Annotated in this window: 41 protein-coding genes and 1 pseudogene; 22 read left to right on the forward strand and 20 right to left on the reverse strand. The window is 42.3% G+C overall.

Annotated elements, in window-relative coordinates:
- From V7L29_RS10305 to V7L29_RS10315, 3 genes are all read left to right on the forward strand, one after another.
- Positions 1–1,001: sensor histidine kinase (locus V7L29_RS10305; protein ID WP_334735376.1), on the forward strand; the 1,001-nt coding region annotated here is incomplete at its 5' end.
- A 283-nt stretch (positions 1,002–1,284) separates the two neighbouring features.
- Positions 1,285–1,965: a response regulator transcription factor gene (locus tag V7L29_RS10310; RefSeq protein ID WP_334689170.1), complete on the forward strand. Its 681-nt coding sequence runs from the start codon at positions 1,285–1,287 to the stop codon at positions 1,963–1,965.
- A 50-nt stretch (positions 1,966–2,015) separates the two neighbouring features.
- The gene (locus V7L29_RS10315) at positions 2,016–2,228 is read left to right on the forward strand and encodes a ribbon-helix-helix protein, CopG family (protein ID WP_334735377.1); all 213 of its coding nucleotides are present in this window, start codon (positions 2,016–2,018) and stop codon (positions 2,226–2,228) included.
- A 647-nt stretch (positions 2,229–2,875) separates the two neighbouring features.
- Here the strand turns inward: V7L29_RS10315 and V7L29_RS10320 are convergent.
- From V7L29_RS10320 to V7L29_RS10345, 6 genes are all read right to left on the reverse strand, one after another.
- Positions 2,876–3,577 carry an SAM-dependent methyltransferase gene (locus V7L29_RS10320; RefSeq protein ID WP_334735378.1) on the reverse strand — a complete coding sequence of 234 codons (702 nt, stop codon included), beginning with the start codon at positions 3,575–3,577 and terminating at the stop codon, positions 2,876–2,878.
- A gap of 46 nt (positions 3,578–3,623) precedes the next feature.
- Positions 3,624–4,169 carry a protein-tyrosine phosphatase family protein gene (locus V7L29_RS10325; RefSeq protein ID WP_334735406.1) on the reverse strand — a complete coding sequence of 182 codons (546 nt, stop codon included), beginning with the start codon at positions 4,167–4,169 and terminating at the stop codon, positions 3,624–3,626.
- A 70-nt stretch (positions 4,170–4,239) separates the two neighbouring features.
- Positions 4,240–4,686, reverse strand: coding sequence for a GNAT family N-acetyltransferase (locus tag V7L29_RS10330; RefSeq protein WP_334735379.1), 447 nt, complete (start codon positions 4,684–4,686; stop codon positions 4,240–4,242).
- A 69-nt stretch (positions 4,687–4,755) separates the two neighbouring features.
- Positions 4,756–6,807: a hypothetical protein gene (locus V7L29_RS10335; protein WP_334735380.1), complete on the reverse strand. Its 2,052-nt coding sequence runs from the start codon at positions 6,805–6,807 to the stop codon at positions 4,756–4,758.
- A gap of 411 nt (positions 6,808–7,218) precedes the next feature.
- Positions 7,219–7,854, reverse strand: a complete 636-nt coding sequence (locus V7L29_RS10340; RefSeq protein ID WP_334735381.1) for a 5'-nucleotidase — start codon at positions 7,852–7,854, stop codon at positions 7,219–7,221.
- Positions 7,811–9,289, reverse strand: a complete 1,479-nt coding sequence (locus tag V7L29_RS10345; protein WP_334735382.1) for a 5'-nucleotidase C-terminal domain-containing protein — start codon at positions 9,287–9,289, stop codon at positions 7,811–7,813. Before V7L29_RS10345 ends, V7L29_RS10340 begins: the two co-directional genes overlap by 44 nt.
- Positions 9,290–9,938: 649 nt before the next feature.
- Between V7L29_RS10345 and V7L29_RS10350 the strand changes: the two genes are divergently transcribed.
- Positions 9,939–13,040, forward strand: a complete 3,102-nt coding sequence (locus V7L29_RS10350) for a TIM-barrel domain-containing protein (RefSeq protein ID WP_334735383.1) — start codon at positions 9,939–9,941, stop codon at positions 13,038–13,040.
- Positions 13,041–13,147: 107 nt separating this feature from the next.
- Here V7L29_RS10350 and V7L29_RS10355 read toward each other — a convergent pair whose 3' ends face one another.
- Positions 13,148–14,227 carry a sulfonate ABC transporter substrate-binding protein gene (locus tag V7L29_RS10355; protein WP_334735407.1) on the reverse strand — a complete coding sequence of 360 codons (1,080 nt, stop codon included), beginning with the start codon at positions 14,225–14,227 and terminating at the stop codon, positions 13,148–13,150.
- 165 nt (positions 14,228–14,392) lie between these two features.
- Between V7L29_RS10355 and V7L29_RS10360 the strand changes: the two genes are divergently transcribed.
- The 3 genes from V7L29_RS10360 to V7L29_RS10370 all read left to right on the forward strand — a co-directional run bounded on the left by V7L29_RS10360 (position 14,393) and on the right by V7L29_RS10370 (position 16,892).
- A complete protein-coding gene (locus V7L29_RS10360; protein ID WP_334735384.1) occupies positions 14,393–15,130 on the forward strand; it encodes a class I SAM-dependent methyltransferase in 738 nt (245 codons plus the stop codon).
- A gap of 1,059 nt (positions 15,131–16,189) precedes the next feature.
- Positions 16,190–16,549, forward strand: a complete 360-nt coding sequence (locus tag V7L29_RS10365; RefSeq protein WP_334689160.1) for a VOC family protein — start codon at positions 16,190–16,192, stop codon at positions 16,547–16,549.
- A 28-nt stretch (positions 16,550–16,577) separates the two neighbouring features.
- A complete protein-coding gene (locus tag V7L29_RS10370) occupies positions 16,578–16,892 on the forward strand; it encodes a GNAT family N-acetyltransferase (protein ID WP_334735385.1) in 315 nt (104 codons plus the stop codon).
- A 41-nt stretch (positions 16,893–16,933) separates the two neighbouring features.
- Here the strand turns inward: V7L29_RS10370 and V7L29_RS10375 are convergent, their stop codons facing one another.
- The 3 genes from V7L29_RS10375 to V7L29_RS10385 form a co-directional block, all read right to left on the reverse strand.
- Entirely contained in the window at positions 16,934–18,301 is a 1,368-nt protein-coding gene (locus tag V7L29_RS10375) for an LLM class flavin-dependent oxidoreductase (RefSeq protein ID WP_334735386.1), read from the reverse strand.
- A gap of 29 nt (positions 18,302–18,330) precedes the next feature.
- Positions 18,331–19,467 carry an FMNH2-dependent alkanesulfonate monooxygenase gene (gene ssuD, locus V7L29_RS10380; RefSeq protein ID WP_334735387.1) on the reverse strand — a complete coding sequence of 379 codons (1,137 nt, stop codon included), beginning with the start codon at positions 19,465–19,467 and terminating at the stop codon, positions 18,331–18,333.
- 118 nt (positions 19,468–19,585) lie between these two features.
- Positions 19,586–20,389, reverse strand: a complete 804-nt coding sequence (locus V7L29_RS10385; RefSeq protein ID WP_334735388.1) for a dienelactone hydrolase family protein — start codon at positions 20,387–20,389, stop codon at positions 19,586–19,588.
- Positions 20,390–20,540: 151 nt separating this feature from the next.
- Between V7L29_RS10385 and V7L29_RS10390 the strand changes: the two genes are divergently transcribed.
- Positions 20,541–20,954 (forward strand): GNAT family acetyltransferase, encoded by a 414-nt coding sequence (locus tag V7L29_RS10390; RefSeq protein ID WP_334735389.1) that lies wholly within the window; start codon positions 20,541–20,543, stop codon positions 20,952–20,954.
- A 103-nt stretch (positions 20,955–21,057) separates the two neighbouring features.
- Positions 21,058–21,492, forward strand: coding sequence for a VOC family protein (locus tag V7L29_RS10395; RefSeq protein WP_334735390.1), 435 nt, complete (start codon positions 21,058–21,060; stop codon positions 21,490–21,492).
- An 847-nt stretch (positions 21,493–22,339) separates the two neighbouring features.
- On the opposite strand, the gene V7L29_RS10400 is transcribed toward V7L29_RS10395, so the two are convergent.
- From V7L29_RS10400 to V7L29_RS10410, 3 genes are all read right to left on the reverse strand, one after another.
- Positions 22,340–24,052, reverse strand: a complete 1,713-nt coding sequence (locus V7L29_RS10400) for a putative bifunctional diguanylate cyclase/phosphodiesterase (RefSeq protein WP_334735391.1) — start codon at positions 24,050–24,052, stop codon at positions 22,340–22,342.
- A gap of 322 nt (positions 24,053–24,374) precedes the next feature.
- On the reverse strand, positions 24,375–25,076 hold the full coding sequence (locus tag V7L29_RS10405; protein WP_334735392.1) for a 5'-methylthioadenosine/S-adenosylhomocysteine nucleosidase family protein: 702 nt from the start codon (positions 25,074–25,076) through the stop codon (positions 24,375–24,377).
- Between the two features lie 70 nt (positions 25,077–25,146).
- Complete coding sequence (locus V7L29_RS10410) at positions 25,147–25,284, reverse strand: hypothetical protein (RefSeq protein ID WP_334689181.1); 138 nt, start codon at positions 25,282–25,284, stop codon at positions 25,147–25,149.
- On the opposite strand from V7L29_RS10410, the gene V7L29_RS10415 reads away from it, so the two are divergent.
- From V7L29_RS10415 to hpnH, 3 genes are read left to right on the forward strand one after another with little or no spacing between them, the layout of a single operon-like run.
- On the forward strand, positions 25,254–27,980 hold the full coding sequence (locus V7L29_RS10415; RefSeq protein WP_334735393.1) for an efflux RND transporter permease subunit: 2,727 nt from the start codon (positions 25,254–25,256) through the stop codon (positions 27,978–27,980). The genes V7L29_RS10410 and V7L29_RS10415 overlap by 31 nt on opposite strands.
- Positions 27,980–29,026, forward strand: coding sequence for a hopanoid-associated sugar epimerase (hpnA, locus tag V7L29_RS10420; RefSeq protein WP_334689150.1), 1,047 nt, complete (start codon positions 27,980–27,982; stop codon positions 29,024–29,026). Before V7L29_RS10415 ends, hpnA begins: the two co-directional genes overlap by 1 nt.
- Positions 29,027–29,061: 35 nt before the next feature.
- Complete coding sequence (gene hpnH / locus V7L29_RS10425) at positions 29,062–30,081, forward strand: adenosyl-hopene transferase HpnH (RefSeq protein ID WP_334735394.1); 1,020 nt, start codon at positions 29,062–29,064, stop codon at positions 30,079–30,081.
- Positions 30,082–30,306: 225 nt separating this feature from the next.
- On the opposite strand, the gene V7L29_RS10430 is transcribed toward hpnH, so the two are convergent.
- A complete protein-coding gene (locus V7L29_RS10430; RefSeq protein ID WP_334689148.1) occupies positions 30,307–30,444 on the reverse strand; it encodes a hypothetical protein in 138 nt (45 codons plus the stop codon).
- A 537-nt stretch (positions 30,445–30,981) separates the two neighbouring features.
- Here V7L29_RS10430 and V7L29_RS10435 point away from each other — a divergent pair.
- The 8 genes and pseudogenes from V7L29_RS10435 to V7L29_RS10470 all read left to right on the forward strand — a co-directional run bounded on the left by V7L29_RS10435 (position 30,982) and on the right by V7L29_RS10470 (position 36,634).
- Entirely contained in the window at positions 30,982–31,503 is a 522-nt protein-coding gene (locus V7L29_RS10435; RefSeq protein ID WP_334689147.1) for a phycocyanin subunit beta, read from the forward strand.
- Positions 31,504–31,594: 91 nt separating this feature from the next.
- The gene (cpcA, locus tag V7L29_RS10440; protein ID WP_334689146.1) at positions 31,595–32,086 is read left to right on the forward strand and encodes a phycocyanin subunit alpha; all 492 of its coding nucleotides are present in this window, start codon (positions 31,595–31,597) and stop codon (positions 32,084–32,086) included.
- A gap of 162 nt (positions 32,087–32,248) precedes the next feature.
- Entirely contained in the window at positions 32,249–33,061 is an 813-nt protein-coding gene (locus tag V7L29_RS10445) for a phycobilisome linker polypeptide (protein WP_334689145.1), read from the forward strand.
- Between the two features lie 159 nt (positions 33,062–33,220).
- Positions 33,221–34,090: a phycobilisome linker polypeptide gene (locus V7L29_RS10450; RefSeq protein ID WP_334735395.1), complete on the forward strand. Its 870-nt coding sequence runs from the start codon at positions 33,221–33,223 to the stop codon at positions 34,088–34,090.
- A 229-nt stretch (positions 34,091–34,319) separates the two neighbouring features.
- Positions 34,320–34,532: pseudogene (locus V7L29_RS10455) on the forward strand (phycobilisome linker polypeptide); the annotation flags it as partial.
- A 44-nt stretch (positions 34,533–34,576) separates the two neighbouring features.
- Positions 34,577–35,422, forward strand: a complete 846-nt coding sequence (locus V7L29_RS10460) for a HEAT repeat domain-containing protein (RefSeq protein WP_334735396.1) — start codon at positions 34,577–34,579, stop codon at positions 35,420–35,422.
- A gap of 240 nt (positions 35,423–35,662) precedes the next feature.
- Positions 35,663–36,403, forward strand: coding sequence for a HEAT repeat domain-containing protein (locus V7L29_RS10465; RefSeq protein WP_334735397.1), 741 nt, complete (start codon positions 35,663–35,665; stop codon positions 36,401–36,403).
- A gap of 12 nt (positions 36,404–36,415) precedes the next feature.
- Entirely contained in the window at positions 36,416–36,634 is a 219-nt protein-coding gene (locus tag V7L29_RS10470) for a hypothetical protein (RefSeq protein WP_334735398.1), read from the forward strand.
- A 360-nt stretch (positions 36,635–36,994) separates the two neighbouring features.
- Here V7L29_RS10470 and V7L29_RS10475 read toward each other — a convergent pair whose 3' ends face one another.
- The 5 genes from V7L29_RS10475 to V7L29_RS10495 all read right to left on the reverse strand — a co-directional run bounded on the left by V7L29_RS10475 (position 36,995) and on the right by V7L29_RS10495 (position 43,711).
- Entirely contained in the window at positions 36,995–37,654 is a 660-nt protein-coding gene (locus V7L29_RS10475) for a hypothetical protein (RefSeq protein ID WP_334735399.1), read from the reverse strand.
- Positions 37,655–37,682: 28 nt separating this feature from the next.
- Positions 37,683–38,690 (reverse strand): iron-siderophore ABC transporter substrate-binding protein, encoded by a 1,008-nt coding sequence (locus tag V7L29_RS10480; RefSeq protein WP_334735400.1) that lies wholly within the window; start codon positions 38,688–38,690, stop codon positions 37,683–37,685.
- Positions 38,690–41,302 carry a TonB-dependent siderophore receptor gene (locus V7L29_RS10485; protein WP_334735401.1) on the reverse strand — a complete coding sequence of 871 codons (2,613 nt, stop codon included), beginning with the start codon at positions 41,300–41,302 and terminating at the stop codon, positions 38,690–38,692. The genes V7L29_RS10480 and V7L29_RS10485 overlap by 1 nt, the downstream gene beginning before the upstream one ends.
- Before the next feature lie 205 nt (positions 41,303–41,507).
- Positions 41,508–42,470, reverse strand: coding sequence for a helix-turn-helix domain-containing protein (locus tag V7L29_RS10490; RefSeq protein ID WP_334735402.1), 963 nt, complete (start codon positions 42,468–42,470; stop codon positions 41,508–41,510).
- A gap of 599 nt (positions 42,471–43,069) precedes the next feature.
- On the reverse strand, positions 43,070–43,711 hold the full coding sequence (locus V7L29_RS10495) for an HD domain-containing protein (RefSeq protein WP_442944170.1): 642 nt from the start codon (positions 43,709–43,711) through the stop codon (positions 43,070–43,072).
- A gap of 407 nt (positions 43,712–44,118) precedes the next feature.
- Here V7L29_RS10495 and pruA point away from each other — a divergent pair, with 407 nt between their 5' ends.
- Positions 44,119–47,094 (forward strand): L-glutamate gamma-semialdehyde dehydrogenase, encoded by a 2,976-nt coding sequence (gene pruA, locus V7L29_RS10500; RefSeq protein WP_334735403.1) that lies wholly within the window; start codon positions 44,119–44,121, stop codon positions 47,092–47,094.
- Between the two features lie 61 nt (positions 47,095–47,155).
- Positions 47,156–47,599, forward strand: coding sequence for a GNAT family N-acetyltransferase (locus V7L29_RS10505; protein ID WP_334735404.1), 444 nt, complete (start codon positions 47,156–47,158; stop codon positions 47,597–47,599).
- 267 nt (positions 47,600–47,866) lie between these two features.
- Here V7L29_RS10505 and V7L29_RS10510 read toward each other — a convergent pair whose 3' ends face one another.
- The gene (locus V7L29_RS10510; RefSeq protein ID WP_334735405.1) at positions 47,867–49,435 is read right to left on the reverse strand and encodes a calcium-binding protein; all 1,569 of its coding nucleotides are present in this window, start codon (positions 49,433–49,435) and stop codon (positions 47,867–47,869) included.
- Positions 49,436–49,629 lie beyond the last annotated feature (194 nt).

The raw sequence follows: 49,629 nt of genomic DNA on the forward strand, positions 1-49,629 counted from the left end.
GTTCTGTACAAGTGCAGGGTAAGTTACTGGGTGAGTTATTTGTAGTAAAGGATATTACCCGCGAACAGAGAATGTTTGTGGTAATGGTGCAGAGTTTAGGTGTTACTAGTATTTTAGCAATTCTTATTTTAACTGCTGCGATCGCATTTTATATTAAGCGTTCTCTGCAACCTCTGCGCCAGCTAAATCAAATGGCTTCTGTGATTTCTGCTGAAGATTTAGGACAAGCACAGCTATATCTTGATAATGCACCCAGCGAAGTCAAAGAATTAGCTCAAACCTTAACTATGCTGTTATCGCGTCTCTCCCAATCATGGGAGCAAGAGCGGCAATTTGTGAGTAATGTTTCTCACGAGTTACGCACACCCTTGACAATTGTACATGGTTATTTGCAAAGCGTCTTACGAAGGCAAAATAACTTAACCCAAACTCAACAAGAAGCTTTAGAAACTGCGGCATCAGAAGCTGAACGTACTATCCGTCTGCTACAAGATTTACTTGATTTAGCACGTGCAGATAGTGGTTATTTATACTTTCAAATGAAATCTTATGTGCTGAATGACTTGGTTGAAGAAGTTGTGATAATGGCAAAAACATATAGCGATCGCATAATTACAATTGAGTCAAATTTTTATCCAATTGAGATCAAAGCAGACTACAGTCGTCTCAAACAAGTATTATTGAATTTGATTGATAATGCTATTAAGTATTCTGAAGCTAATACCTCAGTAATTTTGAAGTTAAATCAGCTTCAAGACAAGGCAATTATTCAAGTTTGTGACAAAGGTTATGGCATTCCTTTGCAACACCAAGCACGAATATTTCAGAGATTTTACCGCGTAGATGAATCCCGCTCTCATGCTACTGGGGGTTGTGGTTTGGGTTTATCGATTGTCAAGACACTTATAGAAGGTATGGGTGGTAACGTAAGTGTGCAATCAAAGTTAGGGGAAGGTAGTACGTTTACAATCAGTTTACCTACATATAGTAGTTCTATCTGATTTGTGAAAATTGAAAGACTGAAATTCTTGACTTATTACAGAAGTCGGAAATCTTATTGTTCATGAATAATTTAGAATTGCACCATAAACCAATATGCTTGGTTTAGACTTGATCGTCCCTAACTATCTTTAAAAAGGAGGGAATTAAGCCAACCTAACCCTCCTTTTTAATGAAAAAATTAGAGCATGCTTGGGTTTATCTATTGTGAAACACCTAGCCGAAGGTATAAAAGGTAAAGTGTAGCACTTTTATTCTGACATTATCTGCTTTAGGAACAAAAATATGACAGCACATATCCTTTTGGTGGAAGATGAAGTTAAACTGGCGCGATTTGTCGAATTAGAACTTAGTAGCGAAGGATACCAAGTAAGTGTAGCCCATGATGGCATTGCTGGTCTAACCCTGGCGCGAGACTCATTGCCAGATTTAGCGATTCTGGATTGGATGCTACCCGGCCTGACAGGTTTGGAAATTTGTCGCCGTTTGCGGGCAACAGGCAGTACAGTCCCAGTGATTTTGTTGACAGCAAAAGATGAAGTGAGCGATCGCGTGGCAGGATTAGATGCAGGAGCCGATGATTATGTAGTTAAGCCCTTTAGCATTGAGGAACTACTAGCTAGAATTCGCGCCCATCTCCGCCGCACGCAAGAAACAGAGGAGGATTTGTTGCAATTTGAAGATTTAAGCTTAAATCGCCGCACCCGTGAAGTATTTCGGGGTAAACGAAGCATTGAGTTAACAGCAAAAGAGTTTGACTTATTAGAATATCTCCTTTCACATCCCCGTCAGGTGTTTACTAGAGACCAAATTCTAGAGAAAGTTTGGGGTTACGACTTTATGGGTGATTCTAATATTATTGAGGTTTATATTCGTTATTTGCGACTCAAGTTGGAAGACAATAATGAAAAGCGTTTGATTCATACAGTCCGCGGTGTAGGCTATGCATTGCGGGAACAATCGTAATGACTTGGTGATTTCGACAAAAAGCAACATATTAAACACAAAAGAGGATCATGAATAAAAAATGGGCTGTTAAACGACTGACAATAAATCTCACAAGCGAGGAAATGAAGAAACTTGAACGCTACTGTGCATTGACAGGAAGGCCAGCAACAGATGTAGTTCGAGAATTGCTCCGAGCTCTTGAGGTTGACAATACTGAAAACTCTGAGATGCGAGCAGCAGACTCACCAATAACAGTTAGCAGTTGGTCAAAATCACAGTAACTATCCACTCGAATATCACACCAAATCTCAGAAATCTGCTACCCTGATTTACTGACAGATAGGACTAAAGGATGATCAAGCACCCTTACTCTACTTATTGTTATATCTTTTATTCCCAAGAAGCAGTTATTGAGCAAGGGTAGCAGGGAGAGAAAGAGAGTTATTGTTCAATAATTCTTTTTCTCCCATAGCCTAAGTGCGATTCGTTGTGGATAAATCATGGTATTCAGTCCGTAAATAACTCCACCAATCAAATCTAATAATAGACCTGAATATGGAAAAACCAACAAAAGACCTAACCTCTGAGCAAGTTCTCTACAAGGGTTGGGCGAAAATTCAAAGCCTCTCCTCTAGAAGGCTATCCAGTAGTCACATCTTTTTTAACAATCTTGAAACCATTGTTTTATAAGGCTCGCAACGCTTAGATTTTCTTGCTAATATCAGGTTTGGTTAAATACTTATAATATCTGTAGGTTGGGGAGCCAGTGCGTTGCGGGGGTTCCCTCCGTTGTAGCAACTAGCGTTTGAGGAATGTAGCAAAAACACTTTTAAAACATCCTTTTCTTGTTCTTAATAAAAACTCACATTTATTGAAAATAGATCACGTAGTCTTAATATTAAGTCGGGATCTAAGCATTTAAAAACTACTAATTACGAATAATATTAACATCTCTTGTTATTTTCAACATTTTATTTCCACCAGGCTGTAGTTCATATTCAACCTTTTCAATATCTATCTTGTAACCCATTGAAGTGTAATATTTTACTATTTCATCTAAATGTTGTGAATGTTTCCACATTAAAGTTATGAGGGGAAATATTCGGATTTCTTTAGCAATACGCAGCATCTCCCCTACAGAATTTAGGTGAAAGTTGTAATCGAGATGGTCTGAATATAAAAACAATAAATGAGAACAAAGGGCTATGTCAAATTCTTGATTTTTAAATGCCAATTTTGGCAATTCACCGACTGTGTATCTGTTGCTTTTTTTGCCAGTTTCATAATCAGACAGAAATTCTCGAATAACTTTGACTCGATTGTGTCGCAAATCATCTGGAGATTTATGATAACTCCATACCCAATTATTTGATGTAGCCTTGATTTGGTTAATGATGTTATCTACCACTTGATTAAATCTTTGCAATATTTCATCACCGGAAAATTGGTATAGTGGATCAACAGAAACTACACTTTTACCCTGACGTGTCATTTCTGCATTAAAGCTTGCTGGTCCATCCCCAATTCCAATGATTCTTTTATTTAAATCTGCATTTGTTAAATTGAATATTTTTATATATTCATCCATTGACCTCCCAAAAGGAACTACTTTATCTAGAACCATTGCCATAGAATTTCCCTCGTAAATAGACTGATTACACAGGATAATAGCAAACTTAAAATAATTTATGCACTGGGAAACGGCAATCATTCAGAAGTACGTCAAGTTCTTTTACAACTTTCAAGGGATTTCTACCTCTGAACACAGCAGCTATTGCAGCTTCATAAGGATTTCTACCTGTTCTTTTAACAGCAGCTATTGCAGCTTGATTTGATAATCCTCGGACACTAACTAGCCATGCAGCTAACACATGTCCAGTACGTCCAATTCCACCAGAGCAATGTACAACGACTTTCTCATTTTGTTTATCTGCTTCTATTAAGAAAGGAAGTATTTTCTGTGTGAGGGTTTCTAAATCACATAGATGGAAATCTGCAATTGGTGTCCAAGAAACTAGTTGATTACCAAATTCCTGTTTGTATGTGCCTAGAAGATTAGAGTAAGAAGCTAGCTGTTGCTCAGGAAGAAGGCAGCAAACTCGCTTAATATCTTGGCACTTCATGAATTCTATCCAATCTTGAACTTTATTGTTAGTGTATCCAGGTCGTGCAGCACCAAAGATTATTTGCTCATTCTCCCAAGCCGGGGCAAACTTATACATCTTTAACTGTCTGACTTGTGAATCTTGGAAGTTGCTTGTTGCAGCCATAAAATAATTAGTTATTTTTTGATTAAATAGAATACTTTGGCAAAGCCTTTAGGCGGTAAAATACATGGTGCAAATCTGCGTGGATAAGATTACGTTCGTATTGAAATCCTAGCTTTTCCATCACTCGTTGCGATGCTCGATTGGTCGTTGTCGTAAAGCAAACTACCTCTGTTAAACCCAGTTGTTCAAAACCAACTTTCAAGATTGTCTCACCCATCTCTGTCGCCAACCCTTTGCCCCAGAATTCTGTCATCAGGGAGTAAGCTAACTCTACTTCATCGTTATCCGCGATATGGACATTTCGCAAACCGCCACGACCGACAAATTGATTCTTCACTTTGTCTCGAAATATCCATAATCCGTAACCATAACGCTTCCAATGGTTGAGATTTTCTTTTAAAAATTCCTGTGTTTGTTTGTCAGAACGAACGCCAGCCAGAGTCGCCATCACCGTGGAATTAAGCTTCATAGCACAAATATTGTTAGTGGGATAGGTTCATGATAAAAGCATTTTACGTCTCAGCCTTGATGCCATGGCTCAATACCAAATATGAGTGTCGATACTAGCTAGACCCCCATCATTGAAGACGTTAATTAAATCATCTTTCCCGTCTGCGTTAAAATCGCCGACTAACCATTTTTGAGTATCGACAAACCCACCTTGACCAGTTGCCCATCGCTGGCTACCAAAACTCCCACCATTAGATAAGTGAATATCGATACTGGCTAGACCCCCATCATTGAAGACGTTGACTAAATCATCTTTGCCATCTGCGTTAAAATCGCCGACTAGCCATTTTTGAGTATCCCAAAACCCGCCTTGACCAGTTGCCCATCGCTGGCTATCAAAACTCTCACCATTAGATAAGTGAGTATCGATACTAGCTAGACCCCCATCATTAAAGACGTTGACTAAATCATCTTTCCCATCTCCGTTAAAATCGCCGACTAGCCATTTTTGAGTATCCCCAAACCCGCCTTGGCCAGTTGCCCAGCGCTGGCTATCAAAACTCTCACCATTAGATAAGTGAATATCGATACTAGCTAGACCCCCATCATCGAAGATGTTGACTAAATCATCTTTCCCATCTGCGTTAAAATCGCTGACTAGCCATTTTTGAGTATCCCAAAACCAGCCTTGGCCAGTTGCCCATCGCTGGATATCAAAACTCTCACCATTAGATAAGTGAGTATCGATATTAGCTAGACCCCCATCATTGAAGACGTTGACTAAATCATCTTTCCCATCTGCGTTAAAATCGCCGACTAGCCATTTTTGAGTATCCCAAAACCCCCCTTGGCCAGTTGCCCATCGCTGGCTATCAAAACTCTCACCATTAGATAAGTGAGTATCGATATTAGCTAGACCCCCATTATCATTGAAGACGTTGACTAAATCATCTTTCCCATCTGCGTTAAAATCGCCGACTAGCCATTTTTGAGTATCCCAAAACCAGCCTTGGCCAGTTGCCCATCGCTGGATATTAGGAAAGTTTAGAGTACCACTGATAAAGTATTGCCCCAAACTGCCGTAATCCGTGTAGCCAGTTGAAAGAGGATTTTCTTTTCCTATACCATCAATTTTGAGGTAATAATTTCCAGCAACAACATTTGTTGTAATACTTGCAGATATTAAATCTGTTGGATTGGACGATGCAATTAAGGTACCAGCAGAATTGTATAGCTCTGCCAAAATGTCTAAGTTTGGTCCTCGACTAAAAGGATTCACTGTCAAGCTAATCAGACCAGTACCTGTGACAAAACTATAAAAATCTAAATCTGTATTGCGCTCAATGATGCCACTACCACTGATAGACGTACTAGAAATGGTTAGTGGCTTTGCTGTCGCAATTGTATCACCACAATCATCGGCTCGGTAAGTGAACCCATTTTGGGTCGTAATAATTTGCAAATCATCCTCAGTATTGTTAGCAGAAGCATACTCGCCTTTACTCCACTGGGTTAGCTCCTGGTAATACCCCGCCGATCCCATGATCGGTGCCCAGCCAGTCTCTCCACTACCATGTCCTTCGTAGTATTCTTCAGCGGGGGTTATTCGTCCATCATGCTTGAGTCCCAGCGTATGACCTACTTCATGAGAGATAGTCTCAGCTGTCTCCTTCTCATCACCGTATATCGTTTCTTCAGCAAAAACAAAGGCAGGAGTATCACTATTCCAATTGAAAGAACCAACTTTGGCGACTCCTTCGGCTCCTTTACCATACCAATCGTAACTGCTACCGCCGATCGCAACACGCACCCCCCAGCGAGTATCATTACTGCCGCTCTTAATCAGATCGTTAATATCTGCTGGAGCCTGCGTTGTGACATTAACATTAAACGGGCTGAAATCCTCAGCGACGCGCTGCCAGATATACTGAATTCTTTCAAGTTCAGCTGAGCTAAAGGATGCTGTATTGCCGTCGAAGTCGAAGGCAGGGGTAATAATGTTAGCCGGACGTTCACTTGTGTTCCAGAAAGTACCAGAGGTGATATTGCCGTCGAAATCTAAATAAATTGTCTGATTAGCTCCTAGTAAGCTGTTGAGGAAGAAAGTTTTAGACAGGTCTAAAGAAGCTGATACTGACATGTGATTTCATCATTAAAGGAAACCTATATTAATTTCTCAATATCAAACAGATAATTTTACGTACTTTCCTATGCAATCTTTACAAAAGTACACGATAAAGCCAATTCTGGCATATTATTGAATGAAGGCTTTCTCCGTAGACGCTTCTGCGGCTTGCCGTAGGCATCAGAACTTTGTAAGAGAGTGGCAAGTCTGAATCTCTTACGAAGAGTGATTCTGAGTCCTGAATTCTGAGTTCTGGATTCTTCTTCAATATATTCCCAGTCTCTGTTCAGGGGTAGCAGGCTCACGAATGATTAAAACCAATTTTCAGGAGGCAGGGGTCTACCAAAATTTCGAGCATTCCTGAGTAAAGCGACTTTGTTAAGGTTAACGCTAAGATTGGTCATACTGCAAATATGTTAGGGTTTGTTATTTACCGCCAGGTAATGGATTTGATAACACTACATCTTTACGCAATTTGAGATTTTGAATGCGAGTATCTTCGGCGGGTGGTACATCCTTTTGAGCAAAGGGAATTTGCTTAAAGTTAGCAGCCAGATATTCTGCTAATGCATCTTGCTCAGAACCATCAGCAGCAAAGGTGGCTAAACCTGTGCGTTTGCTTTTATCAGCATCTTTTGATGTTAAATCAACCACTTCTGTTTTGGGAAAAGGATAGCCATCACCACCAGTTGCGAGGAAGTTGAGGGTAACAGTGCGGAAGACCCGATTAGGGTCACCCACTAACTCTGCATTTTTAACTACTACATCAATAATTTTGCCTTTCCTATCTTTGATAGCAAGGGACTTGACACGCTTACCTGCTGGTAAGTCTGGGTTAAAGCTAAAGGCTAATCCCGCTACCTGGGGAAAACTGCCAGGGGTAGCACCGGGTGCTATGGCTGCTACACTGTGTTCAATCACCGCCAGTAGTTCTGTTGCACTCAAGGTAACTAAAGTCAAGCCATTGTTGAACCGCAAAGCATTGGTGATATCAAGTTGGGAAATTTCTTTTTCTTTCTTAACCTGCCACAGGATTTGCTTGAGGTGGCAGTTTGATAGCATCCTGTGAGCGAGTCGAACCTGCGGGAAAGGTATATATACCGATGTTGTCACGGATACCACCCCCATTTTTGATGGAAATGACAGTTTTAGGATCATATCGCTTGGCGATCGCTAAATTAGCTTCGGCTGTCAAATCCCCTAAATTGGTTTCTTGGGTGCGGACATCACCCCGCCAGCCGTTAAGGAAAACCTTGGTTTTCCCAAAAATCTGACCATCTTGGGCAATAATCACTTTTTTAAGTGCTTCTGTAATGGTGACAATTTTCGGGTCAGGTTTTCCACTTACTGCTGCTACACCTTGAGAATCAGTTGCATAAGCACCACTAATTTTAGAGTCAATACTTTTGGGAATAATTACTCCATTGGCATCAAAGTTAACTACTAAACGACCAACATAGCGATAATTTCCATCGGTATTAACTACGGCTATCGGATTACCATCTGCTGCTTTTTTGAGGATTGGATAAGTTCCAGCAGATTTATCACCCACTCGCAGACGGTCTGTTTTGTCAGCTAGTAAGGTATTGGAACCACCAGCAACAATAATATCTACTCCCTTAAGTAATCTTGCTAGCTTTTGCTCAATCGCAATTTGCTGCATATGCGCCAACAAAATGACTTTATTAATCTCTGGGTTTTTTGTCAGTAGTGTATCAACAGAAGTTTGAATTTCAGCAGTTAAGGCGGCGATGTCTGCGGCATCACGGTCATTAAATTTTTTAGGCAACACAGTCACACCACCGGGAGAGGAAATAGTCCGCAGTGTCGGAGTTGTCGCCCCAACTACACCAATTTTTTCACCATTGACGGTAATGATGGTGCTACGAGCAATCTTATGAGGAATTTTACTTGCCTGTTGTCCATCAGCGGTAACTAATTTTGCCAGGTTATTATCAGTACTAAAGTCTAGATTTGTGCTGAGATAAGGAAATTTTGTGCCTGGGTAATCTTCTTTAGGTCGGATTAAGTCAGCAACAAGACTCGTACCCAAGTCAAATTCGTGATTACCAAAGGCGATCGCACCAAAACCAAGAGCATTTAGAATTAAAATATCTCCTCTTCCCTCACCACCAAACACTGTGTCACTGGCAAATAAGAAAGGGCTGGGAATATAGGCATCTCCAGATGAAAGGATTAAAGTATTAGGATAATCAGGCTTGCCATCACGATTTGCATCTTGATTTTTGAGTGCATTCAACACCGCAGAAAAGTTCGGTGCATCCTTCAGCGCAGGAACACCTGCTTCTTGGTCGGAAGTATGTAAAAGTTGCAGTGTAAATCCTGATTTAGGTACTGTTCTGACTTGCGCTACACCAATACTGGTTCCTAGAAAGAACAAAAAACCAAATATAACTAGCAAACTTAACTGGGTAGTACTTAAATCTCGGCTATTAAGCTTACTGAAAAATCGATTTTTGGAATTTAACAAAGGCATAATGATTTTTAGAGTTCATCATTAGTGAAAAATTTTATAGTTTATTTCAACCAGAAACACAATTTAGGGACTTATAATTAAAAAAAATATTTAAATTGTAGGGTGCGTTAACATACGAGATACGGAAGCAAATACCAGAGTTTTTGGATATCCAGCAAGTCGTCCTGGAACTAGAGCAGCTTTTTTAATTCATTAGGTTTTTGCTAGTGTTCGTAGCCTGATCACAATCGCCTTTTTCGGCAATGTTGCAAGCATTAGAATAATAAAAGCTAGTCAATGTAAGATTTATAAGGTTACTTTGCCCTTACTGGCAAGGATGTTCCGACGGTGGAAGATTACAAAAGCATCCAAAAAAGCGATCGCATTCCCTATGGATGTTGAGAAATATTTCTGTTTATTATAAGGATTGTAAGCAACGAGGTCTGATAAGTAATACGGTGTTCTCGACAACTTGAACTTTGTTTTGCAGCCGAATGAACTGCACGGGGATAAATTACTCCTTCACCTTGTCAGCCTCAATCAACTACTTATGAATACACCTTTCTCAAGGAGTTTAACTAACTGGTGCAAGATATGAAATAATAGATAAAAAAAGCCATACGCTACGCTATCTAAAAATATTAACTATATTCTGTTTCTGATAAAAATTATGCGTTTTTGTTTGTTTAAAACTTATATTGCTCTAGCTACCTGTTGTTGTATAATTCCCTCGATCGCAGAGGCAAGTGTTTATCGAACTAAATTCAGTAATCGTTCAGCTTCCGTTATTGTTGAAGTTCTAGACGATGATTTAGTCCATTTTGAGGTTTCGCTCATCAGTAGCGGGAGCAATCCTAATCAACCTCTCTATACCTCACCAATGGTGTTGAAGACTAATTATTCAGGTGCGTCTACGCCTCCCCCACCATCTGGTAGCAATGTTATTGAAACCAAAGATATCCGATTAGAAATTGCTTCCAGTACGCTTTGCATCACTGCATACGATAAGACGAAGCAGAATGTTGAATTAACTAAAATTTGTCCTGTCAATCTTAATCAACCCCGCAAAGGCTTAAATATAGAGCAGGGGCAAATCGAGAATATTTATGGTCTTGGGCAAAACTTCAAAAGACTTGGATCTGCTGATGGTGATTGGCTTACTCTTAAAGAAAGAACGGGCAAAGAATTTGGCAATGCCCTTCAGGATTTTGGCGGTGGGAAGGTCGGTAACGTGCAAATTCCGGTTTACTATGCTGTTGGTAAGAACAATCTCAATTACGCCCTGTTCCTAGACAACGTTTATAGACAAGAGTGGAATTTTACCAAATCTCCGTGGCAAGTGCGAACGTCCGGTGACCAGCTTCGCTTCTACATTATGACAGGAGCTAATTTACTGGACTTACGCAAAGAATTTCTAGAATTAGTAGGTCGCCCACCAGTTCCACCTCGTAAAACCTTTGGTTTGTGGGTTTCAGAGTATGGTTATGACAATTGGAAGCAAATTGATACGATTTTGAGCGGCTTGCGAAGCAATAATTTCCCAATCGATGGCTTCGTGCTTGATTTGAACTGGTTTGGTGGAATTATTCCTGACAACACGCAGACATCCGTTGATGAGTCTACAGGCAGTGCGATGGGTCGGTTGAATTGGGACGAAAACCAAGAATCCTTAGTTGCAGACGATCGCTATTTTTTCCCCAACCCTGCCTCTAAAATTCGTCAGTATGCCTCTGATGACATTGGATTAGCAACCATTGAAGAATCGTATCTGGCTAAAGCCACCAATACCTATCGAGAGATCCCAGTTTCTTTGCTGGCATATCGGCGTGGCCCTAACAATACCTGTGATTTTAATCAGCAATCAAATCCAGTTGAACTTAGTGCAAAGAATTTCTGGGGTACAGGTTCAATGATTGACTGGTCTGATTTAAAAGCAGGAAGTTGGATTCACGAGCGACGACGTTTTCCTAACTTGGTGAAATTGGGTATTCATTTTCATTGGACTGATTTAGGTGAACCAGAAATATTTAACTCCAGTGCTTGTTATGAAGGTGTAGAAACTACAGTTTCCGGACGCAAAATCGAGCACGCTGATATTAGCAATCTTTATAACTTGTTGTGGAGTCGCTCTATTTGGGAAGGATATTTTGCTAAGAGAGGGCAAACCGATAACTTAGGGATAACAAATCCCCGTCCTTTTATTCTGTCTCGTTCAGGTGCAGCTGGGACTCAACGCTATGGTGCTGCGATGTGGTCAGGCGATATTGGTTCAAACCTGCAATCTCTGGCTACTCACTTTAATGCCCAAATGCAAATGTCATTTTCTGGTATTGACTATTATGGCGCTGATATTGGTGGTTTTGAGCGATCGGCACTGCCTGGTAACGACAAGCAAGGGTCTTATCGGGGTTATGAAGACGAAACTTATACCCAGTGGTTTGCCAACGCAGCTTGGTTTGACATACCTGTGCGACCCCACACGCATAATCAGTTCCTTGAAGCTGACATAACATATGAAACTTCACCTGACCGCATTGGCAAAATTCAAAGTAACCTAGCCAATATTCGCCAACGCTACGAACTCATTCCCTACTACTACAGTTTGGCTTATCGGGCTTACTTGTTTGCAGAGCCTGTGATTGCACCATTGCCCTTTTACTATCAAAACGATCCTAATGTTCGGCAAATGGCTAATCAAAAACTGATTGGTCGCGATTTACTGGTTGGAGCAGTGGCTCGTTATGGAGAATATGCACGTGACATCTACTTCCCCGCAGGAAGATGGATTAATTACCATACCAACGAATGGATTGAGAGTGGGGGACAAACAGTGAAAGATTTTCCAGTGTATCGCAGTGGGCTGTTCCGTTTACCTGTTTTTGCGAAGGCTGGAGCCATTTTGCCGCAAATGTATGTAGATGCCGATACAAAGGATGCTTATGGACGACGAAAGAATAACAGGAATAATGATGAGTTAATTGTGCGAGTGTATGCCGATCGCGCACCATCCAGCTTTACTCTTTATGAAGATGACGGTGAAACATTAGACTATGACTCGACCGAGCGTCCGATTTATCGCTATCGCACAACTGAAGTGAAACAGCAGCAAATCGATGCTGACACAGTTAAGGTCACAATTGCTGCTGCTACCAACGTGAATAGTTCTAGTTTTTCTGGAGCAGTGACAACACGTCAGAACATGATCCGCTTAGTGGTTGACAGAGCAAAGGCGACAAAGGTAACACTAAATGGTGTAGCTTTACCGCAACTGATTTCCCAAAATGCTTTCGACAACTCTGAAAATGGTTGGTTTAATGTCGGCAACAATTTGATTTTGGCTAAATCAAGCTCACTAAACGTGAATACTACCAAAACCTTCAGGTTCGATCTTGCTCCTGTAGCTGCAACTACTTCTGTAAATTTTGTCTGCGATGGGCGTAGCTCCAACCTAGGCGATCGCGGCTTTACCAGTCTTGGCGAAAGTATATACATCACCGGGAATCTACCCGCCTTAGGTGAAGGAAATCCTGCCAAAGCAATTAAGCTTGACCCTAACGTCTACTATCAGTACATCATTGATAAACGTAGCGAGGCTGGGCCCACAGCGCCTGTTTGGACAACTGTTATATCTGGACTCCCCTCAAACACTGCTTTTGAGTGGAAATGCCTCCGTCGTGAAAATGGAACAGTAACTGTGACTGAGCAATCTGGAGTTAACAAATTTAGAACTGGTAAATCAGGGTACGCAGGGCAAAGTCTTGGAAGTTTTTGACAACCAAATACGTACTTTTAATCTCCGTATTTTATGACGATTCAATTTGGATTGCTATAGCTTGTTAATTGAGCTTGTAACATCATTCGTAATTCAAAAATTAGGAATTATGAATTATTCACTTTGCCTTGCCAAACAATTTCCTTAACTTTGATTTCTTTAGGGATCAATTTAATTTTGTAGAAGGTATCTGCAACCTCTTGTTGTTTAGTAATCACTTCATCTGTGAGCGGAAGTACATCATACTCACGCCGCTTTTCTGCTATTTCCAACACAGGAGCATCTATACCCAAAGCAGGAGAAAGAAATTTAGCAACTTCACTAGGATTATTCTTTGCCCAGTCACTAACTTCCTTGACCTGATCTAGAACTATTTTCAAGGCATCCGGCTTGGCATCAACAAAAGATTTTGCAGCCAGATAATAACCACGATTGGGAGCTAATCCCGTCGCGTCTGCTAAAGTACGTGCGCCTGTTGCTGCTTCTGCTGCGGCTAAGTAAGGGTCCCAAATTGCCCAAGCATCAACGTTTTTTCTCTCAAAGACAGCACGAGCATCGGCGGGAGTGAGAGTTACTCGTTGGATGTCACTGTACTGTACTCCTGCCTTTTCCAGTGCTTTCACCAATAGGTAGTTAGCATTAGAACCTTTGGTAAAAGCAATTTTTTTGCCTTTGAGTTCAGCCAGACTTTTAATAGGTGAATCCTTGGGCACCAGGATGGCTTCAGCCTTGGGACTCCAAGGATCGTAGGCAACATAAACCAAAGGAACACCCCCAGCTTGAGCAAATATAGGTGGTGATTCTCCGGTATAGCCAAAATCAATACTGCCTGCATTCAATGCCTCTAGGAGTGGGGGGCCAGCGGGAAATTCCGACCAAGTTACGGAAGATCCTGAAGCTGCAAAGGCTTTCTCTAATTCCCCTCTCGCCTTCAGCGCATAAAGGACAGTTGACGCCTTCTGGTAACCTATGCGAACTGTAGTACTGCTAGCTGCTGGGGTAGAGCTAGCTGTCTGGATTGTCCCAGAGTTGTTGCTTGTGCTTGGAGAACAAGCACAGACAGCCAAAGTTAAACTAAGTCCGACTGCAAACAGTAGGGAAAAGGTGCGGATTCTTCGTTGTTGGAACCTTTGGAAGAAGGCAAAAGCCATATCCAACAGTCGGGTTGGAGAGAACTTATTCAACATCATCACTCTGCTTTCAGGGTAAATTAATATCAGACTTCAGCAAATCTACGGCATAACTCCGGCAAGTTTATTGATTTGCCGTATGATTAGAGAATGATAAAAATATCACATAGTTAAGGCTAAAAAGCAAGTTTATTCGCTGAATAAAAAATTTTCTTTAAAGCTATGGCTGTTGGTGTCAAATCTAAACTCAATCGGATCACAAAGCAGGCGATGACAGATAATATTCTTCAACAACAAATTGAGTACTATCGCGCTAGAGCTAACGAATATGATCAGTGGTTCTATAGGATAGGACGCTACGATCGCGGTATTGAAATCAACCAGCGCTGGTTTAATGAAGTAGCTGTTATCAAAAATACATTACACCAAATTGGCGTAGTGGATGATATTTTAGAGTTAGCATGTGGAACAGGTATCTGGACGCAGGAGCTTTTAAGTATCGGTAAAAAAATTACTGCGATCGATGTCTCTGAAGAAGTGATTACAATTAATCGCTCGAAATTAAATTCACTGAGTGTTGAATATCAACTTAGGGATTTATTTACATGGCAACCTGACACTGAATATGATTTAGTTTTCTTTGCCTTTTGGCTCTCTCATGTGCCGCCAAAATTACTCGATTCATTTTTGACGAAAGTTTATCAATCTGTTCGTGTTAGTGGACAACTATTTATCATTGACTCTTCTTTTGAACCGACATCCACGGCTAACAATCATATCCTTATAGATGATGGAAACATATATAAAACCCGTAAGTTAAATGATGGTCAAAAATTTCAGATTGTCAAAATTTTTTATCAGCCTGATCAACTTCAAGATAAGCTAAAGCAAGTAGGTTTTCATGCTGATGTGAACCTGACAGATAACTATTTTATTTATGCACATGGAACAAAGGTTTAAATAATTGGTAATTCGTAATCGGCTACGCCCCCTTACATTTGCGGAGCGTCTCCTAGAGAAGACAGTAATTCGTATTTATTTTAAATACATATTATATGCTACTGATTCAGTATCATCTCAACTTTATGATAAAAACTCTGTGTTCCTACCGTTTATTTAGCAGCGACCACAAGAGAAGTTCATATCTAATCAGGATGTTTTAAAAGTATTTGGCGAATGAAATTCGCTACTACACAAGCTCTCGTCCACCTCCGTGGACTAATACAAAATCAAAGGTTTTGCCTATGTAGCCAAGGCAGTGCGGTCTTCTCCCATTTGTGAGAGGCTACGCCAACGCGGAACGTCTCGTAGAGAAGAGGATTCCACGCCACTTGCTTCACTTGGGGAGACCCCAGACGCTCTCTACAAGACGCTCTTGCTAGCTAGCTTCCCCAAAGGGGTACGCGGACTCGCTCTAAGCGAACGCAAGAGCGTCTCTAAGGGTTGCTATGCCGTTGGCGTTCGCGAACAGCGTGTCGCAGACAAGCCTCTCGTTCGCTGTCTTCGTCTCTGAAAGAGAAGAGAAGGCTTTACGCTACGCTATCGCCCTACAGCACTACGGGCATCCTACAGCGGGCGTCTCCCCTTCTCCCTTTGGGAGAGGCTAACGCCAAGGGAGAAGACCGCAGTGGCTCCCCATGAGCAACTGGCGTGCGATTTTTAATCGCTTTTAAAACATCCTCTAAAGAAGCCTTAGCTGCGACTTCTCTGTCCGTCAACCTTTACGTTTCAGTTTCAATCCTCAATTCGCCACGGTTTTACGCAAAGTTTTATCAAGTACTGATGCTTCATCATGTATATATATTGGTGATAGCTATACAGATGACTTCTGTGGAGCTAAAGGTGTAGAAATGAAATGTATTTTGATTGACAGCGAACAACGTTATCAAAAGCTAGGTGAACAGAGAGTTGAAGACCTTTTTCAAGTTTAAGATAGGCTATTTATTGATCAATCTTAGTTAACTATGATTGCCGAGTAAGCAAAATAAAATACACTAGCTGCCTAATAGACAGTTTGCAATGCAAATTATTAAAGTACTAACCAGAGTCTATCTGAGTCCGATAGACTTGGATGAGGCGATCGCTTTCTATGAAAACCTTTTTACAGAAAAATGTTGGTTGTGGTTTCAATATTCCGAGGCTGAGTTGGAACTCGCAGGTGTGGGTTCTATTCTTTTAATTGCTGGTTCAGCAGAAGCACTCTCTCCATTTAAGAGTACACACGCAACATTTCTGGTTGACTCACTCAAGGATTTTAAAGAAGCACTTATTCAGCAGGGTGCAGTAATTCTGGTGGAACCTAACAAAGTTCCCACTGGAGTCAATATGCGAGCGATGCATCCTGATGGAACCATTATTGAGTATGTTGAGTTTGCATAATTAATTTTTAGCCCAAAAAGGATCTGCTGTGAAGGCTGTAATTAGACTAGCTAATGAAAGTGATGCTTTAAAAATGCTGGCAATTTATGCGCCAGTTGTCCGGGAAACTTCAATTTCCTTTGAGATAGAGCCTCCCAGTGAAACTGAATTTCAGCAGCGCATCCAGAATTATCAACAGCAGATGCCTTGGCTAGTGTGTGAAATTAACAGTGAACTTTTAGGCTATGCCTATGCTACTCCCTACCGGACTCGTGCCGCTTACCAATGGTCTGTGGAATCATCTGTGTACGTAAATGTTAAGCATCACAGAAAAGGAGTTGCCAGGACAGCAGAAGATTGCTGATTTGTTCTATGAGCAAAAATTCATCAATAAGAAAATTAATGTTAGGCGATCGCTGCTTCCTGAACTGCAACTTTGCTAAACTGATTTACCGGACGGGGTAAACCAAGATTCTCGCGCAGGGTTCGTGCTTCGTACTGTGTGCGGAACAGACTGCGACGTTGCAGTTCAGGGATTACCAAGTCTACGAACTCATCCAATCCTCCCGGTAACCAGGGCGGCATGATGTTGAATCCATCTGCCCCACCATTGACGAACCAATCTTCTAGCTGATCGGCAATCTGTTCTGGTGTGCCCAGAATTTGACGATGCCCACGCGCTCCAGCTATCCATAAATATAGTTGTCGAATCGTTAAATTCTCTCTGTGAGCCAGGTCAATCAAAAGTTGCTGACGGCTTTTGCCGCCGTTAGTCTCTGGTAGATCCGGTAACGGCCCGTCCAACGGATAGCTGGACAGGTCAAATCCACCGATCATCGAGCCAAGCAAATTTAAGCCGACCACTGGATCGATCAACTCCTGAATCTGATCAAATTTGTCCTTAGCTTCCTGCTCAGTCTTGCCGATGACTGGGAATACACCAGGCATAATCTTCAGATGGTTTGGTGAGCGCCCATATTGAGCCAGTCTCCCCTTCACATCTGTATAAAACGCCTGAGCTTCTGCCAGGGTCTGCTGGGCAGTGAAAATTACCTCCGCCGTTTGTGCAGCAAGATCCCTACCGTCCTCGGAAGACCCAGCTTGAATGATCACTGGATAACCCTGGATAGGACGCGCCACATTCAGCGGCCCGCGTACTGAAAAATGATCGCCTTTGTGGTTGGGAATGTGCAGTTTATTTGGATCGAAGTAAATACCCGACTCCTTATCGTGTAAGAAAGCATCATCTTCCCAACTATCCCAGAGCTTGGTGACAACATCCACAAACTCTTTGGCACGTTCATAACGTAGCGTATGCTCCATGTGCTTTTCCTGGTTGAAGTTCAGTGCTTCAGCTTCAGTGGCAGAAGTCACAAGATTCCAACCGGCACGACCACCGCTGAGATAATCCAGTGATGCAAACTTGCGGGCGAGGTGATAAGGTTCGTTGTAGGTGGTCGATACTGTCGCCGTCAAACCAATGTTTTCCGTCACCACAGATAGAGCTGACAACAGGGTGAGAGGTTCAAAGTGGACGAGCTTGCCATTACGGCTCAAAACGTCGGCTTCTTGATTGCGGTCGCGGACAGCCACGCCATCTGCGAAGAAGATCATGTCAAATTTGCCCCGTTCAGCCGTCTGTGCCAGCCTTTTGTAATGCTGAAAGTTCAAACCACCGTCAGCCTGCGCTTCGGGATGCCGCCATGATGCAACATGATGGCCAGTGCTTGGCAAGAATGCACCTAGTCTAAGTTGAGGTTTTTTCGTGCTCATGCTTTTTTGAATTTTAAATTTTGAATTGCTTAAACAGGTTGTGGTTTGAGTAAATCTGTTTTGGTAACAAATTCACTAAATGTACTTGCAACTTGCTGCGGTAATGCGATTGCAGGAGTTTGTAGTGGCAAGTGGGGAAACACTAATTCCGCGACTCGATAGGCTTCTTCGAGATGGGGATACCCTGAGAAAACGAAGGTATCAATTCCTAAATTTGCATATTCCAGTATTCGCGCTGCAACTGTCTCTGGATCTCCAACTAAGGCAGTCCCAGCACCTCCACGCACTAAGCCAACACCTGCCCATAAGTTGGGGCTAATTTCTAAGTTTTTGCGATTACCATTGTGCAGTTGGGCCATGCGGCGTTGTCCCTCTGATTCAGATTCAGCAAACCGCTGATGTGCAACAGCGATCGCTTCATCATCCACATACTGAATCAGTTCATTAGCTGCATCCCAAGCTTTTTGCGTAGTTTCACGCACTATGACGTGCATCCGAATCCCAAAGCGGACTGTTCTACCTTGTTCTGCTGCTAATCGGCGTACCTTTGCAATCTTTTGGGCAACTTGGTCTGGTGGTTCACCCCAAGTTAAATACACATCAATGTGTTTGGCAGCAACTTGGAGAGCAGCATCTGAAGAACCACCAAAATATAAAGTGGGATAAGGCTTTTGTACAGGAGGAAATTGAAGTTTTGCACCTTGAACTTTCAGATGACGACCATTGAAGGTTACTTCATCACCTTGCATGAGCGATCGCCAAATTGTCAAAAACTCATCAGTGAGTTCATAACGCTGATCATGATCTAAGAAAATCCCATCTTTAGCAAGTTCTTTTGTGTCACCACCTGTGACAACATTCAGAATAATTCGACCGTTAGAAATCTGGTCAAAAGTAGCAGCCATCCTGACTGCCAAGGAAGGCGACATAATTGCCGGACGAAAGGCTACAAGAAATCGCAAGCGTTCCGTAACAGAAATTAATGAAGTAGCTACAATCCAAGTATCCTGTTTTTGTCCAGTACCAATCAACATCCCGCCGTAGCCCAATTTATCAACAGCTTGGGCGATTTGCTGCATATAAGGATAAGTCGCTTCTCGCCTGCCAATCGTAGTACCTAAATAACGCTCGTCTCCCTGTGTGGGCAAATACCAAAAAACTTCCATGTTCCTATCTCCTGGCGCTATTTCTGACTGATGGTTTGCGGTGTGATGACTGCATACTGTTTAATAGAGGCATACAGATAGTGCCCCCTAGCGGTGTTATTGCTCCTAACCCAAAGACTTAGACTTTTTGAAGCTGAAGGTTCTTTTGGAACAGTTCTTGAACGTTTTTCCAAGCATCGGCAGCAGCTTCGGCATTGTAGCTGGCGCGATGGTTGCAGAAAAAGCCATGTCCTGCTCCGGGATAACGGAAGATAGCATGGGTAATCTGATTTTTCTTCAATTCAGCCTCGATCTGCTCTATTTGTTCTAATGGAATTCCCTGATCATCAAGACCAAAGAAGGCGTAAATAGGGTTTTTAATATCGGGAGTGCGGGTGATCGTTGGTTCTCCACCGCCGGGAGTTGAGTTAGGAATACCGCCACCATAGAAGGAAGCTGTAACTTTGATATCTGGTAAAGTGGCAGCTAGGTAAACGACATGACCACCAAAGCAGAAACCAATGGAGCCGATGCCTAACGGCAAGCCGCTTCGCGTCAACGCATCTCCTTGCACATTTGGTAGAGTTCTTAAATAGGCGATCGTAGCCTTAATATCACTTAATATTTCATCTGCTGTTGTCTGCTCCTTATATTGTCTTCCTTGCTGGATATCTTCAGGGGTGTATCCCCTCTCGTAACCGGGGGCGGTGCGTTGAAATAAAGTCGGGGCGTAGGCGTAGCCCGTCGTAGACATCGCCACATATCCCTCTTTGGCAAATTTCTCAGCAACTTCCCGAATGTGAATATTGACGCCAAAAATTTCCTGAATCACGATAACAGCTGGGAAGGTTCCCTGTTTTGCTGGTTCAGCTAAATAAGCATCAATTTGCAAATCTTTGTTAGGGACTTTAACTTGAGCGGTGCGAATTTCTGTGTTTGTCATTTTAGGGATTAGCCTGTAATTGCTTTTAGGTTGGGATGTTTTATGGTAAGTTTTTTATTATACTACTTAAATTTTACCGACATACAGTAGTTTAAAGAGTAGTATTTCACAAACAATGGGCAAAGGCAAGTCCTTTGATTTAGAGATGTAGATGAATATCAGACCATACCAAGAATCTGATGCTGAATCAGTCAGCGCTCTGTGGGATGAGGTGTTTCCTAATAACCCGTCGCACAGCAGCCCAAAATTGGTAATCAGTCAGAAGCTTGCTATACAACCTGAGTTGTTTTTCGTTACGGAGATTAACTCTGTAATTGTAGGCACTATAATGGCAGAATATGACGGGCATCGCGGTTGGTTATACACAGTTGCGGTCAGTCCTCAGTATCAACGGCAGGGTATTGGTAGTAAGCTAGTGGGGCACGCAGAGAGTGTATTGATAGCGATGGGATGCCTGAAAATCAATCTCCAAGTTCGTGTTTCCAATGTAGAAGTAGTTGAGTTTTATAGAAAACTTGGCTATATCGTTGAAGAACGCATCAGTATGGGAAAGCTTGTCGCATAGCTTTTTGGTAAGTTAAAACAGAAAAACTTTACAAAGACGCCAGTATTACTGCAAAAGGTGATTGTAGCTTTGCCAAATTTCACCCAAACTAGGAGAAAAATTTATGAAGCTTGATGCAGTTCATCATATTCAAGTAACCTATCCTCTTGAGGTAGAGGATGCAATGCTGTCTTTCTACAGCAAGGTTTTAGGACTGACTGAAATTTCTCGACCTGAGGTAATGAAAAACGATTCAGGAGCGTGGTATTTGCTAGGAAACATTGAATTGCATGTCAGTAGAGAGAAAAACCCCAATAATCAAACATCTAGACGACATTTTTGTTTCCAAGTTGATAACTTGAACGCCTTTGAGAAACACCTAAAAGAGCATGGGGTAGAAATTATTCCCGATCAACGACCACTTCCAGGATGTGTGCGGTTTTTCCTCCGTGATCCTGGTGGGAATCGTATAGAGATTGCAGAGTTCGTAAAGAGTACTTTTGCACAGCTACAAGCAGAGGAGTTGCTATTAGAAAGACATTCAGCAACGGTGTTTTAAGCACCAAGATGACTAGAAGTTGCACGCCAGTTGCTAATCGGCTTTAAACCTTCTGGCGAGCGTCTACAAAAGCTTTATTTTCTGCTAGTCCGCGTAGGCAAACTAATTAATTATCTAGATTGAATCCCCAGCTACTCATTCTCGGTATTCTTTTCTGATTTGCAGATATTGAAAGCAGTATGGCGCTGTAAAAACTGTTGAATATCACGTGTGTAGAAGAGAAGCCGTTTGAACTTGTGGTCAATTTGAGGGAAGTTGAAGGTTTTTATAACATCGATAAGACTATTTTCAGTAATACCATTATAGAAGATGGAAGTATTTGGTACGACAGTTCGTGCTCACATAGTTGCAAAGCTTTCCACAGTTTTAAAATAAATCACCTTTTATTCGGCTGATTAATCCCGAATTTCTCTTTTCATATGGGACTTCCAGAGAATAAATTACCCAATTTATTTAGATGATATTTTTCTTTTCCCCCTGCTAAGAGCTCTCTGCTCACCTCCCTACACAGCGATTGATTATTTTTTTTAATTGGAAGTCTTTATTTCCCTGCCCCCTGCTAAACATTTCTATCAAAATTACAGCTATTTTCAGGTAAATAGACCACGCGGTAAGGGCACAGCAATGCTGTGCCCCTACGACAGATGTGGTTCAAATACATGAAAACTGCTGTAAAGTGAAACGCTATCAGGGGGGTGACTTTCTGACTTATACCAATTCACTAAAATAATGAAACAAACGTAAACCCTCAAAGCCTTGCTGCATCTAAGTTATTGAATTGCGTTAGCGCAGCGTTAGCGAGTCCGCGAGCGTCATTGCGAATTGTGAATTGGTATTAGGCATTCACTTATGCTGCAATTGTCTCCATCAGCTGAGAACTTTTCTGCAACATCGGGGCAATTATATCAGCGGGGACAGGACAACTGAAGTAGAAACCCTGACCTTCATGACATCCCTGCATTTTTAGGTAATCAAGCTGTTCTTGAGTTTCCACACCCTCTGCCGTGATGTTCAACCGGAGGCTTTTTGCCAGGGCAATGATGGCATCAGTGACGGCGGCGCTATCAGGATTGGATATGACATCCTTTACAAATGACTGATCAATCTTGAGCATGTTCACAGGAAATCGCTTTAAATAGTTCAGGGAGGAATAACCAGTACCGAAGTCGTCTAGAGCCAACCATATACCCAGTTCTCGTAATTGTTTTAAGATTTTAACTGATCGCTCAATATCAGCCATCAAGAAGCTTTCCGTCACTTCCAGTTCCAGGTAAGATGCTTTGAGTCCAGTCTCCTCAAGAATTTGGCTGACGACCTCAACCAGATTCGGTTGTTCAAACTGTCGAGCTGACAAATTTACAGATATCCGAATTGGGATAAATCCAGCAAGCTGCCAAGCACGGTTTTGGGCACAAGCAGTTCGCAAGACCCATTGATCAATTGGCACGATCAAACCATTGGCTTCTGCGATCGGAATAAACTTTGTTGGAGAAATCAAACCTAAGGTAGGATGCTGCCAGCGAATCAACGCTTCCATAGCTATAACTTGTCCACTGTGTAAATCAATCAGAGGTTGATAATAAACCAGCATTTCGTGCCGCTCAAGCGCCCCATGTAATTCATTTTCTAAAGTCAGTCGCTCCTGCAACTGAGCATTAATTTCCGGCGAATAGAATTGGTATTGGCTACGCCCTCTTTGCTTCGCCTGGTACAGTGCCATGTGAGCCTGTTGCAAGATTTGATCTAGGCTATTACGATCATTTAATCCATTAATTGTGATGCCGATGCTGGCGGTGATATGAATCGAGTTACCCTCTAAAGAAAAGGGTTTGCTCAGGGTACTCGATAGCAAATGAGATAGCTGAATCACACTTTCAAAAGAAACAAGGTCTATTCGAGCCAGGACAAATTCATCTCCCCTCAAATGGGCAAGAATATCTGTTTGCGCTATGCAGGTTGATAACCTCTGGGCAACTGCTCTTAACAACAAATTTGTTGTCTCATGCTCTAACCCATGACTGATAGCAGTGAAATCATCAATAGCCAGCAAAAAGACAGCTACAAGGCGCTGGTTATTTTCAGGTTGGGATAGAGTCTGATAGAGGCGATCGCGGAATAAATCACGATTGGGTAATCCAGTTAGATCATCATAATTAGTGATGTAGTGAATTAACTGATCTAATTTGTGAAGAGTTTGTGAAGTATCCGCCATCAATGTACCCGCTTCATCAGCAAATTCTGTAGGCAGTTCCGGTAGGGTTTTGGTGTTCAGATAGTTTTGTAATGCAGCAGATGTCAAAATAACCGGTTCGAGAAGGTAGTGTAGCGCGTAGAGGGTGACACCTGTACCCGCTAGCGTAGCTAACAGAGCAATGATCATAACTCGCACTGCCATCTCCAACGAATAGGAGTTTGAGATCAGGAAACTCAAGAGTAAAGTCAGAAGTGGTACATGAGTGCCCAAAAATGCCACCAACATGATTTTAGCGGTGTAACTTTTCTTGAGCCATCGGAAATCAGCTAGGAACGAGTACAGGTAGAGCTTGTGATTGAGCTTCATAAATTCTGTTCGATAGTTGGCGAATTAGTTCCGAGCTATCCTGACAAAAGAGTATTTTTAATTCACAATCCCGGGGAATTAGCTCTCATGGAACCCAACCTTGAGCAGGTTATATATTATGCTTCCCAATCTAGTTTTATACTTAATATCTATAATGATAAAGTTTCTGTAAAGCTTATTCCACATACAATTTCATAACCAAAGATTATTTGTATTAATTATTACATTCCTGTACTTATTCGTTTGTTATAACGTGATAGAAAAGCAAAAGTAACCACAGGTAAACATCGATATATATCGATGTTTACCTGTGGTTGACAGATTATTTCAGGCTATAGCCTGAAAAGAGCAGATTTGTAACTTGCTCTAACACCTTTAATGCTGTTAATGAACCTCGAATCAATCGAGTACCAGCAAGGGGTTGTCGAAGCATTCCCATCGCTAAAGCAAAAGGGTTTAGGGAGCCATCAGAGTTAATTGCTGGTGTGAGATCAGGGATATTATGCTGACAATCGTCGCTGACTACTCGCAGCATTGCCACGGCCACCCCAGCCGCATTGAAAAACTCTAGAGCGGTAAATCCTTCCATATCAACAACATCAGCCGCCAAAGTTTCACCTAAACGGCGTTTTTCGGCGGCAGACCAAATCACGCGCTCGCTTGTCAATGCCTTGACTAATGAGACTTTTTCTGATATACAGGAGTGCAATTGTGCTGAAAAAGTGCGATCGCATTCTTGCTGCTTCCTCTGATAAATACAATCTTGATACAGCACAATATCACCAACTGTGTGGCGATCGCTCAAGCTGCCACATATACCCATAATCAGCACCCGGGATTTTGGAGCCAGAAATTGTCCATTTCCTTGGGATTGTTCCAGATATTTGAGTAAAGGCTTCATCCCAACAGGTATGGCTACTATCGTTGGGATGGAGCCAGTAATGCCGCTTAATCCGCGACACACAGCTTTATATTCTGCTCCTTGAGGTACCAGAATTGTATTAATGGGGAAAAAATTAGGCACTTGCCCTCTCGAGAGTCTCAAGTTTCATGTGTCAAGTTCCATTCTGTATTAAAAATTTTGCCTATCTGAGTCACAATAAGTAATATTGCCGTTTAGTAGTAACCAAAACTCGCAAACCGAAGGTGATTGCTGTAGCATGACTAAATAATTGTGTCACCCACACGATAATTTTCCAAGATGGTAAAGTTTCATAACTCAAAATCCGCACGAGAACTCTTCAATATTTCCAAATTGGCGATTCAATTTTCGTGGCTGACGCTGAGTTTTTGGATTGCCGTGACGGTAGCTGGTGTTCTGGCTTTCAGCTCCCTTAAGTATGCCTTGTTTCCAGATATTACCTTTCCAGTGGTAGTTGTAAATGCTACAGCCCCCGTAAAAACTGCTCTGGATACAGAAGCCAAGCTCACCAAACCCTTGGAAGAACGCCTCCACTCTCTAGAAGGACTGGAGAATATCCGCTCATCCACCTATCCTGGTCAAACTGCTGTTAGTCTTTCTTTTGCCGTTGGGACGAATTTAGAAACATCAACCAAAAAGGTTGAAACTGCCCTCAAGCAGTTGACTTTGCCTCAGGGAGCAACTGACAAAATTATTCCCCTGAATCTAAACGAGTCAGCCGCCATTAGCTATGCCATAGAGAGTCCGACGCGGAATCTCAAAGATTTGACGAAGTTAGCGCAAGATGAGATTGTCAGTGCGATCGCTAAACTACCAGGAGTCCTGAAAGTCTCACTACTAGGTGCTGCTACTACAACTCCTTTGCTAAATCCAGCGAATGCGAGTGCAGCTACTCTTACCCAAACCGGAGCGACATTAGTGCGGTTTAACGGTGAAGATGCACTCGCATTTCAGGTAATTAAACGCGGTAGCGCTAACACCTTGGAAGTAGTGAGTCGAGTTGAGAAAGAAGTTCAAAGGCTACGCTCTACCCTCAAGGATGTCAAACTCACTTTAGCTGCCACCCAAGCAGAATATATCCGCCAAGCCACCCAGTCAACAATTGATGCTTTGCTGGAAGCAGTCGTCTTGTCTATCGTAGTAATTTTTCCTTTTTTGTGGAATTGGCGGGCAACTCTGATCTCTGCCTTGGCGATTCCGACATCTTTGTTGGCGACGTTTATCGTCATGGCGATTTTCGGCTTTAACCTGGAGACAATCACTTTGCTGGCTTTAGCTTTGGTGATTGGTAGTATTGTTGATGATGCGATCGTAGATGTGGAAAACATCATGCGACACGTTGAAGATGGGGAAACTCCTCGCCAAGCGGCGCTTTTAGCTACAAATGAGATTGGGTTGACAGTCACCGCCGCCACTTTGACAGCAGTAGCAGTTTTTCTACCCATAGGTTTGATGGGTGGGGTAATCGGTCAGTTCTTTAAGCCTTTTGGGATCACCGTTTCAGCGGCGATGCTTGCTTCTATGCTAGTTGCTCGGACTTTATCTCCAGTTCTAGCTATCTATTGGCTCAAACCTAAATCCTCGCTCTCCCCGCGTCGGGAAGCAAAAATCTGGGTGGCCTTTAGCCAATCTTACAGAAACTTGCTGAGTTGGTCTTTGAGTCACCGCAAGATAGTTATCGGGTTAGCTGTACTCAGCTTCATTGCCGGTATAGTGATGATTCCACTAATTCCTAAAGGGTTTATTCCCAAACTTGATCGCGGCGAATTTAATATTGCTTATACGGCTCCTTTGTCGAGTATCCCTGATTTGGCAAGTAAGGGAGCAGGAGGAGCAGGGGGAGCAGGGGGAGAAAAATTAACTCCCTCATCCCTCTCATCCCAGTCCCCAGTGCCCAATGCCCAATTTCCCATTCCCAATCCTTTGACCGATTCTCTTAAGGTTGCTAAGAAACTAGAAGAGGTTGTGAGAAAATCACCGACAGTTGAAACGGTATTTACCACTGTTGGTTCTCGTGAAGGTGAGCCGAACAAAGGCATACTGTATGTGAAGCTCAAGAAAGACCGCAAAATCACAACTGCGGAACTACAAGACCAATTGCGCTCCTCCTTACCTGCTCTTTCTGGGGTAACTACCAGTGTTGAAGATATTCAATTTGTTGATTCCGGTGGTCAAAAACCCCTGCAAATAGCATTACAAGGTGATAATCTCCAAGCTCTGAGCAAAGCAGTCAAAGCGATTAAACAGAGGATTCAGAGACTACCGGGATTTGCCGATATCACAGTTACAGGTGAAACGAATCCACAGGGCACGGTTTTTCAGATCGAGCGTCTGAATAATCAGCGGGTGGCCTATGTCAGTGCTAATCTTGGCAAGGATCTATCCTTGGGCGATGCTACTGACAAAGTGGTAGCTGAAGCTAAGGCGGTGTTACCCTCTAATGTTTCCTTAAATTTAGGAGGAGACTCTGCTAGCCAAGGTGAGGTTTTTAGCAGTTTCGGCAGTACTTTGGCTCTATCTGCCCTGTGTATTGTTATGGTATTAATTTTGCTGTTCAAAAGCTGGGTAGACCCTCTGGTGATTGGTGTCTCTTTGCCCTTGGCACTGGTGGGGGCAATGTTGGCGCTACTAATCACCAAGAGCGATTTTGGCATGATCTCACTGATCGGCTTCGTCTTTTTGCTGGGGCTAGCCAATAAAAATGCTATTTTGCTTGTAGATTATATCAACCAGTTACGCAGTGCTGGCTTAGAGCGCACCGAGGCGATCCTTAAGACCGGAATAGTGCGCCTCAGACCAATTATGATGACCACTGCCTCCACTATTTTAGGGATGCTACCGATCGCCTTAGGTTTGGGTGCTGGTTCCGAATTGCGATCGCCTATGGCTGTAGCGATCGCTGGTGGACTGGTGACTTCGACTATCCTCAGTTTGATTGTTGTGCCGGTAGTTTACACCATATTGGATGATTGGTTTCCTCGGTTTAAGAAGAGGGGGACAAATTGATGCAGGTTTTTGTCACGGGGGGTACGGGTTTTATTGGTGCCCACTTGGTACGGTTGTTGCTGCAACAGGGTTACACAGTCAAAGCGCTGGTACGCTCAAGCAGCAACCTAGAGAATCTACGCGGTTTGGAGGTGGAAATTGTCAAAGGCGATTTGAATTCACCAAATCTCTGGCAACAGATGGAAGGTTGTCAATACCTATTTCATGTGGCAGCCCATTATTCGCTGTGGCAAGCAGATCGGGAGTTACTGCACCGTCACAATGTCCTGGGTACGCGCAATGTGTTAGCAGCAGCTCGCAAGGCTAACATTGAGCGCACCGTCTACACGAGTTCAGTGGCAGCAATTGGGGTAGGATCATCTGGTCAAGTCGTCGATGAAACACATCAGAGTCCCTTAGAAAAGTTGGTGGGTGACTATAAAAAGTCTAAGTTTCTGGCTGAACAAGAAGCCATTCAAGCCGTTGCTACGGGTCAGGAGGTAGTTATTGTCAATCCCAGCAGCCCGATTGGCTCCTTGGATATCAAACCTACCCCTACGGGTGATATAATATTGCGGTTTTTACGACGGCAAATGCCCTTTTACTTGGATACTGGTCTAAATTTTATCGATGTCCGGGATGTGGCATGGGGGCATTTACTGGCCTTGCAGCGGGGTAAATCAGGCGATCGCTATATCTTAGGTCACCAAAATCTAAGTCTAAAGCAACTGCTAGAACAACTGGCCGATATCACAGGTCTAAGGGCACCTCAACGAACTGTACCCGCTTGGTTACCTCTTAGTGTTGCCTGGATTGATGAAAAGATTCTTGCACCCTTGGGGAAATTGCCCTCAGTGCCATTGGATGGCGTTCGGATGGCAAAACAACCTATGTATTATGATGCCGCCAAGGCTGTACGAGAGTTGGGTCTACCCCAATCTTCGCTGAAGGCGGCACTCAAAGATGCTGTGGATTGGTTTGTTACTCAGGGGTATGTCAACCCCTCTGGGGAATTCAAAATTCAAAATTCAAAATTAAAGACCCCCACAGATAAATCTTGGGGCTAAAAACGTGGTGTTTTGATCAACAGAGGAGTAATAGAATGGCAGTTAATCTACAACAAGCTATAGATATTGGAAAGTATCTTGTGACTCAACGTCTTTTAGGACGTAAACGCTTCCCCTTAGTATTGATGTTGGAACCTCTTTTTCGGTGTAATCTAGCCTGTACTGGTTGTGGTAAAATTCAACATCCAAAGGAAATTTTAAAGCAAAATCTCACCCCAGAACAATGCTTTACCGCAGTGGAAGAGTGCGGCGCACCGGTTGTCTCAATTCCTGGGGGAGAACCTTTGCTGCATCCCCAGATTGATCAGATTGTTCGGGGATTAATTGAGCGCAAGAAATATATTTACTTATGTACCAATGGTTTGTTATTAGAAAAGAGCCTGGATAAGTTTCAACCTTCCCCTTACCTGACTTTTAGCGTTCATTTAGATGGGATGCGGGAGTTGCATGATCAGTGTGTCGATCGCAAAGGTGTTTTTGATATTGCTGTCAAAGCTATTCGCGCCGCTAAAGCTAAAGGCTTTCGTGTCACTACTAACACGACTATCTTTGAGGGTACTCAACCCAAAGATATGCAAGAGTTCTTCGACTTTCTGGAAACACTAAATACTGACGGGATGATGATTTCTCCCGGCTACAGTTACGAGTGGGCACCAGATCAAGATCATTTTCTCCACCGAGAACAAACCCGCGCCCTCTTCCGGGAAATTCTGTCTCCCCTGAAAGCTGGTGAAAAAAACTGGAACTTCAATCACAATCCACTGTTCTTAGATTTTCTCACTGGTGAGAAGGACTACGAATGCACGCCTTGGGGCAGCCCTAGTTATAGCGTTCTCGGTTGGCAAAAACCTTGCTATCTGCTGAACGAAGGTTATTACTCTACCTTCAAGGAATTACTGGCACAAACTGACTGGAGTCAATACGGCCGTGCTAGTGGCAATCCCAAGTGTGCCGATTGTATGGTTCACTGCGGCTACGAACCTACCGCTGCAATGGATGCAATGCAACCGCAAAATATGGCGCGTGCCCTTGGCAGTGTCTTTGGCAGGAATTAGTAAGTGGGCGTGAATAATTAAAGGTTTGTAGTCAGTTAGCGCGGTCCATTGGTGTCAACTTAAGCCAAAACCCCTTTAAAACCTCGTTAAGAGCCAGAGGCTGGAAATCCTCCTCATTGGGCTGCTGCCGCAAGTAAGGGAGGCTTTGCCTCCCATTAGGCATTAAGAGTCAAAGACTTCTTTTCGAGGCAATCTCTAAAAGCTTGTTCTAAACTGGCTTTTACCTTAAGTTGACACCAATGCAAATGTTCCCGGACTTACTAACGCTATTAACCGCGATTCTATTTCTTCGCTTGTTGGCGCTGGCACTGTGACTCGGTGACGAAAGTCTGGATTTCCTGCTTTTTTCCGTGGCTTACTCATGGTTTTTTCAACACCCTTGTGTTGAATTTAAGCATTGAGTATATCCTCTTGACAAGATTGTACTTTTCTTAACTTGACACCTATGGCATCTTGCCCGCGCAGTTCATAGGACAGGCCAGACGCTTACCCCACAAGAGTTAATTGGATATTTTTTTACTTAGAAGTCCCATAGTTATTTCTACGGTGTTGTACTAACTTTTGATACAGAATAAAAGAGAGATAAATGTTAATTTATGTAAATTAAATTAACAAACATAATAATAATTTGTAATAAATAATGATGCAGCAGCATTGTATAAAGAGAACTTGGAAGTAAAAAACAACATCTTAATCAGGTTTTGCAGTCATTCACAGAAGTATGAAGTTTTTTAACAAAAGTTTTAATCTGAAAGCCTGGAGATCGTAAACTTATTTCTTGGATGTCTGTTTTAAACCTTGTCGTAACTCGTCAGGCAGTGCTGACATCAAAAAGAAACTGAACCATTCAGTTTTGAGTCCAAATTATTCTTAGCTAAGCAAATTAGGAGATTTAAGGCAATGGTTTTAGATGCATTTGCAAAAGTAGTTTCCCAAGCTGATACACGTGGGGAATATCTCTCCGATGCACAATTGGATGCTTTGAGCGAACTAGTCAAAGATGGTAACAAGCGTACAGATGCTGTTAACCGTATTACCAGCAATGCGTCTGCTCTTGTTGCTGCTGCGGCTCGTGATTTGTGGGCAGAACAACCCCAATTGATCACTCCTGGTGGTAATGCTTACACCAGCCGTCGCGCCGCTGCTTGCATCAGAGATTTGGACATCATTCTTCGCTATATCACCTATGCTATCTTCGCTGGCGATTCAAGCGTACTAGATGACCGTGCCCTGAATGGATTGCGGGAAACCTATTTAGCATTGGGAACTCCAGGAGGGTCAGTTGCTGTTGGTATTCAGAAGCTGAAACAAGCTTCCCTTGCCATTGTCAACGATCCAAATAACATCACCAGAGGAGATTGCAGCGCTCTGTCATCTGAAATAGCTAGCTATTTTGATCGTGCTGCTGCTGCTGTGGCTTAAGCCAAGCATTGCTGATGTTGACTGAATAATTGTCTGTCCATAGGACAAAACAAAATTTCAACCATAAAGTTTGTGAAAGGGAAATAGCAAAATGTCAAAAACGCCTCTAACTGAAGCAATTGCCTCGGCTGATTCTCAAGGTCGCTATCTCAGCAGCACTGAAATTCAAGTTGCTTTTGGTCGCTTCCGCCAAGCGCCAGCTAGCTTACAAGCAGCAAAAGCATTGAGCGGTAATGCCCAACGCTTGACCGAAGGTGCAGCGCAAGCGGTGTATAACAAGTACCCTTACACCACTCAACAACAAGGCCCCAACTTCGCGGCTGATGCACGCGGCAAAAGCAAGTGTGTACGTGATATCGGCTACTACTTGCGGATTATCACATACGCTTTAGTTGTTGGTGGTACAGGCCCCTTGGATGATTTCTTGATTTCTGGCTTGGCTGAAATCAACCGCACTTTTGAACTGTCTCCTAGCTGGTACATTGAAGCTCTCAAGTACATCAAAGCTAACCACGGTTTAAGCGGCGATCCAGGTGTTGAAGCAAATTCCTACATCGACTATGTAATCAATACTCTAAGCTAGAGTGTTTCTTTAGCCCGGAGAGGAAATCAGCTCTTATGACAAGTAAGTTTTATGAGTTGTTTACCTCTCCGGGCAGTTTTATTTTCAAAAGACTGTTAAAAAACTAGAAAAAATTTTTCTAAAAAGTTTTCAGTTTTGCAGTTAAAACTGAGGAGGTTAAAGATGGCAGCTTTGGGACAAGCAGCAAGACTAGGAATTAGACCATTTGAAAACTCATCACTGGTAGAACTACGTCCGGATAGAACAGAAGCGGATGTGGCAGTGGTTATCCGAGCGGCTTACCGTCAGGTTTTGGGTAATGCATATCTATTAGAAGGAGAAGGTCTGGAGAGTGCGGAATCACTGTTGCAGCAAGGTGAAATCTCAGTTAGGGGATTTGTGCTAGCTATTGCTCAATCGGAACTGTATCGGGATAAGTTTTTCCACTCCAACTCCCAAACTCGGTTTATCGAGTTGAATTATAAGCATTTATTGGGGCGTGCCCCAGAAGATGAGTCAGAAATTTCGTACCATGTTGAGCTTTACAACTCACAAGGTTATGAAGCTGAGATTAATTCCTACATTGACTCATTAGAATATCAAGAGAACTTTGGTGAAAATATTGTGCCCTACTATCGAGGCTTTAAAAGTCAAGTAGGACAGAAAAATGTGGGATATAGCCGACTGTTCCAACTGTATCGGGGTTATGCCAATAGCGATCGCGCTCAAGGACAAAAACAAGGACGGCTAACCTGGGAAGTGGCTAAGAATCTGGCTTCACCCATTTATCCAGTCTCAGCCGGAGCTTTAACAGGCCTCTCTACAGGTGGTCGCGGGGAAACATACCGCATCAGAGTGCTACAAGCAGCTTCCCCAAACTCAGCTGTCGTGCGGCGGGGTACTGCGGAATTGATCGTCCCTTACGAACAACTTTCTAGTAAATTGCAGCAGTTGAATCGCAAGGGCAGTAAAGTGATTAGCATTACAGCCGTATAAATAGGGAATCGGGAATTAAGTGAGGAGTTAGGAACTGGGAATGAGGAGTTATGAGTGAGAAGTTAGAAGTTATGAGTTTTAGATTCCTAACTCTACCCCTGCTCTTAACCCCTAACTCCTAACTTTTCCCAACTACCAATTACAAAAGGAAAATTATCAATGGCTATTACAACAGCCGCTTCCCGTCTGGGAACGGAACCTTTTAGCGATCAGTCTCCTGTGGAATTGCGTCCCAATGCAACCAAAGAAGACATTGAGAGAGTAATTGCTGCCGTCTATCGTCAGGTGTTGGGCAACAACTACATATTGGCATCTGATCGCCTAACAAGTGCTGAATCTATCCTGCGTGATCGAAAAAATACAGTGCAAGAGTTTGTGCGTCAAGTAGCTAAATCAGAACTGTACAAATCCAAGTTTTTCTACGACAATTTCCAAACTCGCGTCATCGAACTCAACTATAAACATTTGTTGGGTCGTGCCCCTTATGATGAGTCTGATGTAGTTTATCACTTGGACTTGTATCAAACCAAGGGATATGAAGCCGACATTGATTCTTACATTGATTCACCAGAGTATCAATCTAACTTTGGTGAAAATATTGTGCCTTACTATCGCGGGTTTGAAACCCAAACAGGACAGAAAACTGTAGGATTTAGCCGGATATTCCAACTTTATCGCGGCTATGCCAGTAGCGATACCTCCCAACTCAAAGGCAAGTCCTCCCGCCTAGCCAGCGAACTAGGTCGCAATAGTGCATCCGTCGTTGTTCCTCCCTCCGGTGGTCCTTCAGGCTTTGCATACGTTGCTTCCGAAAAAGGCGTTACCCCCAATAGTACTTTCGGTGGTGCAGGAACTTTTGGCAAAGAAGGCAGACTTTACCGCATTGAAGTGGCAGGCGTTTTTGGAGCTGGGTATCCTAGCACCCGCCGTGTCAATCAGGCTGTAATTCTACCATATGAAGAGCTATCTAGTTACTTCCAGAGAGTGGTAAAACAAGGTGGCAAAATAGCCAGTGTGAAACCACTTTAGTGTCATTTGTCAATGGTCATTAGTTATTAGTCATTGGTGAGCCAGTGCGGTGTTCTCCCAACGCCAAGGAGCGTTTCCAAGAGTTTGGGAGACGATGCCGTGCATAGCGCAGGCTATTGTCTACCTTGGGCTATGCCAACGAGTCCTTGATCGTCATGCGAAGGGTGATTATTAAGGACAATAGACTAATGACAATTTAGAATTTTAATTAAAATTTGGAATTGATTTTATGCTAGGACAAATTAGTAGTAGAACTAGTAATCGCTACTTTCGGTATGAAGTAGTGGGTCTGCGCCAAAGCGAAGAAACCGAAAAAACTAACTATCCCATTCGTTCTAGTGCCACTGTGTTTTTTACAGTACCTGAGAACCGGATGAATAAAGAAATGAAGCGGATTACTCGCTTGGGTGGCAAAATAGTCAGCATTCAGCTATTGAACGCTGAGGCTAAAACAGATAGCGGACAGAGCAATCCTCCTTCTTCCTAATGAATTCCAGTCCGCAGAAATTTGAAGATTTATCACCGACAGGTGACTTTGCCAACGGTGAATCTTTAACAGTAGAGCAAGCGATCGCTAATCTTGAGAGTGCAAATTTAGGTCTGCGGTTTTATGCTGCCTGGTGGTTGGGTAGGTTTCGCATAGGTGAAGCAGCTGCGGTTACAGGGCTGATTAAAGCTTTAGAGGATGAAGCCGATAGGACACCAGGAGGCGGATATCCTCTGCGACGGAATGCAGCTAGGGCCTTAGGGAAACTAGGCGATCGCCAGGCAGTATCACCTTTGATTGGGTGTTTAGACTGCTCAGATTTTTATGTACGGGAAGCAGCGGCACAATCCTTAGAGATGTTGAGTGATCCGGTTTGTATTCCCGCCCTGATCAAGCGATTAAAAGTAGGTTTGCAGGGAGAGCAGCTCATATCAAAGCAGCCTGATTTATCTCAACCCTACGACGCCATTTTAGAAGCCTTGGGAAGTTTGAAAGCAACTGAGTTTATCCCTTTAGTAAAGCCATTCTTAGAGCATCCAATCGAATTGGTGCAATATGCTGCCGCACGAGCCATGTATCAATTAACCCAAGAACCAGTTTATGGAGAACGATTAGTACAAGCTCTGGCGGGAGAGAAATTGCAATTGCGTCGAGCAGTGTTAGCAGATTTGGGAGCGATTGGATATTTACCCGCAGCAGATGCGATCGCACAGACTCTTGCCGAAAATAGCCTGAAGCTAATTTCTCTTAAAGGATTACTAGAACATCAAGTTAACCACACAGCAACAAGCACTTTGTCAGCAGGTGCGATTAAAGTGATGAATTTGATGGACTCGCTGTTGTAGTCCTACAGTACAGCCGCTAGGTTTCAAAGTCATATATAAAGCCTGTTTTACTCTTGACTTCTGAATTCTACTGGAAGTTATAGATAATGAGTTGTCATTAATACGTTTCAACCTAATGTTTTCCACACATAAACCCCCAGTCCAACAGCAAAATTAGGGCTAGGGGGTTTATGTATGATGTCAGCTACGGATAACTTAAGCTACAATTGGCTGACGACTAATGACCCATGAAAAATTATTATGAATAATAGTGACCTTGCCCAAATATTGATCCGTGCTGTGAAAGAAGCAGACTCCTCGGATCGCTTATTAGACGCAGTTCAAGAGTTAGCAGCCGCTGGTATAGAAGAATCTGTTCCCACTCTGATTGCAGCTTTGGGCTACAACAATCCAGGGGCGGCGGTGGCGGCGGTAGATGGACTAATTGCGATCGGGGAAGTCGCAGTGCAGCCATTATTGGAACTAATTGATGACTACAATTACGGTGCTAGAGCCTGGGCTATTCGTGCCTTAGCGGGAATTGGGGATGTCCGGGCGCTGGATACCTTGTTCGAGGCAGCAAAAAACGATTTTTCCCTGAGTGTGCGGCGGGCAGCTGCCAGGGGATTAGGCACTTTACGCTGGCATCAAGTACCGCCTGAGAAACTAAAATCTGTTCAAACTCAGGTATTAGAGGCACTACTACTAATTTCTCAAGATCCAGAGTGGGTAGTGCGCTATGCGGCAGTGACGAGTTTAGAAACACTAGCCATTGCAATAGCAGTCACTTTACCTGATCAAGCGTCGCGGATTACAAATCAACTTCAGCAAATGCTCGATACAGATGCCGATCTGGGAGTTCGCACCCGTGTAAAGTTTGCACAGGAAAAAATTCAGCAGCAACAACATCAACAACAACATCAAGAAGTGTTTGCACCGAAAATAAAGCTACAAGACACTGAAGTGCCTGAAGTGCCTCATCGTGGTGATGGCAGACGTTAAGCAATTCGTTTATTGCCGATTCCAATTGCATGGAATACAGCCTATCGTGAATGTTTACTGAAAGTTTCACTTTCCCAACTTGAAGTTTCATTTTCTAAGCTTGGGCTTTCTGGCACTATCGTATTCGGGGCAAAAATGACTTATGGGTTTGGTGTGGAGGTAAGCCGCCGCGTCAAATCAAACAGTTTTACCTGGGCTATTGTGAAACTGTGTTATATCATGTCCGGTTAAAGACTTATCATTAAGACCGCAGGGGGGCAGGGGGCTCTTAGCTGGAGGAAAGAGGGTTTCCTGGTTTTTGCACAGATGCGTGAATTATAACTAATTAGGCGGACATGATATTACTTCAAACAGTGAAAGTCACTAAAACTAATCCTTATGGGCTTGTAGGAGTTGTATTCACCCGTGATCCTATCAGTAGAGAACTGTGGTACATCAAAGCGTGAAAAAACTCCTACCCTCCAGACGTTTCGGGAATACAGCCTGCGATTCGATATTGAGGAAAACTTTTTGGATGACAAGGCAGGCGGCTTTGAGTTAGAATGCTCTCAATTTGAGCAAAATTCCCTTCAGAATTTGCTAAACAAAAACCTAAGACTCTGGCAGCCAAAAGCAAGTCTGTAGATGCAAACGGTGTTGAGTTGCATTCAAGGAAATAGGAGAAACCATGTGCCAAGAGCGATCGCAACGTACAATAGCAACTGAATATTGCGGCAAGGGTGGAACTTCTTTAACTACAGAAGTAGTCTGATTATCTTTAAGAACTTGAAAATACCCTCCCCACTCTGGGTTCCATCCCTCATTGAAATAGAAAAGTTGAGTTACGTGTTTATAGGGGATATCTGTATGAGGACGGTTCCAGAATCCTAAATCATGTCGTGTTAAATAAATTGTTAGTGAATGATTTTTCAAATTCAAATTAGTCAGATGCTCCATTGCCTCTCGATAATCAGGAGTGAGAAGTTCTTCAATCAATTTTTGCCAACTAAGACTCAGATCGCTGATATTTTGTAGACCTTTGTACTTACTTTCATCCAGAATGCAGCGTCCAAAAAACCTGTAGTCATCATATGTATATTCCGGGTATTCTTCTAACTCAAAGTCTCTAGCATGATATTCTTTATAGTTTGTAGTCGGAAAACTATTTGCTAGTTCAGATTGTACTGAAGTGTCAAGCAAGTTTTCAAACACAATCCATTTATAAGGAATTGACTGCATAGTTGCATTACTAATTGCACTCAAGTTCAACATAATCCCTCCTAAAAAACTTTCAAATAGTTTATTGCTGTTTAACTAAATATCGCTCCAAATCGTCTATCATCCGATTGGCTGCAAGGGGGCCAAACTGAACCCAGTAAAACCCCACCTCATGAACTTTTTCCTGTTGGACGACTTTCAACTTTGACCACAACGGTTTTGCTTTGAGTTGCTCAAGTATTGGGTATAAATCCCTTTTGCCCTGTGTGTCTTCTGATACTAGAAATAAAATATCCCCATCTAACTCACTCAAAAGTTCCTCTGATAAAGCATAGGCAGCAGGGCCACCCCCTAGACTCAGGGTTGCTTGACTATCCAAAGTTTGAGAGTAAGGACGTGCAACACCCGCATCTTTAAGAATAACTGCTGAAAAACTTGCCTTCGCCCACAGCCAAAGTGCATCAGTACGCAATTCGGCAACTGAGACTAAAGTTGTGTTCAGGCGATCGCCCATTTTTGCTTTAAACTGTGTCAAACGTGCATAATAATTATCCATTACCTGTTGGGCTATTTTAGTTTTACCCAGAACACGGGCTGTGAAAGCAAAAGATTCTTTCCAAGCTCCAGTGGTTCCAGGAGGAGCCAAAACAGTGGGCGCAATCTGTGATAACAGTGGATAAATATCTTGATGAAAATGCATACCAAGAATTAGGTCTGGTTTGAGAAACAAGACTTTTTCGATACTAGGAGAGAACCAATCTACATCTTCAATACCTGATAGCGGGCCTACTAATCGCTGCAATTGTGAGACAAATAACTTTGAGGCAGCTATAGGTTTGATCCCCAACGCCAAAGCATTTTCTAAACAATCACCAAGCATAACAACTCGTTGAGGATGAGCAGGAACTATTGTCTTACCCATTAAGTGCTGAACGACTCGAACCTGACCTAAAGAAGAAACACTCAATTCATGGCTAACTTTTGGATAATTAAAAAAGAAATAACTGTTTAGCCACACTACCACAGCAAGCAATCCTAAAAGGGGCAAGCATAGGACAAAACACTTGGTTAACCAATGAGTTGTTCTCATTAAAATTCCCACTTCACTGTCAACTGTGCTGTATACGGACGACCAGGAATAATTCTTTGGAGATAGTCAAAGCTTGCTTCATAATATCGAACATTAAATATGTTATTCAAGTTGAGTCCAATGCTAAAGTTATTCTGACGATAGTACAGAGCTGCGTCGGTAAGAAAGTAGCTTGGGATCGTATATGTATCCAAATTATCTGGCGTTTGATCTCCAACGTAGTTAAAGCCAATTCCACCTCCAAAACCTTTGAGAGAGCCAGTACCAAAGGTGTAAGTTGTCCACAAACTAGCGACATGCTTTGATACTCCTTCTACTCGATTCCCGATTGGAATATCATTGTCTTTGATAACGCGTGCGTCTGTATAACCGTAAAAGCCAATCACATTCCAACCGGGAAGAATCTCTCCGGTGACACTCAGTTCTACTCCCCGACTTCTTTGTTCTCCTGTTTGCACATCAAAATCGGGATCGGTAGGATCGGTAGTTACAATGTTAGTTAGTGTCAGTTGATATAAAGCAAGTGTCGCTGAGAGTTTATTATCGAATAAATCAGTCTTAACGCCCACTTCATACTGAGTACCTAGCTGTGGTCTAAAAAGGTTGTCATTTTTATCTGCACCCGTTACTTGTTCAAAAGAGCGGCTGTAGCTGGCGTAGAGGGAGACAGGCGCTATGGGTTGATAAACGATGCCTACTCTTGGACTAAAGGCAGAATCAGACTGGACACTTGAGGTTGAAGCAATCCGATTAGCAAACTCATTCTCTACTAAGTCATAACGTCCACCCACAAGTAGTTTGAGGTTATTGGCAAGTGTCACTTGGTCTTGAAGATAAAAGCCTAAAGCATCATCTCTGAAAAAGACATCAACTCCTCCAAGAGTATCACCTAGTGGTTGACCATACACTGGGTTAAAGACATCAAGAGGGGCGGCAGCTGTTCTAAGTACACTAGTTCTTCGGGTTTGTCTAAATAAGTCAAACCCCACCAAAAGTTTATGTTTTATATTACCAGTGTTAAAATCACCAATAACATGAGTATCTAAAGTATAAGCTTCATACTCTGTTGGCTTTGGAAAAGTAGTCAGATCTCTTTCGACAGTGCGGTTGTCTGCTTCCAGCAGACTGGTAACACCTGTTTCACGTAAATCAAGGGTTAAAAATGCAGCTTGAAATGAATTACTAATAGACCAGTTATCGTTAAAGCGATGTTCTAGATTGTAATTATATCTATGAAGCTGGCGGTTATAGAAATCAGTCGGTTCCCCTAAATAACGGTTAATAGGGATTTTGCCATTCGGGTTAGGAAGTATAGTTGCACTAGCAATCTGCTCCAAACCAGTACCTAGCGACTGTTGTATGTCTTCATATTCGGAATCAAAAGTTAGATTTGTATTTTTCCCGATACGCCAATTAACAACAGGCGAAACAAAAAAACGCTTTTCATGATAAAAATCAGTAAAGTCTTCTGTGGTTCTGTAAGAAGTGTTTAAACGATACGACAGACTGCCATCTTTTGTTAAAGGACTAGAAACGTCAAGTGAGGGTTCAAAAAGTTCATAACCACCACGCCTTACCTCTAAGGCATAGTAAGGCTGACTCAAAGGCTTTTTAGTAACTATATTAATGATCCCACCGGGATTGACTTGACCATAAATTACAGAGTTTGGCCCTCTAACAACTTCTACTCTATCTATATTTGTCAGCGAACTTGAAAGAGCAGCAACATCTGCAAAGCGGTCTTTGACACCGTTTCTATAAACGTTTCTGGCTCTAAAACCTCGAATCGAAAAAGTGTCTGCAATTCGAGATGAAAAATTATTTTGGACAACGCCAGCATTTCTAAGTATCCCAATTAAGTTACGCGGTTGTTGGTCTTCGATAACCTGCTGAGGAATCACCTGAACCGAAGCAGGAACATCACGCAATGGTGTATCTGTTTTCGTTGCAGTAGTTGCATCTGGTATCCGATAATTTGTATCTGGTGGCGCAGTCACCTCTAACTCAATGGGCTTTTCTGGTGTTGTTGTTGGCTGTTGAGCAGTAGAAGTACTAGGGGTCACTCCAAAAACTAAACCTTCTTTTGTACTATCAAACAACTCCACCGCAGGCGCACCCATCTCCCCAGTCACCGTTACTCGCAATGTGTTCGCGTCTAAATTTGCAACTGTAATTAATCCAATTCCTGCTACTGGCTTTGATTGTCTAAAATCTCCACTTATTAGTTGCAACTTGGCGTTAGGGATATCTGCAATATAGGAATTACCCTCTGTTTTCGGTATAACTTGTAATTTCAGAGAATTAGCTGTAACTAAAATTAACTCTATCCCTTTATCAGTAGAGTTAACCTGAACATCCGTAACTAATACCACATCTGTAGTTGCTTGACTAAGTTCGGGAAATTTATTCTGTCTGGGTACTCTCCATAAATATGAAGCATTAGTTTTAGGAAACTGTAACTGATTCAATGTTTGAATTTCTTGGAAAACTTCACCTGAGCGTACTAAAGTTTTTTTGATTAACGGTTGTTCAGAATATGCTGGATTGGCTAAAGTTAGAGAAACAACAGATATTAACCAGCAAATAGCAGGATATGGTAGTCTGATAAACATTTTTACACACACCAATTAGTAAATACTAGGTATTAAAATTGAGAATTAAATATAATTTTCCTTTCAATCCATAGCTTTTAAATAATATTACCAGTTTGGTTGGTAAAAAATATATTTATACCAACCCAATCATTGTAAAAATATATAACTTTTCAGTGTTTGCGTTTTATTCGAGCCGGAATTTTTTTTATTCCATCCGGAATTTTTATCTGTGACAGGACTTAGGACTCACCCCAAACTTCTTACGAAAAGCATTACTAAATGAAGGTAAGCTAGCATAACCTACTATTCTGGCTACTTCTGTGACATTCATATTTCTTTCAATAAGCAGCTTATAAGCTAGTTCCATTCGACAGTGATGCAGATAGCCAAACACCGTAGTCCCAAAAACCTGCTTAAAGCCTTGCTTCATTGTGCAATCATTTAAACCTACTTGTCGTGCTAGTTCAATAAGAGATGGTGGGTTGTCTAAATGTTTCAAAAGAATTTCCCTAACATTGTAGATGCGGTCAATATCTGATGGCTTGAGTTTATTAATCTGGAAGCAACCTTGGTTGATTTGTACTTCTTGCTCGACTACCATTGCTACCAGTTCCCAAACCTTACTTTCAAGATAAATTTGTTTAGTAAAGCCTTGATATGGACATTGAAGAATTTGCTGCACCGCTAAAAGCATTGCAGGAGTTTGAGTTCCATAGCGTTCATAAGTTGGTTGATCCCAACGTCTAATTAAATGTTGTAATTCTTTAGGAAGTTTACCAGATGTATTTTCTGCAAAGCTATAAAACACATTTGGATGTATGTGAATAGCTACTTCTACTACCCGCGCTGATGGCTCGAATACAGCGCACTCAGATGCCATACCACTGCCACTTAAAAAGTATTCTCCTGTCTTGAACTCAAGGTTTTTAAATTCGCTCTCTACTAAAATAAAGAATAGAAATTCTAATGGATGCTTTCGCTCATGACATTTTAAAATGAATGATTTGGGCTGCTGATAATTGGAAATGTCTAAAGATATGCCATCTCGTAGCTGAATATGTCGCCAATACCCTTCCCCGAATTGATACTTTCTTGTAATATCAAAACTATCTAAGATAGTATTATTAATTATCTCCGCTTGATCCAGTAGTTTTAAATAATCTGCTTGAGAAAGTATAAGGGTCATAGTAATAGTAAATTTATAAAAACTTGGACGTTTTTGTTGTTTCTATTTTAGAATTTTTGATTGCTATACTAAAGTTTTGAATGTCAAAATTCAATAAACTTTTTTATAGCAATGACACTAAAATTTATAATTATCTTTTAGCTGGATAACATCTTTTTCAGTAGTAATGAGTGCTTACCATAAATAAATGTTTTTTTATTCAGTTCATCTGGTAATATTGGTGGATCGTAATGTCTATATTGCCTGCTATCTGTCTTACATAAAGTAAAAAAAGCACATTGATTAATAAAATTTGATTTTGTTGGACTAAAATGTATCCAATCACAAATTAGCTAAAAATCCTTTGAAATAAAGAATTATAGCTAGCTCTCTGCTCATCACGTTGCCAAACTAACTAATAATAGTTAAAATTATCACTAAAACAAGTATTGTAAATGTAATCAATTTAACAGTTTAATCAAATTTTACCAACAATTACGGTATAAGAAGAAAGCAAGTCTTAATTGAAGATATGGATTGCGATGCCGAAGGCGGTTCGCTTCGCGACCATCACACTTACAAGATGACGAACAATTTGCCAGATGATTACACAGTCTTTATCAAAAACCACATCCTGAAGCCAAAGATTGAATTTCTTCCTGGATATTGCCACGCGCAGATCGTTCGGCGAACTCTGACATTAAAGGCGTAAAGTAGATACGCGATCGCTGTAAAAATTGCTCTAAAACCTGCCGACGACCTGTGATATAATCTGCCTCTGCCACCCAGCCATATTCCTGGCGAATGGCATGGGCGTATTCTGGATATTGGACTAGGTTAGTAGCCAAAATCGCTAAATCTGCATCAAGTAGAACTTGGCTATCATAGTCATCCATCGCGGCTTGATGGTCTTTAGTATTTAGAATAAGACGTGTGACAGTAGTTATGGTACTTTCTGGAATACCCAAATTACTCAGCAACTCAAAAGCATAGTCTGCGCTTTTTTGTTCATTATCTTGAGCTTGAGTGTCATAGACTACATCGTGAAACCAGGCAGCTAGTTGAACAGCAGCTAGGTTGTTGGTGTAGCCTTGCAAAATCTCAATTGTGCCCAGGACGTGATCAATGTGTTTGAGTGTATGGTAGTAGCGACCAGGGGTAGAGTAAGCTGCAACCAAGCGATTAAAGGCTTTCTCAGCCGCTACCTGGTCAACGCCAAAGGGTTGGAGTGTGTGTTGCCAGTTATAAAATAAAATATCCATAAAGTTTTCTATAGGTATAGAGTGAGTATACCCATTCTTAGTATTGGAAAAAATAAGTACATCCTGTCAAAACGACAGGTGGAAGACGCAATTATAGAAGAGGTAAGGGAAAATCCTTCCTGATGCCCAATTATCCCTGTCCCCAAAAATTCTGATGGTCGAAAGCCACCGCTTAGAATTCTCTTGCTGTCAGACTTCAATTTCAACTTCAAAAACCACTACTACAGCGGGCGCGTAAATCCAGCTATCATCTCAACTAACCAGACTTGGGGAAAATCCCCTTGTTAAAGGTAGGCGAACTGACGCCACAGTTTACTAGATATGGTGACAGCTTAATGAAAGCGTCAAAATAGAAGACACAGGCTTTGTACAAAAAGCCTTGCCTTGATTAACGGAGTTTATTCTCAGTGGTATTACAAGTAAAAACAAGCACCTACGAAGCTAAAACCCAAGAAATTGCTAAACAACTTCTAGCAGCAACGCAGGAAAATCGTTCGTTTTTTTCTTCCCTGCGGGATCAAATGCGCTGGGATGATAAATTACTAGCTTGGGCGATGAGCAATCCTGGGTTACGGGTGCAACTATTTCGCTTTATAGATACGCTACCTGCTTTACACAGTAAATCAGAAATTGCCTCACATTTACAAGAATATCTTGGCGATGAGTCTGTAGAATTACCGACAGCTTTGAAGGGGATGCTAAACTTTGCTAACCCCGACTCAATGCCAGGACAAGTTGCTGCTACAACTGTTGGCACAGCGGTTGAAACTCTTGCTCATAAATATATTTCTGGAGAAAATATTAAACAAGTCATCAAAACAGTTGAACGACTGCGAAAAGAGAAAATGGCTTTCACCATCGACTTACTTGGTGAAGCGGTGATTACCGAAGCCGAAGCGCAGTCTTATCTAGAACGCTATCTAGAATTAATCCAACAATTGGTGGAAGCATCGAAGAATTGGACAGCTATCCCGGCTATTGATGAGGCTGATGGCGAACCAATTCCAAAAGTTCAGGTTTCTGTGAAGTTAACGGCGTTTTATTCCCAATTTGACCCTCTAGATGCTAAAGGTAGTGAGGAGCGAGTTAGCGATCGCATTCGTATTCTCTTACGTCGTGCTCAAGAATTAGGCGCAGCTGTGCATTTTGATATGGAACAGTATGCCTATAAAGACATAACTCTCAGCATCCTGAAAAAACTGTTATTAGAAGAAGAGTTTCGGCAACGCACAGATATTGGCATAACAATTCAAGCATATCTGCGTGATAGTGAACAAGATACCAAAGACCTAATTTCTTGGTTGAAAGAACGTGGTTATCCCTTGACAATCCGCTTGGTGAAAGGTGCATATTGGGATCAGGAAACTATCAAAGCAGCCCAAAAGCATTGGCCACAGCCAGTTTACAACGACAAAGCGGCAACTGATGCTAACTTTGAAACGATCACTCAGTTATTGCTAGAAAATCATCAATATGTGTATTCTGCTATTGGTAGCCATAATGTGCGATCGCACGCTCGCGCCATTGCCATAGCTGAAAGTTTAAATGTCCCTCGCCGTCGCTTTGAATTGCAAGTCCTCTACGGTATGGGTGATAAGGTAGCAAAGGCATTGGTTGACAGGGGTTATCGGGTGAGAGTTTACTGTCCTTACGGTGAATTATTACCTGGGATGGCGTATTTAATTCGTCGGTTGTTGGAAAATACGGCTAATAGTTCTTTTTTACGGCAAAATATGGAAAATCGACCGATTGAGGAGTTATTAGCGCCGCCGATTGTCAAAGATGCAAAAAATGAAAATTCCGGCGTGTCCTCTTCCTTCCTTGGTGCTGCTGATAGCGATTACGCTGAGGAAGAGGTGAGAACGAAAGCGGCACAAGCTTTCCAAAGCATTCGTCAACAGTTGGGTAGAACTTATTTACCGCTGATTAATGGCGAGTATGTTAATACGTCAGAATTTATTGATTCTCTCAATCCTTCTAATTTCAGTCAGGTAGTTGGTAAAGTTGGATTGATGAGCGTTGAACAGACCCAACAGGCGATGCAAGCTGCGAAAGCAGCATTTCCTGGGTGGAGAAAAACACCAGCTAAACAACGCGCTGATATTTTGCGGAAAGCGGGTGATTTGATGGAACTCCGCCGCGCTGAACTTTCAGTTTGGATAGTTTTGGAAGTTGGGAAACCAGTTAAGGAAGCTGATGCAGAGGTTTCGGAAGCAATAGACTTCTGTCGGTACTACGCTGACGAGATAGAACGGTTAGATGAAGGTGTTAATTACGACATTCCAGGTGAAATTAACCGTTATATTTACCAGCCACGGGGTATTGCTGTAGTGATTTCTCCTTGGAATTTCCCGCTAGCGATCGCTTGTGGAATGACTGTTGCAGCTTTAGTTTCAGGCAATTGTACTCTCCTCAAACCTGCGGAAACATCTTCTGTAATTGCTGCCAAACTCACAGAAATCTTGGTAGATGCTGGTTTTCCCAAAGGTGTATTTCAATACGTACCTGGCAAGGGTTCGCAAGTCGGCGCTTATTTGGTAAATCATCCAGATACTCATGTGATTGCTTTTACGGGTTCTCAGGAAGTAGGCTGTAGAATTTACGCAGATGCGGCGATTTTGAAACCCGGACAAAAGCATATGAAGCGGGTAATTGCTGAAATGGGTGGTAAGAATGCCATCATTGTTGATGAAAGTGCTGATTTAGACCAAGCAGTTGTGGGAGTAGTGCAGTCGGCATTTGGTTACAGTGGACAAAAATGTTCTGCCGCTTCCAGGGTAATTGTGCTGGAACCGATTTATGATACCTTTGTGCAACGGTTGGTGCAAGCGACAAAATCCTTGAATATTGGGGAAGCAGAGTTACCGAGTACCCAAGTTGGGCCGGTAATTGATGCCAATGCCCGCGATCGCATCCGCGAGTATATTGAGAAGGGTAAGGCAGAAGCAGAAGTGGCGTTGGAATTACCAGCACCCGAACAAGGATATTTTATCGGGCCAGTCATCTTTAGTGAAGTATCGCCAAATGCGGTAATTTCCCAGGAAGAAATTTTTGGCCCTGTGCTGGCGGTAATTCGGGTGAAAGATTTCCAGGAAGCGTTAGCAGTTGCCAATGGAACAAACTACGCCTTAACTGGCGGACTTTATTCTAGAACACCTTCGCATATTCAGCAGGCACAGACAGAATTTGAAGTCGGGAATTTGTACATTAACCGCAATATTACAGGAGCGATCGTTGGACGGCAACCCTTTGGTGGATTCAAACTTTCTGGAGTAGGTTCTAAAGCAGGCGGCCCTGATTACCTCCTGCAATTCCTGGAACCACGCGCGGTGACAGAAAATATTCAGCGCCAAGGTTTTGCACCAATTGAAGGTGCAGATTAAACTATAGAAAAGGTGGGTTTTTCCCCACCTTTTTTGATATACTAACCGCAGACATAGTTTGATGAGTAATTTAGTCATAAAAGTTGCTGATTTCTCTGAAGAATTTCCAGCGATCGCAGCAATTAGAAAATCAGTTTTTCAGGAAGAACAAGGCGTAGATCCCGCTTTAGAATTTGATGGCAAAGATGAAATATCTCAGCATTTGATTGCTTATTTAGATGAGAAAGCTGTGGGTACCACCAGAATTAGATATTTAGATGATAAAACTGCCAAGATAGAAAGACTTGCTGTTTTATCTACAGCTAGAGGACAAGGTATTGGTAAAAAAATTATGATAAAAGCATTAGAGGTTATCGCTAAGAAAAATATTCCAGAAGTTGTGATTCATGCCCAAGAGTATATAAAAGTTTTGTACCAAAAATTGGACTTTGTAGAAGAAGGACAAATATTTCAAGAAGCTGGTATTCCCCATCTGAAAATGAGAAAAATTTCCTATTTAGTATAATGTATAATTGCTAGATCGATTGGTTTGTTAACAGTATTTTCATTCATAAATTGAATGCGAGATGCTATTATAGGCATCTCGCATTTCCATAATTTCTTATTTTTCTCTGGCTGGAATCATATCATGTCCGCCTAATTAGTTATAATTCCCGTATCTGTGCAAAAGCCTGAAAACTCTTTCTCCCCCAGCAAGAACTGCGCCTTGCTCCCTTGCAGTCTTAATGATAAGTCTTTCACTGAACATGATATCATGAAGCACTCATCACGATTAAACAACCAAAAAATTGTTTTCGGTTAGTGACAATCGATAAAATAGTTGTGCAAATTTTACCTGAGTAAATGCACCTGCACTGCCATCTTGGTCAAAGTACAATGCACCTGTAATGTCATCATAGATAAATCGCTGAACGCTAGTGGTTGCAGATGTTCCGATGGTAAACTGACTTTTCTGAAGAAAACCTGGTGATAACCCGCCACCAAAACCAGCAGCCGATACCTGAATATATTCATTACTTGCGTTGAAGTCATAAAGACTATCAACGCCTTCATTGTAACTATTGAAACGAAAGGTATCAGCACCATTCCCTCCATAGATGGCATCATTACCTTTCCCACCTGTCAAGATATCACTCCCAGCGCCACCGTTTAGGGTGTTATTGCCTGACGCGCCAGAGGCAGAGAGGAAATCATTGCCATTGCCGCCATCAAGTAAATTATTGCCTGTTGAATTGTCAACATTCAAGGTATCGTTACCAGCACCACCGTTGAGTGTATTATTACCTGACGTGGTACGATAGTATCCTAATGAGTCGTCAAAGTAGCCGGAGGCAAAGAGATAATCATTACCATTGCCGCCATCAAGTAAATTATTGCCTGTAGAAGCGTCAACATTCAAGGTATCGTTACCAGCACCACCATCGATGGTGTTGTTGCCAGAAGCGCCATCACCGACACCGTAGTTGTTAGATCGGCTAGAAGCAGAGAGATAATCATTGTCATCGCCCCCATCCAGTAGGTTATTGCCTTTTGAATAGTCAACACTCAAGGTATCGTCACCAGCGCTACCGTTGAGGGTGCTATTGCCCAAAAACCCATCGATCCTTCCCAAGAGTCCGATTCCGCCAGAGGCAGAGAGATAATCATTGCCATCGCCCCCATCCAGTAGATTATCGCCTATTGATATGTCAATATTCAAGGTATCGTTACCAGCGCCACCGTTTAGGGTGTTATTACCTGAGGATACATAGTCGCCGTATCTATTTACCTCGCCAGAGGCAGAGAAATAATCATTACCATCACCTCCATTCAGGAGGTTATCGCCTGTTGATAAGTCAACATTTAAGGTATCGTTACCAGCGCCACCGTTGAGGGTGTTATTTGCAGAAGCAACATCGCTGTCGCGGTAGAAAGCATAGGCACTAAGAGAATCATTGCCATCACCCCCATTCAACAGGTTATCGCCTGTTGATAAGTTAACATTTAAGGTATCGTCACCAGCGCCACCGTTGAGGGTGTTATTGCCAGAAGCGTTATAGAAGGTGTATTCGTTGTAGTAGTAGCGAGAGGCAGAGAGATAATCATTGTCATCGCCCCCATCCAAGAGGTTATCACCTGTTGAACCGTCAACATCCAAGCGATCGTTACCAGTACCACCGTTGAGGATGTTATTCCCCTCACCACCAATGAGAATATCATTCCCCTCACCACCAATGAGAATATCATTCCCCTCACCACCACGCAGCAGGTCGTTGTCACTCCTGCCGTCGATGCGGTCATTACCCCCCTGACCATTGATGACATCATTTGAGTTGTCAAAGCCGTTAACATTATTGTTCAAGTCATTAAGGAAGGTGACTGTGTTCTTGTTGAAGATAATGGTTTGGGTGGAGTTGGCATTGAAGACATCAAAGCTGTCACTAATGCTAGTTTGTCCATCAACTCACATCTTGCACCTAACCGAACAAACCCGTAAAAGGTAAATAAAAAGGAAAAAATGTGACGTTAGATGAAAGGTAAGCATTAAGTACAAGT

Origin of the sequence: Nostoc sp. (genome assembly GCF_036916575.1) — a bacterium.
Lineage (GTDB): Bacteria > Cyanobacteriota > Cyanobacteriia > Cyanobacteriales > Nostocaceae > Nostoc.

Bases quoted from the DNA above. Each gene is read 5' to 3' on its own strand.
- V7L29_RS10310 (WP_334689170.1), top strand. From the start codon at position 1,285: ATGACAGCACATATCCTTTTGGTGGAAGATGAAGTTAAACTGGCGCGA.
- V7L29_RS10315 (WP_334735377.1), top strand. From the start codon at position 2,016: ATGAATAAAAAATGGGCTGTTAAACGACTGACAATAAATCTCACAAGC.
- V7L29_RS10320 (WP_334735378.1), bottom strand. From the start codon at position 3,577: ATGGCAATGGTTCTAGATAAAGTAGTTCCTTTTGGGAGGTCAATGGAT.
- V7L29_RS10325 (WP_334735406.1), bottom strand. From the start codon at position 4,169: ATGTATAAGTTTGCCCCGGCTTGGGAGAATGAGCAAATAATCTTTGGT.
- V7L29_RS10330 (WP_334735379.1), bottom strand. From the start codon at position 4,686: ATGAAGCTTAATTCCACGGTGATGGCGACTCTGGCTGGCGTTCGTTCT.
- V7L29_RS10335 (WP_334735380.1), bottom strand. From the start codon at position 6,807: ATGTCAGTATCAGCTTCTTTAGACCTGTCTAAAACTTTCTTCCTCAAC.
- V7L29_RS10340 (WP_334735381.1), bottom strand. From the start codon at position 7,854: ATGCTATCAAACTGCCACCTCAAGCAAATCCTGTGGCAGGTTAAGAAA.
- V7L29_RS10345 (WP_334735382.1), bottom strand. From the start codon at position 9,289: ATGCCTTTGTTAAATTCCAAAAATCGATTTTTCAGTAAGCTTAATAGC.
- V7L29_RS10350 (WP_334735383.1), top strand. From the start codon at position 9,939: ATGCGTTTTTGTTTGTTTAAAACTTATATTGCTCTAGCTACCTGTTGT.
- V7L29_RS10355 (WP_334735407.1), bottom strand. From the start codon at position 14,227: ATGTTGAATAAGTTCTCTCCAACCCGACTGTTGGATATGGCTTTTGCC.
- V7L29_RS10360 (WP_334735384.1), top strand. From the start codon at position 14,393: ATGGCTGTTGGTGTCAAATCTAAACTCAATCGGATCACAAAGCAGGCG.
- V7L29_RS10365 (WP_334689160.1), top strand. From the start codon at position 16,190: ATGCAAATTATTAAAGTACTAACCAGAGTCTATCTGAGTCCGATAGAC.
- V7L29_RS10375 (WP_334735386.1), bottom strand. From the start codon at position 18,301: ATGAGCACGAAAAAACCTCAACTTAGACTAGGTGCATTCTTGCCAAGC.
- ssuD (WP_334735387.1), bottom strand. From the start codon at position 19,467: ATGGAAGTTTTTTGGTATTTGCCCACACAGGGAGACGAGCGTTATTTA.
- V7L29_RS10385 (WP_334735388.1), bottom strand. From the start codon at position 20,389: ATGACAAACACAGAAATTCGCACCGCTCAAGTTAAAGTCCCTAACAAA.
- V7L29_RS10390 (WP_334735389.1), top strand. From the start codon at position 20,541: ATGAATATCAGACCATACCAAGAATCTGATGCTGAATCAGTCAGCGCT.
- V7L29_RS10395 (WP_334735390.1), top strand. From the start codon at position 21,058: ATGAAGCTTGATGCAGTTCATCATATTCAAGTAACCTATCCTCTTGAG.
- V7L29_RS10400 (WP_334735391.1), bottom strand. From the start codon at position 24,052: ATGAAGCTCAATCACAAGCTCTACCTGTACTCGTTCCTAGCTGATTTC.
- V7L29_RS10415 (WP_334735393.1), top strand. From the start codon at position 25,254: ATGGTAAAGTTTCATAACTCAAAATCCGCACGAGAACTCTTCAATATT.
- hpnA (WP_334689150.1), top strand. From the start codon at position 27,980: ATGCAGGTTTTTGTCACGGGGGGTACGGGTTTTATTGGTGCCCACTTG.
- hpnH (WP_334735394.1), top strand. From the start codon at position 29,062: ATGGCAGTTAATCTACAACAAGCTATAGATATTGGAAAGTATCTTGTG.
- V7L29_RS10430 (WP_334689148.1), bottom strand. From the start codon at position 30,444: ATGAGTAAGCCACGGAAAAAAGCAGGAAATCCAGACTTTCGTCACCGA.
- V7L29_RS10435 (WP_334689147.1), top strand. From the start codon at position 30,982: ATGGTTTTAGATGCATTTGCAAAAGTAGTTTCCCAAGCTGATACACGT.
- cpcA (WP_334689146.1), top strand. From the start codon at position 31,595: ATGTCAAAAACGCCTCTAACTGAAGCAATTGCCTCGGCTGATTCTCAA.
- V7L29_RS10445 (WP_334689145.1), top strand. From the start codon at position 32,249: ATGGCAGCTTTGGGACAAGCAGCAAGACTAGGAATTAGACCATTTGAA.
- V7L29_RS10450 (WP_334735395.1), top strand. From the start codon at position 33,221: ATGGCTATTACAACAGCCGCTTCCCGTCTGGGAACGGAACCTTTTAGC.
- V7L29_RS10460 (WP_334735396.1), top strand. From the start codon at position 34,577: ATGAATTCCAGTCCGCAGAAATTTGAAGATTTATCACCGACAGGTGAC.
- V7L29_RS10465 (WP_334735397.1), top strand. From the start codon at position 35,663: ATGAATAATAGTGACCTTGCCCAAATATTGATCCGTGCTGTGAAAGAA.
- V7L29_RS10475 (WP_334735399.1), bottom strand. From the start codon at position 37,654: ATGTTGAACTTGAGTGCAATTAGTAATGCAACTATGCAGTCAATTCCT.
- V7L29_RS10480 (WP_334735400.1), bottom strand. From the start codon at position 38,690: ATGAGAACAACTCATTGGTTAACCAAGTGTTTTGTCCTATGCTTGCCC.
- V7L29_RS10485 (WP_334735401.1), bottom strand. From the start codon at position 41,302: ATGTTTATCAGACTACCATATCCTGCTATTTGCTGGTTAATATCTGTT.
- V7L29_RS10490 (WP_334735402.1), bottom strand. From the start codon at position 42,470: ATGACCCTTATACTTTCTCAAGCAGATTATTTAAAACTACTGGATCAA.
- V7L29_RS10495 (WP_442944170.1), bottom strand. From the start codon at position 43,711: ATGGATATTTTATTTTATAACTGGCAACACACACTCCAACCCTTTGGC.
- V7L29_RS10505 (WP_334735404.1), top strand. From the start codon at position 47,156: ATGAGTAATTTAGTCATAAAAGTTGCTGATTTCTCTGAAGAATTTCCA.